Source organism: Streptomyces sp. NPDC005878, assembly GCF_040629815.1.
Classification (GTDB): domain Bacteria; phylum Actinomycetota; class Actinomycetes; order Streptomycetales; family Streptomycetaceae; genus Streptomyces.
The window spans coordinates 43,342-93,033 of sequence record NZ_JBEXWK010000035.1 but is presented as its reverse complement, the minus strand read 5'-3'; the positions used below and the strand labels follow the sequence as shown (position 1 = coordinate 93,033).

The following is a 49,692-nucleotide window of genomic DNA, read 5'->3' as shown; positions in this document are numbered from 1 at the left end:
CCCCTGTAGGTGCCCGCACCACCAGGGGCGCGGGGAACTGCGCGACCAGCCCCCACCGGGCCGCAGACGCATACGCACCGCACCCGGCAGGGAAACCGCCCCGCGCGGCGCGGGGGTTTGTTTTGTTCGGGAACATTTTGCCCCCCGTTTCGTCCCACGGGCCGGTCGGTCGGCTGGTGGATGCCCCGGAGCCGGTTAGGCTCAGGGGTGCCGGACCAAGCGGCCCGGCGTTTCCGCGTCACATCCCAGAAGGAGATGCTCGTGCCGTCCATCGACGTCGTCGTAGCCCGGGAAATCCTGGACTCCCGAGGCAACCCCACGGTCGAGGTCGAGGTCGGCCTCGACGACGGCAGCACCGGCCGTGCCGCCGTCCCCTCCGGCGCCTCCACGGGCGCCTTCGAGGCCATCGAACTGCGTGACGGCGACCCCAGCCGCTACCAGGGCAAGGGCGTCGAGAAGGCCGTCCTCGCCGTGATCGAGCAGATCGGCCCGGAGCTCGTCGGCTACGACGCCACCGAGCAGCGCCTGATCGACCAGGCGATGTTCGACCTGGACGCCACGGACAACAAGGGCTCGCTCGGCGCCAACGCCATCCTCGGCGTCTCGCTCGCCGTCGCCCACGCCGCCTCCGAGGCCAGCGACCTGCCGCTCTTCCGCTACCTGGGCGGCCCGAACGCGCACCTGCTGCCCGTTCCGATGATGAACATCCTCAACGGTGGGTCGCACGCCGACTCCAACGTCGACATCCAGGAGTTCATGATCGCCCCGATCGGCGCGGAGTCCTTCTCCGAGGCGCTGCGCTGGGGCACCGAGGTCTACCACACCCTCAAGGCCGTCCTGAAGCGCAAGGGCCTGTCCACCGGCCTCGGCGACGAGGGCGGCTTCGCCCCGAACCTGGACTCCAACCGCGCCGCCCTGGACCTGATCCTGGAGGCCATCAAGGAGGCCGGCTACACCCCGGGCAAGGACGTCGCGCTCGCCCTGGACGTCGCCGCGTCCGAGTTCTACAAGGACGGCAAGTACGAGTTCGAGGGCCAGTCCCGCACGGCCGCCGAGATGACCGAGTACTACGCGGAGCTCGTCGACGCGTACCCGCTGGTCTCCATCGAGGACCCGCTCTTCGAGGACGACTGGACCGGCTGGAACACCATCACCGCCAAGCTCGGCGACCGGGTCCAGCTCGTCGGTGACGACCTGTTCGTGACCAACCCCGAGCGCCTCGCCCGCGGCATCGAGGAGAAGTCGGCCAACGCCCTGCTGGTGAAGGTCAACCAGATCGGCTCGCTGACCGAGACCCTCGACGCCGTCGAGCTCGCCCAGCGCAGCGGCTTCAAGTGCATGATGTCGCACCGCTCCGGCGAGACCGAGGACGTCACCATCGCCGACCTCGCCGTCGCCACCAACTGCGGCCAGATCAAGACCGGCGCCCCGGCCCGCTCCGAGCGCGTCGCCAAGTACAACCAGCTGCTGCGCATCGAGGAGATCCTCGACGACGCCGCGGTGTACGCCGGCCGCAGCGCCTTCCCGCGCTTCCGCTCCGCGTAGCACGGCCAGGGCCCACCGCCCTGTCGTCCGTACGTCCCCGGCCGCGGTCCCGTACCGTGTCCGGGGACGTTGTACGTACGTGAGGGGAGCGGGGCGACATGGCCAAGGGCAACCGGGACCGGTTCTCCACCGCGGCCCGGCTCAAGGTGCTCGGCGAGCAGACCGCGGCCCGTGTCTACCGGTCGCAGAAGAAGCGCCAGGCACGCCGCTCCCGGCTCACCGGGCGGGCCGCGCTGCTCGCCCTGGTGATGTGCTCCCTGGTGGTGGCCCTCGCGTACCCGATGCGCCAGTACGTGTCGCAGCGCGGCGACATCGCCGAGGAGCGCCGCAAGGAGCACGACGCGGCCGCGCAGGTCGAGCGGCTGCGCGACGAGAAGGCGCGGCTCCAGGACGACGCGTACATCAAGCGGCTGGCCCGTGAGCACCTGCACATGCAGTTCCCGGGCGAGACCGGCTACACCGTGACCGACCCGTCGGCCGGCAAGGGCCGCCGCGACGGCAAGGCCTCCACCGGCCGCCCCTGGCACCAGAACCTCTGGGACGGTGTGGACAAGGCCGACCGTCCCGGCGACTGACGACGTGAACCGCCAGCGACCGATCCAGACAGACAGAGACTGAGACAGACACCGCGATGGAAACGCCCCCGCCCCGCACTCCCCGCACCGAGCCGACCGAGGCGGACATCGCCGCCTTCCAGGAGCAGCTGGGCCGCCCGCCGCGCGGACTGCGCGCGATCGCGCACCGCTGCCCGTGCGGCAACCCCGACGTGGTCGAGACGGCCCCCCGGCTGCCCGACGGCACGCCCTTCCCGACGACGTACTACCTGAGCTGCCCGAGGGCCGCGTCGGCGATCGGCACGCTGGAGGCCAACGGCGTCATGAAGGAGATGACGGAACGTCTGGCGACCGACCCCGAGCTGGCCGCGGCCTACCGCGCCGCCCACGAGGACTACATCGCCCGCCGCGACGCCATCGAGGTCCTGGAGGGCTTCCCGAGCGCGGGCGGCATGCCGGACCGGGTGAAGTGCCTGCACGTGCTGGTCGGCCACTCGCTGGCGGCAGGGCCCGGCGTCAACCCGCTGGGCGACGAGGCGATCGCGATGCTCCCCGAGTGGTGGGCGAAGGGCCCCTGCGTCACCCCCTGTGTGCCCGGGGAGGGCGAGAAGTGACCCGGGTCGCCGCCATCGACTGCGGGACGAACTCGATCCGCCTCCTCGTCGCCGACGCGACCGCGTCCGGCGGTGACGGCGGTGAACTCGTCGAGCTGGACCGCCGGATGACGATCGTGCGGCTGGGCCAGGGCGTGGACCGCACCGGCCGCCTCGCCCCCGAGGCCCTGGAGCGCACCTTCGCGGCCTGCCGCGAGTACGCGGCGGTCATCGAGGAGTTCGGCGCCGAGCGCGTGCGCTTCGTGGCCACCTCCGCCTCCCGCGACGCCGAGAACCGGGACGCGTTCGTCCGGGGCGTGGTCGAGATCCTGGGCGTCGAGCCCGAGGTGATCACCGGCGACCAGGAGGCCGAGTTCTCCTTCACCGGCGCCACCAGGGAGCTGCACGCCGACGGCGACTACCTGGTGGTCGACATCGGCGGCGGCTCCACCGAGTTCGTGGTCGGCTCGCGCCGGGTGCGCGCGGCCCGCTCGGTGGACGTGGGCTGTGTGCGGATGACCGAGCGCCACCACCCCGGCGACCCGGCCACGCCCGAGCAGATCGCGGCCATGCGGGCGGACATCGAGGCCGCCCTGGACCTGGCCGGGCAGACGGTCCCGCTGCGCGAGCCGCGCACCCTGGTGGGTCTGGCGGGTTCGGTGACCACGGTCGCCGCGATCGCGCTGGGTCTGCCCGCGTACGACTCGGCGGCGATCCACCATTCCCGTATCCCCTACGAGGACGTCAAGCGGGTCACCGAGCGCCTGCTGGCCTCCACCCATGAGGAGCGCACGGCGATCCCGGTGCTGCACCCGGGCCGGATCGACGTGATCGCGGCGGGCGCGCTCGTCCTGGAGGCCGTCATGGAGCGCACGGGCGCCTCGGAGGTCGTGGTCAGCGAGCACGACATCCTCGACGGAATCGCCTGGTCGATCGCGTGAAATGGGTTCCGGAGGGCCCTTACGGGGCCCTTCGGAGCACCCTCCGCGAGAAAGTTCGTGAAGTTCTTCACAAGGAAAACCCGTCCGATGACCTCGAATGAGGGCCGCAGGCCTCTCTTCTGTAGGTCCAACGGCTCAACAGGGCGCGATCCAGGGGGTCGACCCCGTGTTACGAGCGTGTTTCCCGACCCGGTGGTCCAGCCCGCGCGACGGTGTGAGGGCCAGTTCAGGAGGGGTGAACAACGTTCTCCCCGGTACCGTGGTTCCCCTGAGCCACCATGACCTCGGTCACGTGGGCCGCGAAGTGTAGCAGAGACCCCGTCGGACCTTGTGAAGGGGCGCACGAGCGAGGCTCCACAGGGGGGTGGATACTCGATGGCATGAGCACCACGGAGCGTCCCCGAATCCTCGTCGTAGGCGGTGGGTACGTAGGCCTGTACGCGGCACGGCGCATTCTCAAGAAGATGCGCTACGCCGAGGCGACCGTCACGGTCGTCGACCCGCGGTCGTACATGACGTACCAGCCCTTCCTCCCCGAAGCCGCCGCAGGCAGCATCTCCCCGCGCCACGTCGTCGTCCCGCTGCGACGCGTCGTGCGCGGAGCCGAGGTGCTCACCGGCCGTGTCACCAGCATCGACCAGGACCGCAAGGTCGCCACGGTCTCGCCGCTCGTCGGCGAGGCCTACGAGCTGCCCTTCGACTACCTGGTCGTCGCCCTCGGCGCGGTCTCCCGCACCTTCCCGATCCCCGGCCTCGCCGAGCAGGGCATCGGCATGAAGGGTGTCGAGGAGGCCATCGGCCTGCGCAACCACGTCTTGGAGCAGCTCGACAAGGCCGACTCCACGACCGACGAGGACGTCCGCCGCAAGGCCCTGACCTTCGTCTTCGTGGGTGGCGGCTTCGCCGGCGCCGAGACGATCGGCGAGGTCGAGGACATGGCCCGCGACGCGGCCAAGTACTACACCAACGTGAAGCGCGAGGACATGCGCTTCATCCTGGTCGACGCCGCCGACAAGATCCTCCCCGAGGTCGGGCCGCAGCTCGGCAAGTGGGGCAAGGAGCACCTGGAGGGCCGCGGGGTCGAGATCTACCTCTCGACGTCCATGGACTCCTGCGTCGACGGCCACGTGGTGCTGAAGAACGGCCTGGAGGTCGACTCCAACACCATCGTGTGGACCGCGGGCGTCAAGCCCAACCCGGCGCTGGCCCGCTTCGGCCTGCCGCTCGGTCCGCGCGGCCACGTCGACACCGCCCCGACCCTCCAGGTCCAGGGCACCGACTACATCTGGGCCGCGGGCGACAACGCCCAGGTCCCGGACCTCGCCGCCCGCAAGGCCGGCGTGGAGAACGCCTGGTGCCCGCCGAACGCCCAGCACGCGCTGCGCCAGGCCAAGGTCCTCGGCGACAATGTGGTCTCCGGCATGCGGGGCTTCCCGCAGAAGGAGTACGCCCACGCCAACAAGGGCGCGGTGGCGGGCCTCGGCCTCCACAAGGGCGTCGCGATGATCGTCATGGGCAAGATGAAGATCAAGCTCAAGGGCCGTCTCGCCTGGTACATGCACCGTGGCTACCACGGTCTGGCCGTGCCCACCTGGAACCGCAAGATCCGTGTCTTCGCCGACTGGACGCTCGCGATGTTCCTGAAGCGCGAGGTCGTCTCGCTCGGCGCCATGGAGACTCCGCGCGAGGAGTTCTACGAGGCCGCCAAGCCCGCCCCGGCCCCGGCCGCGAAGGTCGAGGAGAAGGCGAAGGCCTCCTGACCCCGGTCAGCCTCCCGTAGCAACGCCCGAAGGGGCCGTCCGCCATCCGTGGTGCGGGCGGCCCCTTCGGCGTGCGCGCCGCCGCCGTACGCCCGTGGCGCTGTAGCGGGACGGCCGGTGCCCGGGGCAATCTTGTCCGGGGCGGGTGCCGGGCCCCGGGGGCGACTTCACGGAGGTGTGCGCCATGGCCGACACCGCGACGCGGCTGACCGCTCTCGCCGGTGAGCTCCTGGGCGAGGAGCTGCCGGTCCGCGTCCGCGCCTGGGACGGCAGCGAGGCGGGCCCACCGGACGCCCCGGTGCTCGTGCTGCGCCACCGCCGCGCCCTGCGCCGGCTGCTGTGGAAGCCGGGCGAACTGGGCCTCGCGCGCGCCTGGGTGGCCGGTGAGCTCGACATCGAGGGCGACCTCTACCGGGCCCTCGACCTGATGGCCGGGCTGCTCTGGGACCGCGGCAGGAGTCCGGGGCGTGCGGTCCATCCCGTACGCGACCCGAGGCTGCGGGCCGCCGCCCGGGAGCTGCTGCGGCTCGGCGGGCCGCTGCCGCCGCCCGCCCCGCCCGCCGAGGAGCTGCGCCGGCGCACCGGCCCGCTGCACACCCGACGCCGCGACCGACAGGCCGTCAGCCACCACTACGACGTGGGCAACGCCTTCTACGAGCTGGTCCTCGGCCCCTCGATGGTGTACTCGTGCGCCTACTGGGAGCACCCCGGCGCCACCCTGGAGCAGGCCCAGCACGACAAGCTGGAGCTGGTCTGCCGCAAGCTCGGCCTCGGCGGGGGCGACCGGCTGCTCGACGTCGGCTGCGGCTGGGGCTCGATGGCCCTGCACGCCGCCCGCCACCACGGCGCCCGGGTCGTCGGCATCACCCTCAGCGCCGAACAGGCCGCCTACGCCCGCAAGCGCGTCGCCGAGGCGGGTCTGGCCGACCGGGTCGAGATCCGGGTGCAGGACTACCGGGACGTGAGCGACGGGCCGTACGACGCGATCTCCTCGATCGGGATGGCCGAGCACGTGGGCTCGGCGCGCTACCGGGAGTACGCGGACGATCTGTACGCCCTGCTGAAGGAGGGCGGGCGCCTGCTCAACCACCAGATCGCCCGGCGCCCCGAGGGGGACGAGGCCGGCTACCACGTGGACGCGTTCATCGACGCCTACGTCTTCCCCGACGGGGAACTGGCCCCGCTCGGGCGGACGCTCGCGACCCTGGAGGACGCGGGGTTCGAGGCGCGGGACGTGGAGGCGCTCCGCGAGCACTACGCGCTGACCCTGCGCCACTGGGTGGCCAATCTGGAGGCGGACCGGCCGCGCGCGGCCGAGCTGACGAGCCCCGGCCGGGCCCGGGTGTGGCGGCTCTACATGGCCGCCTGCGCCCTGTCCTTCGAGCACAACCGGATCGGCGTCAACCAGATCCTGGCGGTGAAGACGGCACGGGGCGGCGCCTCGGGGATGCCGCTGCGGGCGCGTCGGTGGGGGAGCCCGGACCGGTAGCGGGCGGGGGGCGTTGGTACCTTCGACCGATCGGACGGAACCCTGCCGTCCGATTTGTCATGTACGTGCTATTCGTAGCCCTATGCACTGGAGGCCGGTGTGCACCGCCACCGCAGAACCTGGCTCCTCGGCCTGGCCGTTGCCGTGATGTCCGTCTTCGCCGGACCGGGCGCGGCCTCGGCCGACACCGTCGCGGTCACCGACGGGGCGATCTTCAACGACCCGTCGGGCACCACCGCCGACCAGGACAGGATCCGCGACTACGTCGTCTCGCTGGTGAACGACGCCCCCGCGGGCAGCACCGTCCGGATGTCGATGTACACGTTCACCGACGACGTCCTGCGCACCGCGCTGATCGCCGCGAAGGACCGCGGCGTCGCCGTGAAGCTCGTCGTCGACTACAAGTCGCACAACTTCAAGCCCGACGGCACGGAGCTGACCAAGGGCGGCGAGTACGAGAACCTGGCCGCCGCGCTCGGCACCGACCGCACCAAGGCGTCCTGGATCCTGTCCTGCCCGCAGGGCCGCGCCTGCATCGCCAACCGCAGACTCAACTCCGGTGACGACGGCTCGATCAACCACAACAAGTTCTTCCTCTTCTCCCACACGGGAGGCGCGGACAACGTCGTCGTGCAGACCTCGGCCAACATGTCGGGCACCCAGCGCACCGACCTCTTCAACAACGCCGTGACGCTGGTCGACGCCGGTCTCTACGCCAACTACCAGGCGTACTTCGACGACCAGGTGGCGAACGGCTCGGCGGGCACGAGCAACAACAACTACTACTCCACCCCAACCAGTTCGACCAACCCCGACTACAAGACGTACTTCTTCCCCCGCAAGGAGACGTCCGGCACCACCTACTCCACGGACCCGGCCACCGACACGGTCAAGCTGATCCTCGACAAGGTCGTCTGCTCCTCCACCCAGCACTCCGAGGTGCGGATGGCGGCCAACCTCTTCTACCGCGACCAGATCGCGAGCAAGCTCGCCTCGATGGTGGACGCGGGCTGCAAGGTGTACCTGGCGGCCGACGGCAACCCCAACGGCGGCGGCACGGGCGTGCCGTCCATGGGCAAGACCGTCGAGTCGATCCTGTCCGGGCAGCTCACCCAGCGCGTGGAGTGCTGGGAGACCCCGCCCGCGGGCCACACCGTCAACATCGGCATCCACTCCAAGTACCTGCTGGTGAACGGCACCTACGAAGGCGTCGCCAACGAGAAGATCGTCTGGACCGGCAGCCACAACTACTCGTGGCAGGCCCTGCGCTCCAACGACGAGACCATCCTGAAGATCAACGACGACGCGGTCTACGACCAGTTCAAGGCCAACCACGACCGGCTGATGTCGTACTGCGCCGGAAGCTGACGGAGGCGGACAACGCGAAGGGCCCGGGACGGCGGTTGCCGTCCCGGGCCCTTCGCCCGTGTGCCCCTACTCCGTCTTGATCGCCGTCAGCATGTTCAGCCGGGCGGCGCTGCGGGCCGGCCACATCGCGGCCAGCACGCCCACCAGACCCGCGAGCGCCATGAACAGGGCGATCCGGTCCCACGGGATCACCAGCGCGTACGCCGGGATCGAGCCCTTGATGGTCTCGCCGATGGCCCAGGCCAGGAAGGTGCCGAGGCCCACGCCGATCAGCGCGCCGAAGACCGCGATGACGACGGCCTCCAGGCGGATCATGCGCTTGACCCGGGCCCGGTCCAGGCCGATCGCCCGCAGCATCCCGATCTCCTGCTGGCGCTCGAAGACCGACATGGCCAGCGTGTTGACGACACCCAGGACCGCGATGAGCAGCGCCATCGCGAGCAGCCCGTACATGATGTTCAGCAGCGTGTTGATCATGCCGCCGAAGGTGTCGCGGATGTCCTGCTGGTCCATGAAGCTGATCGCCGGGTTGTCACCGAGCGCGTTGACCAGCGCCTGCTCGTTGACCTTGGTGGCGCCGCCGGACATCTTCACGAAGACCGACTCGATGTGCGGCCGGGTCTCGTGCGGGTCGAGGACCGACGTCGCGGCGAGCACCGGGTCGAGGAACTCCTGCTTCTTGAAGACCGCGCCGACGGTGAGCGTCGTCTTCTTCTTGTCGTCGAACTCGACCGGCAGCCGCGTGCCCGGCTTCCAGCCCTGCTTCCGCGCGGTCTCGTCGTCCACGGCGAGCTGTCCCTGGCCCAGGGTGGCGAGCGAGCCGGAGACCGTCTCGACCTTCAGCACCTTCTCGATGTCGCCCGGGGTCACCCCGGAGACCGAGCGGAAGTCGCCGTCGACCTGGAGGTAGGAGGACTGCTTGGGGGAGGCCGCGGTGACGCCCGGGGCCTTGCGCAGCTCCGGCACGACCGACTTGTCCAGCCGGTCCCCACTGGCCATCGCGACCATGTAGTCGGCCTTGATGTTGTCCGTGGTCGTCTTGTCGATCGCCTTGCCGACCGTGATGCCGAGCACCGAAAGCGCGGTGACCAGGGTCAGACCAATGGCGAGCGCGGAGGCGGTCGCGCCGGTGCGGCGCGGGTTGCGCACCGCGTTCTGGCTGGCCAGCTTGCCGGAGACGCCGAACAGCCGGCTCAGCGGCGGACGTACGATGGCGATCACCGGCCGCGCGAGCAGCGGGATCAGCACGATGATGCCGACCAGGGAGAGGAAGGCACCGAGGCCGATCATGGTCTTGCCGTCCCGTCCGGCGCCCGCGCCGGCCAGGACCGCGGCGAAGCCGCCCAGGGTGATGACCGCGCCGATGGTGTTCCGCACGACCAGCGACTTGGTGGTCGCGGCGGCGTGCACGCTGTTCATCGCGGCGACCGGCGGGATCTTCGCGGCACGCCAGGCGGGCAGCAGGGCCGCGATCAGGGTGACGATCACACCGACGGCCAGCGCGGCGATCACCGGGGTGGAGGAGACGATCAGCGAACCGGCCGGCAGCCTCACGCCGAAGGAGTCCATCGCGGAACGCAGCCCCACCGCGAGGCCGAGACCCAGCCCGAAGCCGACCGCCGAGGCGACCGTGCCGACGACCAGCGCCTCGGTGAGCACCGAGCGCCGCACCTGGGAGCGGGAGGCGCCCACCGCGCGCATCAGGGCCAGCTCCTTGGTGCGCTGGGCGACCAGCATGGTGAAGGTGTTGGAGATCAGGAAGATGCCGACGAAGAGCGCGATGGCGGCGAAGGCCAGCAGCGTCTGGCTGAGCGCGCTCAGCCCCTCCTCGATGTCGTCCGCCTCCTGCGCGGCGAGCGCCTGGCCGGTGCGGGCCGTGGCGTGCTCGGGCAACGTCGGCAGGACCTGGTCGAGGAGCTTCTGGGCGTCGACGCCGGGCTTCGCGGAGACGTTGACCTTCTGGAAGAACCCGGGCTTGAGGTAGAGCCGCTGCGCCACCTTGGTGTCGAACAGGACGAGGCTGCCGCCGGCGTTGACCGAGCCGTCCTCGGTGGTGAACACACCGGCGAGGGTGTACGTCTTCACCGGCCCGTTGGTGGCGACGCGGATCCGGTCCCCGACCTGGTACCCGCCCTTGTCGGCGGTGTCCTCGTCGAGCGCGATCTGCCCGTCCCGGACCGGCCCGGTGCCGGCGGTGAAGGTGTAGGCGGGGTCCTTGCCGTCGCGGCTCGGCGAGAAGTTCCCGCCCTTGTTGGCCCAGCCCTGGCCGATCAGCTTGCCCTTCTTGTCGGCCACCCCGGCGAACCCGTCGACGCGCCCGTTGACCGAGGTGACTCCGTCCAGGGCCGCGATCCTGTCCAGGGTCCGGCGTCCGACGCCCGGGTCCTGCTTGTCGTCGTCCCGGCTGCCGTACGACTCGATGGCCACGGCCACGTTGTCATAGCTCTTGGCCGACTGGTTCTTGAAGGCGCTCTTGAGGGTGTCGGTGAAGACCAGGGTGCCGGAGACGAAGGCCACGCCGAGCATCACGGCGAGCACGGTCATCAGCAGCCTGGCCTTGTGCGCGAGCACGTTGCGCAGGGCGGTTTTGAACATGGGGCTTTTCTCAGTCCTGGGGTGGGGGCCGGGCGAAGGGGGCGAACGGGGCGGGGCGGTGCCCCGGGATCAGCTGGTGCGGCCCTTGGTGTCGAACTCCTTCATGCGGTCCAGCACGCCGTCGGCGCTCGGGCGCAGCATCTCGTCGACGATCCGGCCGTCGGCGAGGAAGATCACGCGGTCGGCGTAGGAGGCGGCGACGGGGTCGTGGGTGACCATGACGACGGTCTGGCCGAGCTCGCGCACGGAGTTGCGCAGGAAGCCCAGGACCTCGGCGCCCGAGCGGGAGTCCAGGTTTCCGGTCGGCTCGTCACCGAAGATGATCTCGGGCTGGGAGGCCAGGGCGCGGGCCACGGCCACGCGCTGCTGCTGGCCGCCGGAGAGCTGGGTGGGCCGGTGGGAGAGCCGCCCGGACAGGCCCACCATGTCGATGACCTGCTGGAGCCACTCCTTGTTCGGCTTGCGGCCGGCGATGTCCATCGGCAGCGTGATGTTCTCGGCCGCCGTGAGCGTCGGCAGCAGGTTGAACGCCTGGAAGATGAAGCCGATCTTGTCGCGGCGCAGCTGGGTGAGCTGCTTGTCCTTGAGCGAGCCGAGCTCGGTGTCGCCTATGCGGACCGAGCCGGAGCTGAACGAGTCGAGCCCGGCCACGCAGTGCATCAGCGTGGACTTGCCGGAGCCCGAGGGGCCCATGATCGCGGTGAACTCGCCCTGGTGGAAGTCGACCGTCACCCGGTCGAGCGCGACCACCTGGGTCTCGCCCGCGCCGTAGACCTTCGACAGCTCGGTGGCGCGGGCGGCCACCGCGGTGGCGCGGTGTGCGGTGGGGATGGTGGTCAACGGAAGGCTCCTGTCGGACGTGGTGCGGGGACTCCTCCATCCTCGCCGCCGCCGGGCCCCGGGATCGTCCATCCCTGTGCCCGTTCGCGGGCCGTCTTGAGTCTTATGCGGACGCCTCCCGCCTCCTCCTGCGGTATGACACCGTCCCCTAGTGCCACGACGGCCACCCCCGCCCTGGCCGGCCGTCCGCGCGGCCCGTCGGCGGCAGTCGAATTCGCGTCATTCCGCTACGCACAGTCCGGCTGACCGGTATGCCTGCCAACCGCCTCCGGCATGTGCCGCAAGGGTTCTCGGCCGGGCTGACGCCCCCTCAAGCGCCAATAAAATAAGACAACATCGGCCATCGTTCCGCCGGGCGGGGGAGCCGTCCCGATAGGCTCTTCGGGCGAACGCAGGAACCGCGCGACCAGCCCGGATGGTGGAAAGCAGACACGGCGAGCTTAAACCTCGCTGGCCCTAGGGCCGTGCCGGTTCAAGTCCGGCTCCGGGCACCTCTCGCCCCCTCGGGGGAAAGCGTGCAGAACCGGTAATTCGGTGGGCGGAACGACCGGGCGACGGGCCGTATGGCCGATTACCGGCGAATGAGCGGCGCGTGGGTGAACGGTTCCGCGCGCCCCCCGGAGACCACCCCTCCGACGCGCCCCGCCCGCCCGGGAAGCCCCGGGCACCCCGCCCCGCCGGGAAGCCCCGCGCACCCCGCTCGGGAAGCCCCGGGCACCCCCGCCCGGCCCGCTGTCCGCTTCCGGCCGCCGCCGCGGGGGCACCACCCGTGGCACTCTTGTGACCGCGAACCCCCTGGTGTACGTCCCGCCCGGCGAGGAAAGATCCTCCCAGAGCACTAGGGTGATTGTTTTGCTTTCCCATTACCCTTGACAGCAAGGTCGCACACGGCGGCCATGGAGGAGTGAGATGAGGAGCAGCAACCCGGTCTTCTCGCGACGGGGGTTCAGCCGCGACAACGGCTACGCCGGCTTCAACACCGCGCCGCAGGCCGGGGGCAACCCGTACGCGCAGGCACCGACGAACCCGTACGCGACGAATCCGTACGCCCAGCAGGACACGCAGTACGGAGCCCCCCAGGCCCCGGCCCGCGGCACCGTGATGACGATGGACGACGTCGTCTCGCGCACCGCGATCACGCTCGGCACCGTGGCCGTCGCCGCGGTGCTCGCCTGGACGCTGCTGCCGGTCTCGTCGAGCAGCTACGGCCTGGCGGTCGGCTCGGCGCTGGTGGCGTTCGTGCTCGCCATGATCCAGTCGTTCAAGGCGAAGCCCATCCCCGCGCTGATCATCGGTTACGCGGCGTTCGAGGGCGTCTTCCTCGGCGTGATCAGTGAGATGTACAACGAGCGCTGGTCCGGCGCGCCCTTCCAGGCGGTCCTGGGCACCCTGGCGGTGTCCGGAGCCACCCTGTTCGCCTACAAGCAGCGCTGGGTCCGCGTGACCGCGCGGTACGCGCGCATCGGTATGACCATCGCGATCGCCTTCGTCCTGGTGACGATGGTGAACCTGCTGGTCGTGGTCTTCGGCGGCGCCGACGGCGGCGGTCTGCGCAGCTTCGGCCCGCTCGGCTTCGCGGTCGGCGTGCTCGCCATCCTGATCGGCTGCTTCTTCCTGACGCTGGACTTCAAGCAGATCGAGGACGGCATCACCTACGGCGCTCCGCGCGAGGAGTCGTGGCTGGCCGCCTTCGGCCTGACCATGTCGCTCGTCTGGATCTACCTGGAGATGCTGCGACTGGTGGCGATCCTCCAGGGCGACGACTGACGCCCGCACCGCACCGAGCAGGGGCCCGTCCGGCAGCAGCCCGGCGGGCCCCCGCGCGTAGGGGCCCGCGCGGACCGGCAGCACTGCGCCCCGCCGGGGGTCGCGGCGGGGCGCGGCACACGGGGGTTCCTTCCTAGAGCAGGCGGCGCGCGGCCCGCCTCAGGTCGTACTCGTGGATGATCGCCTTGGCGTGTCCGTACGCGAGGTCGTGCTCGCTGCGGAGCCAGCTGACCTTCTCCTCGAACCTCACGAGGGAGGGGCCTTCGTCGACGGTGCGGAGCCAGTCGGAGACTTCACGACCGGTGCAGTGCGGGATGCGGGAGAGCAGGTTGCGATGGGTTTCTTCGGAGAAGAGTTGGGACATCGGCGCCTCCGGACGCATTGCCTGGGGGTCCCCTGTCCGGACGGGGGCCGGAACGCGGGGGATGGTCCTTCACGTCACCGTGCCTGAGCGTGCGCGTATTGGCAACAGTCCCGGGGCGGCGCGTAGGGTCGCGGCGTGCTTGATGTGACCCCGCTCCTCGCCGCCGTGGACCGCTTCGCCGACCGTCTGCGCGGCGCCCCCGAGAGCCGGCTGCGCCGTGGCGCCGCGGCCGAGGCACTCGCTCTGGCCAGGGAGTTGTCGGCCCGCGCCCAGCGCGCCGAGACCCCCGGCGCCGAGCCCCGGGTGATGCCGGACGCGGGGGCGTTCGCGGTCGCGGACCAAGTGTCGGTGGCGGGCCGCGACATGGCCGAGGTCCTCCGCACGGGCGCGGCCCCGGCCGACGCTCTGGCCGAGGCGGTCGGACTGGTGGAGGACGCGGCGCGGAGGGCGTTCGGCTAGGGGGCGGGGCGGGGCGGGCGCGGCGACGGTCCGGGGCGGGGTCGGGGGTCGTGCTGCGGGCCGCGTCGAAGGCCCCGCTGGTGGCCGTGCTGGTGGCCGTGTTGAGGCCCGGACTGTGGGCAGCGCTGCGGGCCGCCCGCACCCCGGTCACGCGCCGCGCGGCCAGCTCGTACGTCGTCTCCCCGTGCCGGACCCGGAAGCGGACGTCCTCGCCGGCGCCGAGGGAGTCGGAGACCTGCCACTGCCGCCGGGCGTCGTCGCGCCAGGCCGCGAGCCGGGCGGCGGCCGGGGTGTGCGGCTCCAGCCGCCAGACGAGCAGCGAGGCCTGGGCGCGCAGCCACGAGGCGGCGAGGAGCAGAGAAGGGGTGCGCGCGGCGCCGAGGGCCTTCTCCTCGTACGGCTCGGCGTCCGCGACGGCCGTCACCCAGCACCGGTACTCGACTTCGTCCATGGCCGTCAGCTCCGTTCCCCGACCGGGTCGCTCCTGCCTCTACGCAACCGCACGACCACGCACAGCGGTACCGTGGAAGGGCGGTCGGAGCATGAAAGCCATGAACGCCACGGGCGCCAACGGGAGTTGAGGCATGGCCAACCGGACACGTACCCCGAACGAGGGCTTGAACCGTCTGCTGGAGCAGGCCGCGTGGTCCCGCTCGCAGCTCGCGCTCGCCGTCAACCGCCTGGGCGCGGAAGCCGGGCTGGAGCTGCGCTACGACCAGTCGGCCGTGTCCCACTGGGTCGCCGAGACCGTGCCGCGGCCGGAGGTCAGACGGCTGATCGTCGAGGCCTTCTCCCGCAGGCTCCAGCGGACGGTGACCCACGCGGAGGCCGGCCTGCCGCCCGCGCCGGGCGACCGGGCGGCGGGCGGTGCCGACACCGTGGAGGAGATCGTCGATCTGGGCAGGGCCGACATGGACCCGTCCCGCCGGGGCGTGGTCGCCGCGGCCGGGCTCTTCTCCGCCGCCCTGGCGGTGCCGCTGTTCTCCGAGGCCGCGCGGGCGGCGGAGGCGGCGCCCGTGTCCCCGGGCAAGCGGACCGTCCGGATCGGGGCCGGCCAGGTCGAGTCGGTGCGCAGGATGACGGACAAGATCGCGGACATCCTCGACGAGCTGGGCGGCGGACACGCGCGGCCCATGGCCGCCGCGTTCCTCGTCAACACGGTGGTCCCGTGGCTGCGCGCCGAGGCCGCCGGGCCGGTCAGGAAGGACATGCTGGCGGCGGCCGCGGACCTGGTGTACCTCACCGGCTGGATGGCCATGTACGAGCGGGCGCACGGCACGGCGCAGACGTATTACCTCAAGGCGCTGAAGCTGGCGGGACGGGCCGAGGACCATGTGACGTACTGCCGCACGCTGCGCGGGATGAGCCTGCAGGCGTCGAACCTCGGTCACGGCGCCCTGGCGCTGAAGCTGGCCGACTCCGCCGCCGAGGCGGCGCCGCAGGCGGGCCCCAGGCTCCGGGCGTTCCTGACCGGGCAGCAGGCGCACGCGACGGCCATGGTGGGCGACCACCGGCGGGCGCGGAGCCTGCTGGCGGCGACGGAGTCCGCGCTGCTGAGGGCGGACGACCGACGGGAGTCGATCGGGGGGTACGACCGGTCCGCGTACGCCTTCCACGTCTCCCACGTGCTGTACGAGGGGAAGGACCTCCCCGGCTCCATCAGCGCCCTGGAGCAGGCACTCAGGGCGCAGCCGGCCAACGAGCGGCAGGGCAGGGTCCACTTCCACGCCGTGCTCGCGCAGCGCCAGTTGGAGTACGGGCACCTCGACGCGGCGTGCGACGCGTGGGCGCGCTTCCTGGAGGACTACGAACACGTCTCGTCCGCCCGGGGCGACGAGCACTTCGCCACGATGCGGCGCCGGCTGAGGCCGTACCGCGACGCCCGGGCGGTGCGGCAGCTCGCGCCGCGCGTCGCCGAGGTCGCCGCGCTCAAGGGGTAGGAGCCGGCCGCGCCGGGCCTACAGCGACGCGATGACCCGGTCCGCCAGGATGTACACGCTCTCCTCGCCGCACGAGAACGTCAGCGCGTACGCCCCCGAGATGCCCGAGCCGCCCAGCAGCACCGGGGCCTCGCCCTCGCTCAGGGCCTCGGCCAGGCGCTCGGAGGTCTCGCGGTGGCCGGGGGTCATGCACAGCGTGGTGCCGTCGGCGAAGACGTAGACGTCGAGGGTGCCCAGCGGACCGGGGCGGACGTCCGCGAGCGCCGTGCGGGCCTCGGCCAGCTGCTCCAGGCGCGCGACCGTGGACTCGTGGTCGGCCACGACCGACGTCTGGGCCGGGACGAAGTCCGGGTGCGAGGGGTGGCGGCGGCGGGCCGCGGCCAGCTCCGGGGAGTCCTCGGGGAACTCCTCGTACGGCTCGGGGGACAGCTCCACGCCCTCCAGGCCGACGAAGTCGGACTGCCGGGGGAGGAACAGGGAGGCGTCCTCCCCGAGGCCTGTGAGGCCGCCCAGGAGCGACGGGGCGTCCGCCGCGTCGCGCGCCTCCTGCGCGGCCCAGAACGCCCGCGCCTCGGCGAGCTCGCGCTCGCGTTCCTCGGCGAGCGCCTCGGCGACGGCGGCGCGTATCTCGGCGACGGGGGTCTCGCCGCCGCGCGCCTGGTGGGGCACGGTGGCGGCCGGACCGGCGTTCGTCGCCGCGAGGTCGGCGCGCAGCGCCACGACCTGCCTGCGCAGCCCGTGGGCGGCGTGCAGGGCAGCGGCGCCCACGGCCGTGGAGGCGGCCGTGGTCAGCAGCAGGGCAAAAGACATGGCGCTCACTGACTTACTCCCGGATTCAAACGATTCCCCGACTTCCTACATCAGCTTGTCGGGCGTCCGCTCCCCTTGTCAGTGCATTACGTCACGAAACGGACAGGTCTTTGTGCCTGAGGTTTATCCACGCCACCCCTGAAAACGCTGTGACCTGGGCGGATCCTTCTCCCTCGGGAGATACGTCACATCCTGGGGGAGATTCGGTCACGAACCGGAAGCGGCGAGGGTGGAGCGGTGCCGGAGGGCTTTCCCCCACCCGGCTCCGCACGCGCCCCCGCCGCAGCGTAGGGCCCAGTCGGCCAAACCGCGCGTTTACCTGGTCGCGCTCCGCTTCAGCTCAGCTCAGCCGCTCGATGACCATGGCCATGCCCTGGCCGCCGCCCACGCACATCGTCTCCAGACCGAACTGCTTGTCGTGGAACTGGAGGGAGTTGATGAGCGTGCCGGTGATGCGGGCGCCGGTCATGCCGAAGGGGTGGCCGACGGCGATGGCGCCGCCGTTGACGTTCAGCTTCTCCAGCGGGATCTCCAGGTCGCGGTAGGACGGGATGACCTGGGCGGCGAACGCCTCGTTGATCTCGAAGAGGTCGATGTCGCCGACGGTGAGGCCGGCGCGCTTGAGGGCCTGCTTCGAGGCCTCGACCGGGCCGAGGCCCATGATCTCGGGCGAGAGGCCCGTCACGCCGGTGGAGACGATCCGCGCCAACGGGGTCAGGCCGAGCTCGCGGGCCTTGGTGTCGCTCATGATGACGAGGGCCGCGGCGCCGTCGTTGAGCGGGCAGCAGTTGCCCGCGGTGACCATGCCGTCGGGGCGGAAGACGGGCTTGAGGCCCTGGACGCCCTCCACGGTGACGCCGGCGCGCGGGCCGTCGTCCTTGCTGACGACCGTGCCGTCCGGGGTGGTCACCGGGGTGATCTCCCGCTCCCAGAAGCCGTTCTTGATGGCTTCCTCGGCGAGGTTCTGCGACCGGACGCCGAACTCGTCCATGTCCGCGCGCGTGACGCCCTTGGCGCGCGCCAGGTTCTCGGCGGTCTGGCCCATCGCGATGTACGCGTCCGGGACCAGGCCGTCCTCGCGCGGGTCGTGCCAGGAGGCGCCGGCCGACTCGGCGACGGCGGCGGTACGGGCCTCGGCCTCGGCGAAGAACGGGTTGTGCGTGTCGGGCATCCCGTCGGAGGAGCCCTTCACCGACCGCGACACCATCTCGACACCGGCCGAGATGAAGACGTCGCCCTCGCCCGCCTTGATGGCGTGCAGCGCCATCCGGGAGGTCTGGAGCGAGGAGGAGCAGTAGCGGGTGATGGTGCAGCCCGGCAGGTGGTCCATGCCCATCTGCACGGCCACGATCCGGCCCAGGTTGTGGCCCTGCTCGCCGCCGGGCAGGCCGCAGCCGAGCATCAGGTCGTCGATGTCGCGCGGGTCGAGCTCGGGGATCTTGGCGAGCGCGGCCTGGATGATGGTGGCGGTGAGGTCGTCCGGCCGCAGATCCTTGAGCGAGCCCTTGAAGGCGCGGCCGATGGGGGAACGAGCGGTCGAGACGATCACGGCTTCGGGCATCACGGCTCCAGAGGCTAAGCGGGCGGGCTCTCTGGGAAGTTACCCGTACGTACGGAGTTGGTCATCGGTCGGCGCGTGTGACACGGACCTCTTTTCTAAGCGGGCGCTCAGCGCGGGCGGGCGCCAGGGAGGGATGCAGGCGCCTTCCCCGGCCGCGCCCGGTCCCCTGCTCGGGCTGCGCCCGGTCCCCTGCTCGGGCTGCGCCCTGGCCCCGCGCGGGGCTGCGCCCCGGCCTCGCTTGAGGCTGCGCCCCGGGGCCTTCTCTCGGCTGCGGACCGTGGTGGGTTGCTCGCGCAGTTCCCCGCGCCCCTGGGAGGTGCGTCGTCTGCGGGCCGGTGGGGGCTGATCGCGCAGTTCCCCGCGCCCCTGGGTGGGCTGTGGCTGAGCTGTGGTCTCCGGCTGGGGCCGATACCCAAGGGGCGCGGGGAACTGCGCGGGCAACCACCCACTGCCCCGTAGGCGGCCGAGGGGCTTTTAGGGGTGCGGGGAACTGCGCGGGCAACCACCCACTGCCCCGTAGGCGGCCGAGGGGCTTTTTAGGGGTGCGGGGAACTGCGCGACCGGGCGCAACCGGCCCGCAGGTGAGAAACGGCCCCCCGTTCCCCCGCCCCCGCCCATCCGGTGGACAAGCGGAGGAGGGAGCCGGGGGGCCGCCCAGGCAAGAGGGGGTGCGGCTACTTCGCCAGGAAGGCCAGGAGGTCCTGGCGGCTCACCACGCCCGTCGGCTTGCCCTCGACCAGGACGATCGCCGCGTCCGCCTCACCGAGGACCGACATCAGCTCGGCCACCGGCTCGCCCGAGCCGACCTGCGGCAGCGGCGGGCTCATGTGCTTCTCCAGCGGGTCCGTGAGCGAGGCGCGCTGCGCGAAGAGGGCCGCGAGCAGCTCCTTCTCCACCACCGAGCCGATGACCTCGGCCGCCATCACGTCCGGGTGGCCCGCGCCCGGCTTGACGATCGGCATCTGCGAAACGCCGTACTCGCGCAGCACCTCGATCGCCTCCCCGACCGTCTCCTCGGGGTGCATGTGGACGAGGGAGGGCATCGCGCCCTCCTTGTCGGCGAGGACGTCGCCGATGCGGGCGGACGGGCCCGCCTCCTCCAGGAAGCCGTGTCCGGCCATCCACTCGTCGGAGAAGATCTTCGAGAGGTAGCCGCGGCCGGAGTCGGGGAGCAGGACGACGACGACGTCGTCCGGGCCCAGTCCCTCCGCCACCCGCAGCGCCGCCACGACGGCCATGCCGCAGGAGCCGCCCACCAGCAGGCCCTCCTCCTTGGCGAGGCGGCGGGTCATCTGGAAGGAGTCCTTGTCGGAGACCGCGACGATCTCGTCCGTGACCTCACGGTCGTAGGCGGTCGGCCAGAAGTCCTCGCCCACGCCCTCGACCAGGTACGGACGGCCGGAGCCGCCGCTGTAGACCGAGCCCTCGGGGTCCGCGCCGACCACCCGTACGGCCCCGCCGGAGACCTCCTTCAGGTACCGGCCGGTGCCGGTGATCGTGCCGCCGGTGCCGACGCCCGCCACGAAGTGCGTGATCTTCCCGTCGGTCTGCTCCCAGAGCTCGGGACCGGTGGTCTCGTAGTGCGAGCGCGGGTTGTTCGGGTTGCTGTACTGGTCCGGCTTCCAGGCGCCGGGCGTCTCGCGCACCAGGCGGTCCGAGACGTTGTAGTACGAGTCCGGGTGCTCCGGGTCGACCGCCGTCGGGCAGACGACGACCTCGGCCCCGTACGCCCGCAGGACGTTGATCTTGTCGAGCGACACCTTGTCCGGGCAGACGAAGATGCACTTGTAGCCCTTCTGCTGGGCCACGATCGCGAGACCGACACCCGTGTTGCCCGAGGTGGGCTCCACGATCGTGCCGCCCGGCTTGAGCGCGCCGCTCTGCTCCGCCGCTTCGATCATGCGCACGGCGATCCGGTCCTTGACCGAGCCGCCCGGGTTGAAGTACTCGACCTTGGCCAGGACGGTCGCCTGGATGCCCGCGGTCACACTGTTGAGCTTCACCAGCGGGGTATTGCCGACGAGGCTGATCATCGAGTCGTGGAATTGCACCGTTGTCTCCGGGGTCTCCGTGATGGTCCCGCCAGCGTATGCGCACAGCGAGCGCCCGTTCACCTCACGGCGGGATTGAGCGACACCCGTCACCGGGCAGGTAGCTGATGTACGGCTCCAAGGAGGTGGCGGTGGCTGGGAGTGTGTCGACCGTGTCGGCCGGGGTGTCGGCGGGGTCACGGGCGAGGGTGGCGCGCCGCATCGCGGCGGGCGCGGCGTTCGGCGGGGGCGGGATCGGGCTGCTCGCCACGGCCGCCGTCGGGGTGCTGCTCGCGGAGGCGGCGCTGGCCAGGCGCTCGGTGGGCGGCGCCGCCGCCCCGCATCCGCCGAGCGCCGACGGGCTGTACGGGGTGGCGTTCGCCAACGGCACGGCCCCGCTGCGGCTCGGCATACTGGGCGACTCCACGGCCGCCGGGCAGGGCGTGCGCCGGGCCGGGCAGACCCCGGGGGCGCTGCTCGCCTCGGGGCTCGCGGCGGTGGCGGAGCGGATGGTCACGCTCCGCAACGTGGCGCAGCCGGGTGCCCAGTCGGACGACCTGGACCGCCAGGTCTCGCTGATGCTGGCGGACCAGGCCCGTATCCCGGACGTCTGCGTGATCATGATCGGGGCCAACGACGTCACCCACCGGATGCCGCCCACCACGTCGGTGCGGCATCTGGCGGGCGCGGTGCGGCGGCTGCGTACGGCGGGCGCCGAGGTGGTCGTGGGCACCTGCCCCGACCTCGGCTCGGTCGAGCCGGTCTACCAGCCGCTGCGCTTCCTCGCCCGGCGCGTCTCGCGGCAGCTGGCGGCGGCGCAGACGATCGTCGTGGTCGAGCAGGGCGGGCGGACGGTCTCGCTGGGCCATCTGCTCGGCCCCGAGTTCGAGGCGAACCCGCGCGAGCTGTTCGGCCCCGACAACTACCACCCCTCGGCCGAGGGGTACGCGACGGCGGCGATGGCCGTCCTGCCCACCCTCTGCGCCTCGCTCGGACTGTGGCCGGACGCCGACCGGCTGGACGCGGACCGCGACGAGGACATCCTGCCGGTCGCCAAGGCGGCGGCGGAGGCGGCGGCGGAGCCCGGCACCGAGGTCAGCGCGGCCCGCGCGCCCTGGGCCCTGCTCAAGCACCGGCGCCGGCGGCGGCTGACCGCGACCGAGCCGTCCACCGCGCACCCGGCGCACCCGGCCCATCCGTGAGCGCCGTCCCCCGAGTCCCGTACGGCTCGGGGGATGTGGCGGGCCGTCACATTCGTCGCGGAACCGGTACGGGCACGACATGTCCGCGCAGCACGCGCTTAACACACGTACGGCACAGTGAGGGGTGTCGGACGGGGAGACCCGGCCGGCACCACCAGCGGCGTCGAGGACCTCCGGAGCGGCTCCCGGACTCCCGGACGCCAGGACGCGGCGACCGGCCCTTGACCCGGGACCGTGTCCCGCGCGGGGACCGCCGTCGTCCCGCCCCCCGGGAGACCGGGGGTGCGGCGGTCCCCGCGCTCAGCATTTTCCGGTTGCCCGGTTGCCCGGTTGCCCGGATGCCCGGATGCCCGGATGCCCGGATTCCCCCGGTTCTTCCGGTTTCCGGGGTGCCGGGGCTCCCGGCTTCCCGCACTCAGTCGGTGTCGCCGTCGCCCCGGCGGCGCGGCCACGGCCACGGGCGGGCGGCGTGCACGGCGTTGACGCCGACGATGCCCGCCCACGTGACGAAGAGACCGCTGAGCCCCGCGTTGACGGCGCCGATCGCGGACAGCGGGATGGCGAGGACCAGCGAGATCATGCCGAACCCGAAGCGCTCCGCGAAGCCGAGGTCGGGGTTCGGGCCGGGCGGACGGCCGCCGCGGGCCACCACCATCTGCTGTTCGGCGAGCTGGCGGCGCACCCGGCGGTCGATCGCCGGGTCGAGGCGCTGCTCCACCTTCTCCAGGAACGAGTCGACGAGCGCGGGCTCGTACTCCTCGCCGAGCTCCCTGCGGGCCTGCAGGGTGGCGTCGAGTTCTTTGCGCAGTTCGGCGTCGCGGGCTTCCATGGTCCCCACGGTACGGAGCGGGGGGCGCCGGCACAGTGGGGATAGCCCCCGTACTTGCCCCCCTGCATATGGTCATGCAGAGTGCTGGGCGACTGAATATCGTGGAGTGACGGGCGTGAGGAAGGGGGACGGCATGAGCGACGGCCCTGCCGCGCGGCTGCAACAGCTCTTCGAGGGGCGGCGGCTGACGCCGACCCAGCGGCGGATCGCGCACTCCATGGTGCGCAGGGCCGCCGATGTGCCGTTCCTGTCCAGCGTGGAGCTGGCGGAGCTGGCCGGGGTGAGCCAGCCCTCGGTGACGCGCTTCGCGGTCGCGCTGGGCTTCGACGGGTACCCGGCGCTCCGGCGCCATCTGCGCGAGGTGGTGCCCGCGGACGCGCCCGCCGCGGGCGAGGACGCGTACAACGAGTACCAGCAGGCGGTCCAGGCCGAGATCGAGAACCTGCGCCATCTGGCCGGGCTGCTGGCGGACCCGGCGCCGGTGGAGGAGGCGGGGCGGCTGCTGGCGGCGTCGCGGCCGCTGCCCGTGCTCGGGCTGCGCGCGGCCTCCTCGCAGGCGCGGGGGTTCGCGTACTTCGCGGCGAAGGTGCACCCGGATGTGCGGCTGCTCGACGAGGGCGGGTCGATGCTGGTCGACCGCATCGACGCGGCGTCGCGGGCCGGGGCGTCGGCGCTGCTGTGCTTCGCGCTGCCGCGGCATCCCCGGGAGGTGGTGGACGCGCTGGCGTACGCGCGTACGCGGGGCCTGGTGGTGGTCACGGTCGCCGACTCCGCGTTCGCGCCGGTGGCGCGCCACAGCGACCTGCTGATCCCGGCCGCGGTCGGCACGGGCCTCGCCTTCGACACGGCGTGCGCGCCGATGCTGCTGGGGAGGGTGCTGCTGGAGGCGATGTGTGACGGGTTGCCGGATGCGCAGGCGCGGTTGGAGGAGTTCGACGCGGGGGCGGCGGGGCGCGGCTTGTTCGTGGAGTAGCCGTTCCCGGGCCGCGCTTCCGCCCCCGCCGGGGGGCGATTTTGCCCGGGGTTCGTCTGCGGGTGGGTGGCGGCTTGCTCGCGCAGTTCCCCGCGCCCCTGGGGGGGTGTGGGGCTCGGGGCCGGGTGGGTGCCCTGGGGGTCGCTCTTCGTCTGCGGGCCGTGGTGGGTTGCTCGCGCAGTTCCCCGCGCCCCTAAAGGCCTGTGGCTGAGCTGGTGTTTCTGGCTGCGGCGGGATGCCTCAGGGGCGCGGGGAACTGCGCGGCCAGCCCCCACCGGCCCGCAGGTGAACGAAAGACCTCTCGGGGGTCCGGGAACTGTGCGAGCAACCCCACCGCCCCGCCGGTGGATCCCGGCTGGATAGGGGCGCGGGGAACTGCGCGACCGGCCCATCACCGGTCCGCAGGTGAACGAAAAACCTCTCGGGGGTCCGGGAACTGTGCGAGCAACCCCACCGCCCCGCAGGTGGATCCCGGCTGGATAGGGGCGCGGGGAACTGCGCGGCCAGCCCACCACCGGCCCGCAGGTGAATGACGTCCTTCAGGGGCGCGCGGGGAACTGCGCAGGCTCCATCACCGGGCCGCAGGTGGGCGACGACCTCTCCCCGGGTGCGGGGTATCGCGTGAGCGAGCCGCCCCGGGGACGCGGGTTACAGCAGGGCGTCCGGGGTTGTGCCGCCCGCTTCCCGCACGATCGACGCCAGCGTCTGCGGCTCGCGGACCAGCGCGAAGCGGACGCCCGACGGGGTCGTCGTGTAGCCGTGGACGCCCGGCCTGGCGAGGCTGTTGTACGCGTAGTGGTGCCCGAAGCAGTACGCCCCGGTGTCCAGCACCGCCGCATAGTCCCCCTGCTCCAGCCGCGGCAGCGCCCGCCCCCGCGCCAGCAGGTCCCCCGCGAAGCACGCGGGCCCCGCCACGTCCTGGAGGACGGGCGGTCCGGGCTTGGGGCGGCCCGAAGGGCCGTACGCGGCGATCCGCAGCGGCCAGGACTCCGGCGCGAACACCGTACGGGCCGCGATCTGCACGCCCGCGTGGGTGACCGCGATGGCCCGCCCCCCGGCCGTCTTCGCGTACTCCACCCGCGCCAGCACCGTCCCGTGCTTGGCCAGCAGCGACCGCCCGAACTCCGTCACCAGCGCGTACGACCCGTCGAAGAGCCCGGGCACCTTGGCGCGCAGCAGCCGCGCGTACTCCCCGTACGTCGGGCTCACCTCGTCCGAGGCGAAGTTCACCGGGAGCCCGCCGCCGAGATCGAACGTGTCGACCTGGCGGCGGCCCACGCGCGCGTTGATCTCCTCCGCCAGCTCGTACGCCGCCCGCACCCCCTCGGCCATCAGCGCCAGGGGCACCCCCTGGGAGCCGGTGTGCGTGTGCAGGCGGGTGAGCCAGGGGCGGGCCGCGTACGCCGCGACGACCCACTCCCGCGCCCCCTCGTCCCGCAGCCCCACCCCGAACTTCGAGGTCCGCGTCGCGGTGGAGAGCGCGGCGATGGACCCCGCGCCCACCTGCGGGTTGACCCGCAGGCCGAGCGGTGAGGCGGTCGCGGTGGAGGCGAGCAGCGCGTCGAGGCGGGCCAGCTCCTGCGGGTTGTCGGCGTTGACGGCGACGCCCAGGGCGAGGGCCTCGCGCAGCTCGGCGGGGGTCTTGGCGGGGGAGTCCAGGACCGTGCGGCCGGGCGGGACCCCGGCGGCGCGGGCCAGGGCCAGTTCGCCGGGGCCGGCGACCTCCGCGCCGAGCCCCTCGGACGCGAGCAGCCGCAGGACCGGCACCAGCGGGCACGCCTTCACGGCGAAGGCGTGCAGCACGGGCGCGTCGGTGACGGCCGCGAAGGCGCTGGTCAGCGCCCTCGCGCCGGCCCGGATGCCGGTGACGTCCAGCAGCGCGGCCAACGGGACCTCGGGGCCGACGAGGCCCTGTTCCACGGCCGCCCGCACCGCCTGGTCGCGCCGCGCCGCCGCCTCGGTGTCGGTCATGGCTTCCAGCCAATCACCGGGTCCGCCGACGCGCAGACGTACCGATGTATTGACTAGTTCTATTCAGCCGGTCAGGATGTGAATACTTGAGTCACGTCGTGAGGAGGCCTCGCCATGTCAGGACCCCGCCCCGTACGGGCACCGCGCGGTACGGAACTGAGCGCCCTGGGATGGCAGCAGGAAGCCGCTCTGAGGATGCTCCAGAACAACCTCGACCCGGAGGTCGCCGAGCACCCCGACAAGCTCGTCGTCTACGGCGGCACCGGCAAGGCCGCGCGTGACTGGCGCTCCTTCGACGCGATGGTCCGCACCCTGCGCACGCTCAAGCAGGACGAGACGATGCTCGTCCAGTCCGGCCGCCCGGTCGGCGTGATGCAGACCCACGAGTGGGCCCCGCGCGTCCTGATCGCCAACTCCAACCTGGTGGGCGACTGGGCGAACTGGGAGGAGTTCCGCCGTCTGGAGCAGCTCGGCCTGACCATGTACGGGCAGATGACCGCGGGCTCCTGGATCTACATCGGCACCCAGGGCATCCTCCAGGGCACGTACGAGACGTTCTCCGCCGTCGCGGCGAAGAAGTTCAACGGGACGCTCGCCGGGACCATCACCCTCACCGCCGGCCTCGGCGGCATGGGCGGCGCCCAGCCGCTCGCCGTGACGATGAACGACGGCGTCGCGATCTGTATCGACGTCGACCCGCGCGCCATCGAGCGCCGCATCGAGCACCGCTACCTCGACGTGAAGGCCGACAGCCCGCGGCACGCGCTGGAGCTGGCCGTCGAGGCGCGCGACGCCCGCCGGCCGCTCTCCATCGGCCTGCTCGGCAACGCGGCGGAGCTGCTGCCGCAGATGCTGGCCGAGGGGGCGCCGATCGACATCGTGACCGACCAGACGTCCGCGCACGACCCGCTGGCGTACCTCCCGGTCGGCGTCGACTTCGACGACATGGCCTCGTACGCGGCGAAGGACCCGGCGGGCTTCACCACCCGCGCCCGGGAGTCCATGGCCCGCCACGTCGAGGCGATGGTCGGCTTCATGGACGCGGGCGCCGAGGTGTTCGACTACGGCAACTCCATCCGCGGCGAGGCGCGGCTGGCCGGGTACGACCGGGCGTTCGCCTTCCCCGGCTTCGTCCCCGCGTACATCCGCCCGCTCTTCTGCGAGGGCAAGGGCCCCTTCCGCTGGGCGGCGCTGTCGGGCGAGGCGTCCGACATCCACAAGACGGACAAGGCGATCCTGGACCTGTTCCCGGAGAACGAGTCGCTGCACCGCTGGATCAAGATGGCGGGCGAGCGCGTCCACTTCCAGGGCCTGCCCGCGCGGATCTGCTGGCTCGGTTACGGCGAGCGGGACAAGGCGGGCGAGCGCTTCAACGACATGGTGGCGTCGGGCGAGCTGGCGGCCCCGCTGGCGATCGGCCGCGACCACCTGGACTGCGGCTCGGTGGCCTCCCCGTACCGCGAGACCGAGGCGATGCTCGACGGCTCCGACGCGATCGCGGACTGGCCGCTGCTGAACGCCATGGTCAACGTCGCCTCCGGCGCGTCCTGGGTCTCCCTGCACCACGGCGGCGGCGTCGGCATGGGCCGCTCCATCCACGCGGGCCAGGTGACGGTGGCGGACGGTACGGCGCTGGCAGGCGAGAAGATCCGCCGCGTCCTGACGAACGACCCCGGGATGGGCGTCATCCGGCATGTCGACGCCGGGTACGACATCGCGGAGTCGGTCGCGGACGAGCGGGGTGTGCGGGTGCCGATGCGGGAGGGTGAAGCGTGACGGGGGGCACCCCGTCGACCCCGGGCGGCCCCGGCCCCGGTCCGTCGGTCGGCTCACCGTTGGTGGGGGCTGGTCGGGCCGTTCCCCGGGTTCCTGAGGGTGGTGCCGGTTCGTCGGTCGGGTCCGCGCCGGTGGGGGTTGAGCGCGCAGTTCCCCGCGCCCCTGAAGCGGGTACGGGTGCCCCGGACAGCGGCCGCGTCCCTGAGGGGGCGCAGACCGCCGGCGACGCGCGGAGGGCCGGGGCGCCGGCCCTCGGCGGGGTGCAGGGGCCGCAGGCCCCGCGGGGGGCGGGAGCCCCTGGCGGGGTGCAGGGGCCGCAGGCCCCGCTCGGGGGGCCGGGGGCGGAGCCCCCGGGGAACTCCACCCCCACCCACCCCCACCCGCGGAGCGTTTCGGGAAGGGGCGGGGTGGGGGAGACCCCCTCGTTCCACGAGATGTGGCGCGATCTCGCCCCCATCGGGCGGGACGCCGGCACCCGCGGCTACCGCCGCTTCGCCTGGACCGGGGCCGACGCCGACTGCCGCGCCTGGTTCCGGGCGCAGGCCGAGTCCCGCGGGCTCACCTACGAGCTCGACCGCAACGGCAACCAGTGGGCCTGGGCCGGCGACCCCACCGCCGGGGACGCCGTCGTCACGGGGTCGCACCTGGACTCCGTCCCCGACGGCGGCGCCTTCGACGGCCCCCTCGGCGTCGTGTCGTCCTTCGCCGCCCTCGACGAGCTGCGCAGGCGCGGAGCCGTGCCCACCCGCCCCCTCGCCCTCGTCAACTTCGGCGACGAGGAGGGCGCCCGCTTCGGCCTCGCCTGCGTCGGCTCCCGGCTCGCCGCCGGGCAGCTGACCGTCGAGGCCGCGCACCGGCTGCGCGACGGCGACGGGATCACCCTGCCGCAGGCGATGGAGCGCGCCGGGTACGACCCGGACGCCATCGGCCCCGACCCCGAACGCCTCGCCCGTATCGGCGCGTTCGTCGAGCTGCACGTGGAGCAGGGCCGCGCCCTGGACCTGAGCGGCGACGCGATCGGCATCGCCTCCGCCATCTGGCCGCACGGCCGCTGGCGGTTCGACTTCGCGGGCGAGGCCAACCACGCGGGCACCACCCGCCTGGTGGACCGGCGCGACCCGATGCTCACGTACGCCGAGACCGTCCTAGCCGCCCGCCGCGAGGCCGAACTCGCGGGCGCGGTCGCCACCTTCGGCAAGATCTCCTGCGAGCCCAACGGCGTCAACGCCATCCCGTCGCTGGTGCGCGGCTGGCTGGACTCGCGCGCCGCCGACCAGGAGACCCTCGACACCGTCGTCGCGGCGGTCCGGCGGGCCGCCGAGGAGCGGGCCGAGCGGGACGGCGTGGACCTGACCGTCGTACGGGAGTCCTTCACGCCCGTCGTCGAGTTCGAGCACGCCCTGCGCGACGAACTGGCGAAGATCCTCGGCGGGCGGACCCCCGTCCTCGGTACCGGTGCCGGACACGACGCCGGAATCCTCTCCGGGACGGTCCCGACCGCCATGCTGTTCGTACGCAACCCCACGGGCGTCTCGCACTCCCCGGCCGAGTTCGCCGGCGAGGACGACTGCGTGGCCGGGGTGCTCGCACTCGCCGACGTTCTGGAGGGGCTGGCGTGCAGGTGACGTCGTACTGGCTGGAGCACGCCTGGCTCGACCCCGAGGTCGAACCGGGCGTGCTGGTGGAGGTGGCGGACGGCCGGATCACCGCCGTACGCAAGGGAGTCGAGGCGCCGCCTCCCGGCGCCGTCGCCCTGCGCGGCCTCACCCTGCCCGGCCTGGCCAACGCCCACAGCCACGCCTTCCACCGGGCCCTGCGCGGCACGGTCCAGGTCGGCTCGGGCACGTTCTGGACCTGGCGCGAGACGATGTACGCGGTCGCGGCGCGGCTCACGCCCGAGTCGTACCACGCGCTGGCGCGGGCGGTGTACGCGGAGATGGCGCTCGCCGGGATCACCGCGGTGGGCGAGTTCCACTACCTCCACCACGCCCCGGGCGGCACGCCGTACGCCGACCCGAACGCGATGGGCGAGGCGCTGATCGAGGCCGCCGCCGATGCCGGGATCCGCATCACGCTGCTCGACACGGCGTATCTGTCGTCCGGCTTCGGTGAGCCGCCCAACACCCACCAGCAGCGGTTCTCCGACGGCACCGCGCGGGCGTGGGCCGAGCGGGCGGCGCTGCTCAAGCCGCGCGACGGCGTACGGATCGGAGCGGCGATCCACTCCGTACGGGCCGTGCCCGCGGAGCAGTTGCGCGAGGTCGCGGCGTGGGCCGAGGAGCGGGAGGCGCCCCTGCACGTCCACCTCTCCGAGCAGGTCGCGGAGAACGAGGCGTGTCTGGCCGCGCACGGGTGCACCCCGACGCGGCTGCTCGCGGACCACGGGGTGCTCGGGCCGCGGACGACCGGCGTGCACAACACCCACCTCACCGACGAGGACATCGCGCTGCTGGGCGGGTCGGGGACGGGGACGTGCATGTGCCCGACGACCGAGCGCGACCTCGCCGACGGCATCGGCCCCGCGGTCGCCCTCCAGCGCGCCGGGTCCCCGCTCTCGCTCGGCAGCGACAGCCACGCGGTGGTCGACCTGCTGGAGGAGGCGCGGGCGATGGAGCTGGACGAGCGGCTGCGTACGCGGACGCGGGGGCACTGGACGGCGGCGGCGCTGCTGCGCGCGGCGTCCCCGGACGGCCACGCGGCCCTGGGCTGGCCCGACGCGGGCCGCCTCGCCCCGGGCGCCCTCGCGGACTTCACCACGATCGCCCTGGACACGGTCCGCACGGCGGGCCCGGTGGCGCGGCTCGGCGCGGAGACGGCGGTGTTCGCGGCGTCGGCGGCGGATGTGCGGGAGGTGGTGGTGGGGGGTCGGCGCGTGGTGCGGGACGGGGTGCACGCGACGGTGCCGGACGCGGGTCCCGCCCTCGCGAAGGCGATCGCGTCCCTACGCGAGTGACCCCCGCCCGTGGGCCGGTGCCGGGCCACTCGCGCAGTTCCCCGCGCCCCTTTCGGGCCCGGACACCGCCTGCGGGCCCGGTGGGGGCCGCTCGCGCAGTTCCCCGCGCCCCTTTCGGGCCCGGACGCCGTCTGCGGGCCCGGTGGGGGCTGGCCGCGCAGTTCCCCGCGCCCCTTTCGGGCTCGGACACCGTCTGCGGGCCCGGTGGGGACTGGTCGCGCAGTTCCCCGCGCCCCTTAAAGCGTCGTTCGTCCGCGGGTCGTGGTGGGTTGCTCGCGCAGTTCCCCGCGCCCCTCAAGGGGCCTGCGGCCCGGCCCCCGGGCGGGGCCTCGCGGTCGGGTTGCTCTGCGGCCCGGTGGGGAACTGCGCGACCGGCCCACCACCGACCCGCACCCAAAACCGGACCCGAACCCCCCAAGGGGCGCGGGGAACTGCGCGAGCAACCCACCACCGGCCCGCAGCCAGGCAACCGCCCCTTCAGGGGCGCGGGGAACTGCGCGAGAAGCCCCACCGGCCCGCAGACGGCCAACCGCCCCGATAGGGGCGCGGGGAACTGCGCAACAAGCCCCCAGCCCCACCGGCCCGCAGACGAACAACCGCACCCCGGAGAGGACCCATGACCACCCCCCTCACCACCCTCATCACCAACATCCCCACCCTCGTCACCAACGACCCCACCCTCGGCCCCACCCCCCTCGGCCTCATCGAGGACGCCGCCGTCGTCATCGACGGCCCCACCATCGCCTGGGTCGGCCGCGCCGAGGACGCCCCCGCCGCCGACGAGGTCCACGACGCCACCGGCCACGCCGTCGTCCCGGGGTTCGTCGACTCCCACTCCCACCTCGTCTTCGCCGGTGACCGCACCCGGGAGTTCAACGCCCGGATGTCGGGCCAGGCGTACCAGGCGGGCGGCATCCGTACCACCGTCGCCGCCACCCGCGCCGCCACCGACGCCGAGCTGGGCGCGAACGTCGCCCGCTACCTCGGTGAGGCCCTGCGGCAGGGGACGACGACCTTCGAGACCAAGTCCGGCTACGGCCTCACCGTCGAGGACGAGGCCCGCGCCCTGCGCATCGCCGCCGAGCACACCGACGAGGTGACGTATCTCGGGGCGCACATCGTCGCTCCGGAGTACGCCGACGACCCCGCCGCCTACGTCGACCTCGTCACCGGCGAGATGCTGGACGCCTGCGCCCCGTACGCCCGCTGGGTCGACGTCTTCTGCGAGAAGGGCGCGTTCGACGGCGACCAGGCGCGGGCGATCCTCCTCGCGGGCAAGGCCAAGGGGCTGACCCCCCGGGTGCACGCCAACCAGCTCTCCTACGGGCCCGGCGTCCAGCTCGCCGTCGAACTCGACGCGGCCAGCGCCGACCACTGCACCCACCTCACCGACGCCGACGTCGACGCGCTGGCGAACGGCACCACGGTCGCGACGCTGCTGCCCGGCGCCGAGTTCTCCACCCGTGCCCAGTGGCCCGACGCCCGGCGGCTGCTCGACGCGGGCGTGACCGTCGCCCTGTCCACGGACTGCAACCCGGGGTCCTCGTTCACGTCCTCGATGCCGTTCTGCGTCGCCCTCGCCGTACGGGACATGGGAATGACCCCGGACGAGGCCGTCTGGGCCGCCACGGCCGGCGGCGCCGCCGCGCTGCGGCGCACCGACGTGGGGCGGATCGCGCCGGGCGCCCGCGCCGACCTCGCGCTGCTCGACGCCCCCAGCCACGTCCACCTCGCCTACCGGCCGGGCGTGCCGCTGGTCACCGACGTCTGGCGTCAGGGCGTCAGGTGCCGGTAACCGCGCGGATGCGCCTTCAGGTACTCGGCAAGGGACTGGGCGCGGTGGCCGGTCAGCCGGGGCACGGTGTCGGCGACCGCCGCCATCTCCCCGGCGGCGATCGCCTCGTACGAGCTCACCCAGCCGGTGACCTCCCACTCCTCGGCGCCGTACCCGGCCCGTGAGGCGAAGGCCTCCTCGCGGGTCTCCTCCACATAGGTGACGGCGCGGCCCGTCACCCGGCTCAGCTCGGCCGCCACCTCGGTGAGGGTCAGGGCCTCGGGGCCGGTGACGTCGTAGGTGGCGCCGTCGTGCTCACCGCCCCCGGGCCTGTCGCCGCCCTCGCCGAGGAGGACGGCCGTCGCCACGTCCGCGATGTCGTCGTGCGCGACGCCGGAGACCCGGCCGTTCCCGGCGGGGCCCCGGATCACCCCGTCCGGCCCGGCCATCGCGGCCAGCCCGGACAGATAGAGGCTGTCGCGCAGGAACGTGTACGCGAGGCCCGTGCCCCGGATGTACTGCTCGGTGTGCCAGTGGTCGCGCGCGAAGGTGAACGCGGCGTCCGGGGCGGCGCCGAGGAACGACACGTACACGATGCGGCGCACGCCCGCCGCGACGGCCGCGTCCACGGCCGTGGTGTGCTCGCGGACCCGGTCCGGGGACTCGTGGGCGGACACCATCAGCATCGTCCCGGCCCCCGCCAGCGCGTCCCGCATCGCGGTCGCGTCCCCGAACGCGGCGGGCGCCGCCCTGACCGCGCCGGGCAGCTCCGGCAGCCGCCCGGGGCTGCGGCCCACCAGCCGGGTGGCCACCCCTCGCTCGGCGAGCCGGCGGGCCACCCGCCCGCCGATGGCTCCACTGGCTCCCGTGACGGCGACGACGGGGTTCACCGGGGTCATACAGGCCTCCTGGCGGTCTTGGAGCTGCGGTGTGCGATCCCTCGGCGGCCAGCATGCCCACAGCGGGCCGCTACGCGCGATCCCGGGCCGTTCCCCCAGCGCCCGCTACGCGCGATCCAGCCCGTTCCCCAGCGCCCGCTTCTCCCAGCCGCCCGCCACCAGCTCCGCCGCCGCGCACCCGGGCTTGCGCCGGGCCTGGTCGTGGAAGAGGTCCACGAACGCCCGGGCGAAGCCCAGCCGGGGAAACGCCTCCACCAACTCCGCCCGGAACGCGGTGTCGAAGGCATCCAGGCCCGTGCCGGACACGTCGGCGCTCGTGCCCACCTGGAGCAGCCGGCTCTCCACGTCCACCTCCGGCGACACGTCGTCGCGCATGTGCAGCACGATCAGCTCGGCCGCCCGGTCGCGGCGTGCGTCCGGCCAGCCCAGGCCCGCCGTGAAGACCCGCGCCAGATGGCCGCCCGCCTCCTCGAAGGGCAGGCTGTGGCTGTCGAAGGGCGGGGTGAGCGCCAGGTCGTGCAGGAGCGCGGAGACGAAGAACAGCTCGCGGTCGTAGGCGAGGCCCTGCTCGCGGGCCCAGGCCGCGCCGAAGAAGTACGACCGCAGCGAGTGGTGGTACAGCGCCGCGTCGGCGTACTCCGCGCAGACCAGCCGCGCCGCCCGCGCCGCCTGCCCCTCGGGTATCGCGATCCCCGCGACCTCGGTCGTCTCGTGCTCTCCCACGGCCCCACCCCTCGTCCACAGCGGTCAGTTGCCCCTCAGCCTAGAGTGGCGCGATGAAGACCATCGGCCTGATCGGCGGCATGAGCTGGGAGTCCAGCGCGGAGTACTACCGGCTCCTCAACGAGCTCGTACGCGACCGGCTCGGCGGACTGCACTCGGCCCGCTGCGTCCTGCACTCCGTCGACTTCGCCGGGATCGAGGAGCTCCAGCGTGCCGGGGAGTGGGAGCGGGCGGGCGAGGTGCTGGCGGCGGCCGCGAAGGGTCTGGAGGCGGCCGGCGCCGACCTCGTGCTGATCTGCACCAACACCATGCACAAGGTGGCGGACCAGGTCGCCGCGGCCGTCTCCGTACCGTTGCTGCACCTGGGCGACGCGACCGCGGAGGCGGTACGGGCGCGGGGCGTGCGGCGGGTCGGCCTGCTCGGCACCGCTTTCACCATGGAGCAGGACTTCTACCGCGACCGGCTGCGCGCGCACGGGCTGGACGTCCTCACCCCGGGCGCCGAGGACCGCGCCCTGGTCCACCGGGTCATCTACGAGGAGCTGTGCCTGGGGGTGGTGCGGGAGGAGTCCCGGGACGCCTACCGGGACGTGATCGCGCGGCTGGTCGCCCGGGGCGCCGAGGGCGTCGTTCTGGGCTGTACCGAGATCGAGCTGCTGATCCGTCAGGAGCACAGCCCCGTACCGGTGTTCCCCACCACGCGGCTGCACGCCGAGGCGGCGGTCACCGCCGCGCTGGCGCCATAGCCGAGGGCCCGTCCCCCCGGGGGGACGGGCCCTCGTGGCACGCGGCGGAGCTCACTCCTCCACCGTCAGCCCCTTGCGCAGCCGGGTGAGGGTGCGCGAGAGCAGCCGGGAGACGTGCATCTGGGAGATGCCGAGCTCCTCGCCGATCTCGGACTGGGTCATGTTGGCGACGAACCGCAGCGACAGGATCTTGCGGTCCCGGGCGGGCAGTCCGGCGATCAGCGGCTTGAGGGACTCGATGTACTCGACGCCTTCGAGGTCGTGGTCCTCGTAGCCGATCCGGTCCGCGAGCGCGCCCTCGGTGTCGTCCTCCTCGGGCTGGGCGTCCAGCGAGCTGGCGGTGTACGCGTTGCTCGCCGCCATCCCCTCGACGACCTCGTCCTTGCTGATGCCCAGGCGCTCGGCGAGCTCGCCCACCGTGGGTGCGCGGTCCAGCTGCTGGGCGAGTTCGTCGCCCGCCTTGGCCAGGTCGAGACGGAGCTCCTGCAAGCGCCGGGGGACCCGGACGGACCAGGAGGTGTCGCGGAAGAAGCGCTTGATCTCGCCGACGATGGTCGGCATGGCGAAGGTGGGGAACTCCACGCCTCTGTCGTACTCGAAGCGGTCGATCGCCTTGATCAGGCCGATGGTGCCGACCTGGATGATGTCCTCCATCGGCTCGCTGCGCGAGCGGAACCGGGAGGCGGCGAACTTCACCAGTGCGAGGTTGAGTTCGACGAGCGTGTTGCGTACGTAGGCGTACGCGGGGGTGCCCTCTTCGAGGGAGTCGAGCCGGGCGAAGAGCGTCTTCGACAGGGCCCGTGCGTCCAGCGGCGCGATGTGTTCGTAGGGAGGGATCTCCGGGAGATCGTCGAGTCCCTCGAGGACGGTGTGCGGTACGTGCGTTGCCGACGTATCCAGGGATGCGTCGAGCCGGGGTGACATGGGGTCTCCTCCATCGTTCTCGGCATATGGCTGCCGATGCCCATACGTGGCGGATCGGTGTGCGGCGCCTCCATGGCCGGTCGCGGTGAAAAACTGTCTCTCCTACCCCTACCCGCTTTGGTCCTACCGCCGCAAGGACGAGTTGTTACTATATGTCCGGTTCGGGATGGTGTTCGGCTTCCGGCGGGCGTAGGGAAGGCGTAGTGTTCTCGCGGAGTCCGCGTGTACGGAGCCGTGTTCGGTGCCGTATGCGGAGAGGTGCGTCACTTGTGACGGGGAGCACAGCGAAAGCACCGGGAAGGACGACACGAACCACCGCCGCACCGTTTACGGTGTGGCACGGCGAATCACGGCGATCAAGGCGAAGAGGGACGGGCATGGACCGCGGCACGGTCGGAAGCGCAAACGGGGGCCGTCTCAAGGTCGGCGTCCGCTCGCACGGCCGCAGTGAGATCTTCACGCCCGTGGGCGAGCTGGACCACCACACGGCGGAGCTGCTCAGCGAGCCGCTGGAGAGCGCGGTCGCGGCGGGCCGCAACCGGCTGGTCGTCGACTGCGCGCAGCTCGAGTTCTGTGACTCGACCGGGCTGAACGTGCTGCTCGGAGCCCGGCTCAAGGCCGAGGCGGCCGGCGGCGCGGTTCATCTTGCGGGGATGCTTCCCGTGGTGGCCCGGGTCTTCGAGATCACCGGAGCGGAAGCGGTCTTCACCGTGCATGATTCGCTCGAAGCCGCACTGGACGACTGACCCCGCGCTTGCGGGGCAGGAGACCAGACCCAAGACGTTGGCGAACCAGGCGTTCGGTGAATCGGTGAGGTGAAGCGCTGATGAGCACCACCCGGCAGCACCAGCCGGGCGACCGCGGCTCCGAGCCGGACGGAGCTCCGGTGACGGCCTCACGCGTCCTCGCCCTGGACGGAGCCAGTGGCGTCGTGCCCCTGGCCCGCGACTTCACCCGCCAGGCGCTGTACGAGTGGGGCTGGCTGCCGGCCGCCACCGCCGACCGCCGCGCCGCCGCGGAGGACGTCCTGCTCGTGGTCTCCGAGCTGGTCACCAACGCCTGTCTGCACGCCGAGGGCCCCGAGCAGCTGCGCGTCGCCCTCACCTCCAAGGTGCTGCGCCTGGAGGTCACCGACCTCGGCTCCGGCCAGCCCGCGCCCCGCACCCCGCACCGCGCGGGACGGCCCGGCGGCCACGGCATGTTCATCGTCCAGCGGCTCTGCCTGGACTGGGGTGTCCTGAGGACGCCCGGAGTGCCCGGCAAGATGGTCTGGGCGGAGCTCGCCGCGCCCGCGTAGGGCGCCCTCCCCGCCCGCGCACGTCCTCACGCGGTGCCCGCCCAGGGCACTCGCGTCACTCGCGTCCGTCATCCGCTGTGTTGTGTGTCTTCCCTCGACAAGGTCCCCGGCGTACCTTGACGCCCAATCTGATGTGCCGTCAGAACGTGAACGGCCTCGGGACCGAGGGAAATTCGAGGTGTCGTACGTGTCGTACCAGAAACGGACAGCACTCGCCCTTGCGGCCGCGGTGGCGGGCCCGGTGGTGCTGATGGCCGCCCCGGCCGCCCACGCCGACGTCGTGGACGTCAACTACAAGTGCGAGACACCGATCGGCCCCAAGAGCGCGGTGTCGCCCATCGACATCAAGGCCGTCAGGAGCGGCGGCGCCTACCAATTGACCATGTCGTTCCAGAAGGGCGTCTCGTCCAGCCCCGTGGCGCTGGGCCCGGGCGCGATGAAACCGAGCGCGGTCGTCGCGCTCGGCGGCGCCGACAAGGGAACGGTGGCGGTCTCCGGACCGGCCAACACCGCCGAGATACCCGCCAACAGCCCCATCAAGATCAGCGACCTGAGCGGTACGTACACGCCGAAGGCGTCGGGCAAGGTCACCTTCACCGCCTCGGTCCTCACCATCAAGGCGCTGGGCACCACCACCACCTGCACCCCGGGCAACAGCCCCGGCCCCTCCCTCTCCCTCGACGTCACCGGCGCCCCCGGGGCCGCCGCGTCGCTGCCCAGGACCGGCCCGCTCGACTCGGCCCTCGCCCTCGGCACGCTCGGCGGCACCGTCCTGCTCGCCGGCGCGGCCGGGGTGCTGTGGCTGACCCGGCGCGGGGCCCGCGCGCACGGCTGACCGTCCCTACCGACGCCCGACGGGGAGCCGCCGATGCCGCCGCGTCCGTTCCGCCCGGCCGTGCTCGCCGCGGCCCTCGCCCTGTCCGCCCCGACCGTCCCCGCGGCGCACGCCGCCGAGGCGGCGTGGAGCGCCGCGCCCGCCCCGGGAGGAGGCGGCAGGGCGTACTTCTACCTGGAGGGCGCGCCCGGCTCCGTCCTGGAGGACCGGCTCGCGCTCACCAACCCCACCGGACGCCCGCTGACCCTGCGGCTGCGCGGGACCGCCACCGGCACGGCCACGGCCACCTCCACCGGCGCCTGGATCACGCCGGCCGCCGCCGAGGTGAGGATCCCGCCGCGCACCCGGGCCGAGGTGCCCTTCGCGGTCACCGTCCCCGTCGGCGCGCCGCCCGGCGGCCGCACGGCGGCGCTGGTCGCCTCCGGCGGCGGCCGCCAGGAGCGGGTGCCCGTCCGGGTGCGGGTCGCCGGACCGGCCCTGGCCGCGCTCACCGTCGAGGACGTACGGCTCGACCGGCGCCGCTCCCTGATCCACTACGCCCTGGTCAACCGGGGCAACACGGTGCTCGCCCCGAGCCTGGCCGTACGGGTCGGCGGGCTGTTCGGACAGCGGCTGCGGCGCCCGGCCCGACCGCTGCCGGTGGAGCTGCCGCCCGGCGGGCGCGTCGAGCTGACCGAGCCGTGGCACCCGCCCGCCCTCGACCGCGTCGAGGTGCGCCTGACGGTGACGGCGCCCGGCGCCGCCCGCGCCGAGGCGACGGCCTCGGCGGCGTACGTGCCGTGGGGGCCGGCGGCGGGCGCGGGGTGCGCGGTGGCGGGCGGGGGAGTGGCGCTGTGGCTGCGCCGGGGGCGGGGGCGCGTACCTGACGGCCCCGGAGCGGCCCGGCCCGCGGACGAGCCGGTGACGACGGGGGTGGCGTCGTGAGGGGACGTACGGGAGGGGCGGCGCTGGTCGCGGCCGTGCTGCTGGCACTCACCGCGGCGGCGGCGCCGCCGACGGCCGCCGACGCCCGGGAGGGGAAACCGGCCGTGACGCTCTCGGCGCGGGAGGCGAAATCCGCTGTGGCCCTCTCGGCGCGGGAGGCGAAACCCGTCGTAGCCCTCTCCGCGCGGGAGGGGAAACCCGCCGTGACGCTTTCCGCGCCGGAGGCGGCCAAGGGCGGGGAGATCACCGCGAGCGGCACCGGCTGGCGGCCCGGCGCGCTCCTGATGCTGCTGGTCTGCGGCCAGTCCACGCCCGGGCAGGGCGTGATCGGCGGCACCAACTCCTGCGCCAACGCCCACGGGCGCGCGGTGACCACCGACGCCAAGGGAGCCTTCAGCAAGCCGCTGCCGGTGGCCGCGCCGCCCAGACCCTGCCCGTGTGTGGTGCACGTGGCCACGGTGACGGGGGAGCAGGCCGCGGTGGACGCCGAGGTGCGGATCGCGGGCCATCCGGTGGCGCCGCTGCCCGAGCAGTCCGGCGCCGGACGCCTGAGCGTCCTGACCGCGCCCGAACTCAAGGGCAGCAGCGGGATCCTCACCTGGTTCGGGGCGCCGCCCTCGCGCACGCTGGTCGTCACCGTCGGCAACCTCGGCCCGGCGCCGGTGAAGGACCCGGTCTTCCAGGTGGGCACCTCCCACGGCGTGTTCGCGCCGCGGTGGGAGGACCGGCAGTGGAAGGGCACCGTCGCGCCCGGCGGCAAGGCCGAGGTCCGTCTCGGCTTCGAACTGCCCGCGGGCGCGCACGGCGACTACCAGGTCCTGGTGAAGTACGGGCCGAAGGTGCTCGCCACCCAGCCGTGGGGCGTGGGCCGCCCCTGGGGCGTGACGCTCTTCTGGATCCTGCTGTGCCTGGTCGTCCCGGCGGCGGTGTTCCGTATCGGCATGGCGGTGGTGGACAGGGTCCGCCCGAGCGGGACCGGGCCCGCGCGACGGGGCCGGGCGGCCGGTCCGCGCCGGATCCGCCCCGGCCGCCCGTCACGGACCGCCGCCCCCGGACCGCCCCCGCCCCCGCCCCCGCCGCCCTCCGGCGACGGCGACCCCGCCACGCGTACGGCGACGACGCCCCTGCCGTGGTTCACCCCGGACTCCGCACCGACCGACAACCGTCCGAACACCCCCACGACGAAGGGATATACGTGACCACGCAACGGAGGATGAGCGCGGCCGGCATCGCGCTGATGCTCGGCGGCGCGGGGATCGTCCTGGCCGCCGGGCCCGCCCGGGCGGCGGAGGTCTCCTACGCCACCGAGTGCATCCCGCCCCCCATCTCCGGCCTGCCGCCCGTGGAGGGCACCACCAAGGTGCAGATCACCGCGCCCGCCGAGGCGAAGGTGGGCGACGAGGTCGAGGTGGTCTGGAAGACCGTCCAGGCCGCGTCGAAGAACCCCGACGTGCTCGACCTGGAGAAGGACACCGTGAAGCCGTCCGGCACCCTCAAGGTGGCCGGGGCGCAGAGCGCCGACCTGGCGGTGGAGGGGCCGCGGCAGAACCCGCCGATACCCAAGAACAGCCCGATGGTCCTGCCGGACATGAAGGCGAAGCTGAAGCTGACCAAGGCGGGCGAGGTCACGCTCGCCCCGGACAAGTACACGATCAACGTCAGCAAGCCGATCCCGACGGACACCAAGTGCTCCCCGAAGGCGGCGGTGGCCGCCGGGGCGACGATCAAGGTGACGGACGGCGGGGGGACGACGTCGGGCGGTACGACGGGCAGTGGCGGCACCACGACGTCCGGCGGCACGACGGGCTCCGGCGGGACCACCGGGAGCGGCGGCACCACGGGCTCCGGCGGGACGACCACGTCCGGCGGGACCACGACCACGGGAGGCAGCACCGGCGGCAGCACGGGAGGCAGCACGGGCGGCAGCACCACCGGCGGGACCGGCGGGACCGGCGGCCAGAGCGACCTCCCGGGCAAGGAAGTCGCGGTCACCTTCGCCTGCAAGTCCCCCGGCCCGGCGAGCATCAACTCCAAGGTGACGGTCAACGCCAAGAAGAACGGCGGGAGTTACGACCTCACGGTCAAGACCGCCAAGGGCGTCATGAACAGCCCGGCCCCGCTCCCCGCGGGCGCGCTGAAACCGTCCATGCAGATCACCGTCGGCGGCGCCGACAAGGGCGCGGTGACGGTGACGGGCGCGCCCAACTCCGGTCCCCTGAACGCCGGTGACCCGGTCAGTCTCTCCGACATGACCGGCAGCTACAAACCGGGGGCGAGCGGGAAGTCGACGCTCAGCCCCGGCGCACTGACGATCGACGTCACCCTGGGCGGCTCGAAGATCATCATCCCGTGCGCGGTCAAGGGCACGGCGCCCGTCTCCCTGGAGCTCGACACCACGGCCCAGCAGGGCGGCGCGTCGGGCGGCACCGGTACGCCGGGCGGCACCGGCACGTCCGGCTCCGCGGGCGCCACCGGCGGCGGCGCGGCCGCGTCCGGCGGCCTCGCGGATACCGGCGGAGGCGACCACGGCGCCCTGCGCGCCCTCGGCCTCGTGGCCGGAACCGCCGTCCTGCTCGGCGGCGCGGTCTTCACCTTCACCCCGTGGCGGCGGCTGCGCGGCACGCGCTGAGCCGTGCCGTACGCAGGGAAAAGGCCAAGGGCCGCCGCACCGGGGAGGTGCGGCGGCCCTTGGCCGTACGGCGGTGGTGCGCAGGTCAGTGCACGCCGCCCATGAGCTCTTGGACCTTCCTGCGGTACATGTAGATCGCCAGGCCCGCGACGGCGGCCATCGAGGCCTCCATCGCGATGATCCCGAGTCCGTTGAGGCTCACACCGGCCAGCGAGAGCAGACCCGTGAAGCAGTCGCCCGCGGTGACCGCGAGGAACCAGACGCCCATCATCTGGGAGGCGTACTTCTGCGGGGCCATCTTCGTGGTGACCGAGAGGCCGACCGGGGAGAGGCACAGCTCACCGATGGTCTGGATCATGTAGATCGAGACCAGCCACATCGGGGAGACCTTGCCGCTGTCGCCCGCCATGTTCATCGGGACGATGAAGACGAAGAACGAGGCACCGATGATGAGCAGGCCCATCGCGAACTTCACGATGGTGTTCGGCTCCTGGTTCTTCCGCGCCAGCCACAGCCACAGCCAGGCGAAGACCGGGGCCAGCGCCATCACGAACAGCGGGTTCAGCGACTGGTACCAGGTGGCCGAGAAGTGCAGGCCCGCCACGTTGTCGACGGTCTTGTCGTCGGCGAAGAGCGACAGGGTCGAGCCGCCCTGGTCGTAGATCATCCAGAAGACGGCGGCGGCGACGAAGAGCCAGATGTAGCCGTTCATCTTCGACTGCTCGGCCGTCGACAGGTCCTTGTCGCGCTTGATGCGGACCAGGACGGCGATCGGGATGAGCAGACCGGCCAGGGTGAGCGGGACCAGCGCCCAGTTCAGGGTGTAGGCACCGATGGCCACCACGACGCCGTAGAAGACGGCGAGCGAGGCGACGGCGGCCGCGGCCTTGACCAGGACGCCCTTGCGCTCCGCGGGCGACAGAGGGTTCGGGACGAGGCTGCTCTTCGGGTTCAGGTGCTTGGTGCCGAGGAGGAACTGGGCCAGGCCCAGGGCCATGCCGAGCGCGGCGAGGGCGAAGCCCAGGTGCCAGTTGTGCTCCTTGCCGACCGTGCCGATCACCAGCGGGGCCGCGAAGGCGCCGAGGTTGATGCCCATGTAGAAGACGGTGAAGCCACCGTCGCGGCGCGGGTCGTCGGCGCCGTCGTACAGGTGGCCGACCATCGTCGAGATGTTGGCCTTGAGCAGACCGGAACCGACGGCGACCAGGATCAGGCCGAGGAAGAACGGGGGCTGGCCGGGCAGGGCCAGGGCAAGGTGACCGCACATGATCACGGAACCGGCGATGGTGACCGTCTTGCGGGCACCCCAGACCCGGTCGCCGAACCAGCCGCCCGGCATCGCCATGAGGTAGACCATGGAGACGTAGACGGAGTAGATGGCCGTGGCCGTGGTGGCCCGCATGGCGAGGCCGCCGCCCTGGGCGCCGGTCGCCGCGTCGGCGCCGCCGGAGACCAGGTAGTACACGAGAAGGGCGCGCATGCCGTAGTAGGAGAAGCGCTCCCACATCTCGGTCATGAAGAGAGTGGCCAGGCCGCGGGGGTGGCCGAAGAAGGTCTTCTCGGTACCGGTGGTGCTGGCCGAGTCCTTCGTCAGGCTGGACGCCATGGTCGATCCTTGCTTGCTCGGGACGCGCGCTTCGTGAGCGGTGATCGCGCCCGGTGGGGGGTGGCCGGCACCGGCAGGAGACCGCCCGCCCCTACGCCCGAGGGGTTCGCATCCGTGGTGACGGAGTCGAGAGGACGGACCCACCGGGATCCACGCCCGGGGCGCACCATCGCGCCCGGGGCCCGGCCCATAGGTCATTCACTGTATTCGGAACCAGTAATTCCGGTTCCTTCGCAGAAAAGAGACCTTTGGCGCGCCAAGCAGGCCAAAGGTCCCCGAGTTAGTGCTAAAGGCGTTGAGACACCATACGACACCACACAGCCGCATATGGAAGGACTTGAGACATGGATCACAGGCGTCGCTGGAACCATCGGCACACATTCGAAGGTGCATACCAGGATCGCATCCCAGGGCCGCAGGGACGGACGCCCTGGAGACGATCAAGGAACGGCGATCGGACGATCAAGGAGCGATCGGACGGCGCTCAGGAACGGGCGCGCCCCCGAACCCCCCGCACCCCCTCACGGGTTCCACGGACAGCCCCTCCCGGTCGCGGACTACCATCACCCCCATGACCCGTGTACTGCTCGCCGAGGACGACGCGTCCATCTCGGAGCCGCTGGCCCGCGCACTGCGTCGGGAGGGTTACGAGGTCGAGGTCCGCGAGGACGGCCCGAGCGCCCTCGACGCCGGACTCCAGGGAGGCGCCGACCTGGTCGTGCTCGACCTGGGCCTGCCCGGGATGGACGGCCTGGAGGTGGCCCGCAGGCTCCGCTCCGAGGGCCACACCGTCCCGATCCTGGTGCTGACCGCCCGCGCCGACGAGGTGGACACCGTGGTCGGCCTCGACGCCGGCGCCGACGACTACGTCACCAAGCCGTTCCGGCTGGCCGAGCTGCTGGCCCGGGTCCGGGCCCTGCTGCGGCGCGGCGCCACCGAGCCCGCCCCCCAGCCCGCCACCCACGGCGTGCGGATCGACGTCGAGTCGCACCGCGCCTGGATGGGCGACGAGGAGCTCCAGCTCACCGCCAAGGAGTTCGACCTGCTGCGGGTCCTGGTGCGCGACGCGGGCCGGGTGGTCACCCGCGACCAGCTGATGCGCGAGGTCTGGGACACCACCTGGTGGTCCTCGACCAAGACGCTCGACATGCACATCTCCTGGCTGCGCAAGAAGCTCGGCGACGACGCCGCCAACCCGCGCTACATCGCCACCGTCCGAGGCGTCGGCTTCCGCTTCGAGAAGAGCTGACGGCCGGGTACGCCCGTCCGCTCCGCCACGTCCTGGGACACTGAGGCATGCGCCGCCGACTGATCAACTCCACGCTCGCCGTGGTGCTCGTGGTGATCGCCGTCTTCGGCGTCTCCCTCGTCATCGTCGAGACCAGGACGATCAGCAGCAGCGCCCAGGAGAGCGTCAACTCCGAGGCGCTGCGGCTGGTCAGCGTCATCGACAGCCGGATGCTCGCCAACGAGGCGGTCAGCCCGCAGTCGCTGCCGGGCGTCGGTCCCGACCGCTACGCCCGGATCGAGATCCCCGGCCGCGCCCCCATCGAACTCGGCACCCGGCCCGGCGGCTCGCTCATCCGCGGCTTCGCCACCGGCGCGCGCGGCGAGAGCGTCCTGGTCGAGGAGTCCCGCTCCACCGTCACCCGCGAGGTCGGGCGCACCCTGCTGATCATCGGCGCGGTGGCGCTGCTCGCCATCGTCTCCGCGGTGCTCCTGGCCGTACGCCAGGCGAACAAGCTCGCCTCCCCGCTCACCGATCTCGCCGAGACCGCGGAGCGGCTCGGCTCCGGCGACCCGCGCCCGCGCCACAAGCGGTACGGGGTGCACGAGCTGGACCGGGTCGCCGACGTCCTGGACTCCTCCGCCGAGCGGATCGGGCGCATGCTCACCGCCGAGCGCCGGCTCGCCGCCGACGCCTCCCACCAGTTGCGCACCCCGCTCACCGCGCTCTCGATGCGGCTGGAGGAGATCGCGCTCACCGACGACCTGGAGACGGTCAAGGAGGAGGCGACGATCGCGCTCACCCAGGTCGAGCGGCTCACCGACGTGGTGGAGCGGCTGCTCACCAACTCCCGCGACCCCCGCACCGGCTCGGCCGTCGTCTTCGACCTCGACGAGGTGGTCAAGCAGCAGCTGGAGGAGTGGCGCCCGGCCTACCGCAGCGCGGGCCGCGCCATCGTCCGCTCCGGCAAGCAGGGGCTGCGGGCGGTGGGCACCCCGGGCGCGGTCGCCCAGGTGCTCGCGGCGCTGATCGAGAACTCGCTGATGCACGGCGGCGGCACCGTGGCGGTCCGTACCCGCGTCACCGGCAACCAGACCGTGGTCGAGGTCACCGACCAGGGGCCCGGGGTGCCGCCCGACCTCGGGGCGCGGATCTTCGAGCGGACCATCAGCGGCCGCAACTCCACCGGCATCGGCCTCGCCGTCGCCCGCGACCTCGCCGAGGCGGACGGCGGACGCCTGGAGATGCTCCAGCAGCAGCCCGCGGTCTTCGCCCTGTTCCTGAGCCGGGTGGCGCGCGGCCCGCGCGAGCCGGAGGCGGAGCCGACCGTCAGATGAGCGGTTTACGACCCCGAGTGGTGGCGGGCGTACGGCTGGGGGGCGTCGCCGAGAAAGGACTCGGCGGTCTCCACCGCCTCCCGGGCGGGCAGTGCCCGGAACACCCAGGTGCGGTACGACCAGAACCGGAAGACCGTGCCCAGGCCCAGGCCCACCACGTTCTTGGCGATGTTGTCGGCGACCGTCGAGGTGTAGCCGAAGCCGTAGTGCGAGAGCGCCAGGACACCGTTCTCGATCACCAGGCCGATGCCGCTGAACAGCAGGAAGAGCATCAGCTCCCGGCTGCGCCGGCCGCCCTCGGTGTGCCGGTAGGTCCAGTAGCGGTTGCCCACGTAGTTGGTGCCGATGGCGACGGCGGTGGCGATCACACCGGAGCGCACCACCGCGAGGTGGGCCACGTGCATGCACAGGTTGAAGACGATCGCGTTGACGACGAATCCGACGGCGCCCACCGCGCCGAACTTCGCGATCTCCCGGGCGAGCAGCTGTAGCCGCGTACGCAATGCGCCCCGTTCACTCATGGTGATCGCTCAGCCCCGTTCGGATCAGTGGTGGTGCCCGGAAATCGATGTCGCGCTTCGTACGCCGACCCGGCCATGCTAACCAGCGGCTCCGCCCCGTGCTCGTGGACGCCTGCGAATCCCGGCCACACCCGGCCTCCGGCGAGCGCTCCCCGGCCACCGGACCGGCTCCCTCCGGGGCCCCGGGCGACGGCGGATACCCTGGGGGTGTGACGTTCCCGGTAGTCGGCATGGTCGGTGGCGGTCAGCTCGCCCGTATGACCCACGAGGCGGGCATCCCCCTCGGCATCAGATTCAAGTTGCTCAGTGACACCCCCCAGGACTCGGCGGCCCAGGTGGTGAGCGAGGTCGTCATCGGCGACTATCGCGACCTGGACACGCTGCGTGCCTTCGCGCGCGGCTGCGACGTGATCACCTTCGATCACGAGCACGTACCCACCGAGCACCTGCGGGCCCTGGAGGCGGACGGCATTCCCGTCCGGCCGGGGCCCGACGCGTTGGTGCACGCCCAGGACAAGGGGGTGATGCGCGCCAGGCTCGACGCGATGGGCGCGCCCTGCCCCCGCCACCGGCTGGTGGCGGACCCGGCCGACGTGTCGCGGTTCGCGGCGGAGGGCGAGGGCTATCCCGTCATCCTCAAGACCGTGCGCGGCGGCTACGACGGCAAGGGCGTGTGGTTCGTCCGCTCCGAGGCGGACGCGGCCGACGCCTTCAAGGCGGGCGTGGACGTGCTCGCCGAGGAGAAGGTCGACTTCACCCGCGAGCTCGCCGCCAACGTGGTGCGCTCCCCGCACGGCCAGGCCGTCGCCTACCCGGTCGTGGAGTCGGTGCAGGTCGACGGCGTCTGCGACACCGTGATCGCGCCCGCGCCGGACCTCGGCGAGGAGCTGGCGGGCAGGGCGCAGCAGCTGGCCCTGCGCATCGCGGACGAGCTGGGCGTGGTCGGCCACCTCGCGGTCGAGCTCTTCGAGACCCGCGACGGGCGCATCCTCGTCAACGAGCTGGCCATGCGCCCGCACAACTCGGGCCACTGGACCCAGGACGGCGCGATCACCTCGCAGTTCGCCAACCACGTCCGGGCCGTCCTCGACCTTCCGCTGGGCGACCCGCGCCCGAGGTCGACGTGGACGGTCATGTGCAACGTGCTCGGCGGCGACTACCCGGACATGTACCACGCGTATCTGCACTGCATGGCCCGCGACCCCCAGCTCAAGATCCATATGTACGGCAAGGACGTGAAGCCCGGCCGTAAGGTCGGCCACGTCAACACCTACGGCGACGACCTCGCGGACGTGCGCGAGCGCGCCCGTCACGCGGCGGACTACCTCAGAGGAACGATCACCGAATGAGCCCCACCTCTCCCGTCATCGGCATCGTCATGGGTTCCGACTCCGACTGGCCGGTCATGGAGGCCGCCGCCCAGGCGCTGCACGAGTTCGAGATCCCGTACGAGGTCGACGTGGTCTCCGCGCACCGGATGCCGCACGAGATGATCGCGTACGGCGAGCAGGCGGCGGAGCGCGGTCTGAAGGCGGTCATCGCGGGCGCGGGCGGCGCCGCCCATCTGCCCGGCATGCTCGCCTCGGTCACCCCGCTGCCGGTGATCGGCGTCCCGGTGCCGCTGAAGTACCTGGACGGCATGGACTCGCTGCTGTCCATCGTGCAGATGCCGGCCGGGGTGCCGGTGGCGACGGTGTCGGTGGGCGGTGCCCGCAACGCGGGCCTGCTGGCCGCCCGTATGCTGGCCGCCCACGACCCCGAACTCCTCGCCCGTATGCGGGAGTTCCAGCAGGAGCTGAACGACCAGGCGACCGAGAAGGGCAGGCGCCTGCGCGCGAAGGTGGAGACCTCGGCGTCCTTCGGCTTCGGAAAGTGAGCACGGTGGACCACCTCGCCCGGGCCCGTACGCTGCTGGCCCAGCACCCCGTCGTCGACGGCCACAACGACCTGCCCTGGGCGCTGCGCAACCAGGTCCGCTACGACCTCGACCGCCGTGACGTGGGCCGGGACCAGAGCGAGCACCTGCACACCGACATCCCCCGGCTGCGGGCGGGCGGAGTCGGCGCGCAGTTCTGGTCGGTCTTCGTCCGCACGGACATGGCGGGCGACGAGGCGGTCAGCGCGACCCTGGAGCAGATCGACTGCGTCGACCAGCTCATCGCGCGCTACCCCGGGGAGCTGGCCGGGGCGCTGACGGCGGACGACATGGAGAAGGCGCGGGCCGCGGGCCGCATCGCCTCGCTCAAGGGCGCCGAGGGCGGCCACTCCATCAACGACTCCCTCGCCACGCTGCGCGCGCTGTACGCGCTGGGCGTCCGCTACATGACCCTGACCCACAACGACAACACCGCGTGGGCGGACTCGGCGACCGACGCGCCGGGGGTCGGGGGCCTGTCCCCCTTCGGCCACGAGGTGGTCCGCGAGATGAACCGGCTCGGCATGCTGGTCGACCTCTCGCATGTGGCGGCGACGACGATGCGGGACGCGCTGTCCACGTCGACGGCGCCGGTGATCTTCTCCCACTCCTCGGCGCGGGCGGTCTGCGACCATCCGCGCAACGTGCCCGACGACGTGCTCGCGCAGCTCCCCGGCAATGGCGGGGTGGCGATGGTGACCTTCGTGCCGAAGTTCATCCTGCCGGCGGCGGTGGAGTGGACGGCGGCGGCCGACGAGAACCTGCGGGCGCACGGGCTGCACCCGCTGGACACCTCGCCGGAGGCGATGGCGCTGCACGCCGCCTTCGAGGCGGCGCACCCGCGCCCGGTCGCGACCGTCGTGACGGTGGCGGACCACCTCGACCACATGCGGGCCGTGGCGGGGATCGACCACATCGGGATCGGCGGGGACTTCGACGGCACGGCCTTCACCCCGTCCGGCCTGGACGACGTCGCCGGCTACCCCAACCTCATCGCCGAACTGCTCGCCCGCGGCTGGTCCGAGGCGGACGTGGCGAAGCTGACGTGGGGGAACGCGGTGCGGGTGCTGCGGGACGCGGAAGCGGTCGCCCGCGACGAACGCTCCCGCAGGAGCCCGTCCCTGGCGACCCGGGAGTCCCTGGACGGGTAGGCCCCCTACGGGGGCGGGGACCGGGGCGGGGGGCAGGTTGCCCGAGCCCCCCTTCCGGCCCGCGCCCGACTCCCCCTGCCCTGAGCCCGCCCCTGGGCTGCCCCCCGGCCCCCGAGCTGCGCCCGGCTCCGGGGCCGCGCCCGGCTCCCGGGCTGCGCCCTGCCCGAGTCCACGGGCTCCGCCCTCGGGGTTGCGGGCTCCGCCCCGGTCTCGCTTCACCTGCGGCTCGGTGGGGGCTGGTCGCGCAGTTCCCCGCGCCCCTCAAGGGGGCCTGCGGCCCATCAAGACCCCCGGCCTGAGCCCGTCCCTGGGCTGCGCCCGGCCCCCCCGGGCTGCGCCCCGCTCCGGTTTACGGGCTCCCCGCTCGGGGTTGCGGGCTCCGCCCCGGTTTTGCTTCACCTGCGGCCCGGTGGGGGCTGGTCGCGCAGTTCCCCGCGCCCCTCAAGGGGGCCTGCGGCCCATCAAGACCCCCGGCCTGAACGCACGGCTGCCCAGGACCGGCCCCCCAGGGGCGCGGGGAACGGCGCGAGCAACCGTCCACCGGCCGTCAGGCGACCGACGCTTTTAGGGGCGCGGGGAACGGCGCGAGCAACCGACCACCCACCGGCAGACGAACTCCGGGCCGATCAGGGGCGCGGGGAACGGCGCGAGCAACCGTCCACCCACCGGTAGACGAACTCCGGGCCGATAAGGGGCGCGGGGAACTGCGCGAGCAACCGTCCACCCACCGGTAGACGAACTCCGGGCCGATAAGGGGCGCGGGGAACGGCGCGAGCAACCGTCCACCCACCGGTAGACGAACTCCGGGCCGATAAGGGGCGCGGGGAACGGCGCGAGCAACCGTCCACCCACCGGTAGACGAA

The 49,692-nt window shown here is 72.7% G+C and carries 41 protein-coding genes, 1 tRNA gene and 1 CRISPR repeat array; of the genes, 29 read left to right on the top strand and 13 right to left on the bottom strand.

Annotated features, from left to right (window positions below; all coding sequences use genetic code 11):
• Positions 1-261: 261 nt before the first annotated feature.
• From eno to ABZ404_RS34200, 7 genes are all read left to right on the top strand, one after another.
• Positions 262-1,545, top strand: a complete 1,284-nt coding sequence (gene eno / locus ABZ404_RS34230) for a phosphopyruvate hydratase (protein WP_358833761.1) — start codon at positions 262-264, stop codon at positions 1,543-1,545.
• Positions 1,546-1,643: 98 nt separating this feature from the next.
• Positions 1,644-2,120 (top strand): septum formation initiator family protein, encoded by a 477-nt coding sequence (locus tag ABZ404_RS34225; protein WP_358833760.1) that lies wholly within the window; start codon positions 1,644-1,646, stop codon positions 2,118-2,120.
• A gap of 56 nt (positions 2,121-2,176) precedes the next feature.
• Positions 2,177-2,713, top strand: a complete 537-nt coding sequence (locus tag ABZ404_RS34220) for a DUF501 domain-containing protein (protein ID WP_358833759.1) — start codon at positions 2,177-2,179, stop codon at positions 2,711-2,713.
• The gene (locus tag ABZ404_RS34215) at positions 2,710-3,633 is read left to right on the top strand and encodes a Ppx/GppA phosphatase family protein (protein ID WP_358833758.1); all 924 of its coding nucleotides are present in this window, start codon (positions 2,710-2,712) and stop codon (positions 3,631-3,633) included. Before ABZ404_RS34220 ends, ABZ404_RS34215 begins: the two co-directional genes overlap by 4 nt.
• A gap of 380 nt (positions 3,634-4,013) precedes the next feature.
• Positions 4,014-5,393: an NAD(P)/FAD-dependent oxidoreductase gene (locus tag ABZ404_RS34210; RefSeq protein WP_358833757.1), complete on the top strand. Its 1,380-nt coding sequence runs from the start codon at positions 4,014-4,016 to the stop codon at positions 5,391-5,393.
• A gap of 184 nt (positions 5,394-5,577) precedes the next feature.
• Entirely contained in the window at positions 5,578-6,882 is a 1,305-nt protein-coding gene (locus ABZ404_RS34205) for a cyclopropane-fatty-acyl-phospholipid synthase family protein (protein WP_358833756.1), read from the top strand.
• A 99-nt stretch (positions 6,883-6,981) separates the two neighbouring features.
• Positions 6,982-8,250 carry a phospholipase D-like domain-containing protein gene (locus ABZ404_RS34200; protein WP_358833755.1) on the top strand — a complete coding sequence of 423 codons (1,269 nt, stop codon included), beginning with the start codon at positions 6,982-6,984 and terminating at the stop codon, positions 8,248-8,250.
• 66 nt (positions 8,251-8,316) lie between these two features.
• Here ABZ404_RS34200 and ABZ404_RS34195 read toward each other — a convergent pair whose 3' ends face one another.
• Both ABZ404_RS34195 and ABZ404_RS34190 read right to left on the bottom strand, forming a co-directional pair.
• A complete protein-coding gene (locus tag ABZ404_RS34195; RefSeq protein WP_358833754.1) occupies positions 8,317-10,845 on the bottom strand; it encodes an ABC transporter permease in 2,529 nt (842 codons plus the stop codon).
• A gap of 69 nt (positions 10,846-10,914) precedes the next feature.
• Entirely contained in the window at positions 10,915-11,685 is a 771-nt protein-coding gene (locus tag ABZ404_RS34190; protein ID WP_358833753.1) for an ABC transporter ATP-binding protein, read from the bottom strand.
• Positions 11,686-12,094: 409 nt separating this feature from the next.
• Here ABZ404_RS34190 and ABZ404_RS34185 point away from each other — a divergent pair.
• Both ABZ404_RS34185 and ABZ404_RS34180 read left to right on the top strand, forming a co-directional pair.
• Positions 12,095-12,176: transfer RNA gene (locus tag ABZ404_RS34185), tRNA-Leu, on the top strand.
• A 418-nt stretch (positions 12,177-12,594) separates the two neighbouring features.
• A complete protein-coding gene (locus tag ABZ404_RS34180) occupies positions 12,595-13,452 on the top strand; it encodes a Bax inhibitor-1/YccA family protein (RefSeq protein WP_358833752.1) in 858 nt (285 codons plus the stop codon).
• A gap of 133 nt (positions 13,453-13,585) precedes the next feature.
• Here ABZ404_RS34180 and ABZ404_RS34175 read toward each other — a convergent pair whose 3' ends face one another.
• Positions 13,586-13,816: a DUF4287 domain-containing protein gene (locus tag ABZ404_RS34175; RefSeq protein ID WP_101388640.1), complete on the bottom strand. Its 231-nt coding sequence runs from the start codon at positions 13,814-13,816 to the stop codon at positions 13,586-13,588.
• Between the two features lie 135 nt (positions 13,817-13,951).
• Here ABZ404_RS34175 and ABZ404_RS34170 point away from each other — a divergent pair, with 135 nt between their 5' ends.
• Both ABZ404_RS34170 and ABZ404_RS34165 read left to right on the top strand, forming a co-directional pair.
• Positions 13,952-14,275, top strand: a complete 324-nt coding sequence (locus ABZ404_RS34170) for a hypothetical protein (RefSeq protein WP_358833751.1) — start codon at positions 13,952-13,954, stop codon at positions 14,273-14,275.
• A 584-nt stretch (positions 14,276-14,859) separates the two neighbouring features.
• Positions 14,860-16,215 (top strand): hypothetical protein, encoded by a 1,356-nt coding sequence (locus ABZ404_RS34165; protein WP_358833750.1) that lies wholly within the window; start codon positions 14,860-14,862, stop codon positions 16,213-16,215.
• An 18-nt stretch (positions 16,216-16,233) separates the two neighbouring features.
• Here the strand turns inward: ABZ404_RS34165 and ABZ404_RS34160 are convergent, their stop codons facing one another.
• From ABZ404_RS34160 to ABZ404_RS34150, 3 genes are all read right to left on the bottom strand, one after another.
• The gene (locus ABZ404_RS34160; RefSeq protein WP_358833749.1) at positions 16,234-17,025 is read right to left on the bottom strand and encodes a hypothetical protein; all 792 of its coding nucleotides are present in this window, start codon (positions 17,023-17,025) and stop codon (positions 16,234-16,236) included.
• A gap of 340 nt (positions 17,026-17,365) precedes the next feature.
• Positions 17,366-18,586 (bottom strand): acetyl-CoA C-acetyltransferase, encoded by a 1,221-nt coding sequence (locus ABZ404_RS34155; RefSeq protein ID WP_358833748.1) that lies wholly within the window; start codon positions 18,584-18,586, stop codon positions 17,366-17,368.
• Between the two features lie 674 nt (positions 18,587-19,260).
• The gene (locus ABZ404_RS34150) at positions 19,261-20,637 is read right to left on the bottom strand and encodes a cystathionine beta-synthase (protein ID WP_358833747.1); all 1,377 of its coding nucleotides are present in this window, start codon (positions 20,635-20,637) and stop codon (positions 19,261-19,263) included.
• A gap of 188 nt (positions 20,638-20,825) precedes the next feature.
• Here ABZ404_RS34150 and ABZ404_RS34145 point away from each other — a divergent pair, with 188 nt between their 5' ends.
• On the top strand, positions 20,826-21,818 hold the full coding sequence (locus ABZ404_RS34145; protein WP_358833762.1) for an SGNH/GDSL hydrolase family protein: 993 nt from the start codon (positions 20,826-20,828) through the stop codon (positions 21,816-21,818).
• 415 nt (positions 21,819-22,233) lie between these two features.
• Here the strand turns inward: ABZ404_RS34145 and ABZ404_RS34140 are convergent, their stop codons facing one another.
• Positions 22,234-22,647 carry a hypothetical protein gene (locus ABZ404_RS34140; protein ID WP_358833746.1) on the bottom strand — a complete coding sequence of 138 codons (414 nt, stop codon included), beginning with the start codon at positions 22,645-22,647 and terminating at the stop codon, positions 22,234-22,236.
• A gap of 133 nt (positions 22,648-22,780) precedes the next feature.
• Between ABZ404_RS34140 and ABZ404_RS34135 the strand changes: the two genes are divergently transcribed.
• Positions 22,781-23,620 (top strand): MurR/RpiR family transcriptional regulator, encoded by an 840-nt coding sequence (locus ABZ404_RS34135; protein WP_358833745.1) that lies wholly within the window; start codon positions 22,781-22,783, stop codon positions 23,618-23,620.
• A gap of 648 nt (positions 23,621-24,268) precedes the next feature.
• Here ABZ404_RS34135 and ABZ404_RS34130 read toward each other — a convergent pair.
• Entirely contained in the window at positions 24,269-25,591 is a 1,323-nt protein-coding gene (locus ABZ404_RS34130; RefSeq protein WP_358833744.1) for a diaminopimelate decarboxylase, read from the bottom strand.
• Between the two features lie 114 nt (positions 25,592-25,705).
• Here ABZ404_RS34130 and hutU point away from each other — a divergent pair, with 114 nt between their 5' ends.
• From hutU to hutI, 4 genes are all read left to right on the top strand, one after another.
• Entirely contained in the window at positions 25,706-27,367 is a 1,662-nt protein-coding gene (gene hutU / locus ABZ404_RS34125; RefSeq protein ID WP_358833743.1) for a urocanate hydratase, read from the top strand.
• A gap of 434 nt (positions 27,368-27,801) precedes the next feature.
• Entirely contained in the window at positions 27,802-28,992 is a 1,191-nt protein-coding gene (locus ABZ404_RS34120; RefSeq protein ID WP_358834348.1) for an allantoate amidohydrolase, read from the top strand.
• Positions 28,983-30,320, top strand: coding sequence for a formimidoylglutamate deiminase (locus tag ABZ404_RS34115; protein ID WP_358834331.1), 1,338 nt, complete (start codon positions 28,983-28,985; stop codon positions 30,318-30,320). Before ABZ404_RS34120 ends, ABZ404_RS34115 begins: the two co-directional genes overlap by 10 nt.
• A gap of 616 nt (positions 30,321-30,936) precedes the next feature.
• Positions 30,937-32,115, top strand: coding sequence for an imidazolonepropionase (gene hutI / locus ABZ404_RS34110; RefSeq protein WP_358834332.1), 1,179 nt, complete (start codon positions 30,937-30,939; stop codon positions 32,113-32,115).
• Here the strand turns inward: hutI and ABZ404_RS34105 are convergent.
• Both ABZ404_RS34105 and ABZ404_RS34100 read right to left on the bottom strand, forming a co-directional pair.
• On the bottom strand, positions 32,094-32,993 hold the full coding sequence (locus ABZ404_RS34105) for an NAD(P)H-binding protein (RefSeq protein ID WP_358834333.1): 900 nt from the start codon (positions 32,991-32,993) through the stop codon (positions 32,094-32,096). The genes hutI and ABZ404_RS34105 overlap by 22 nt on opposite strands.
• Positions 32,994-33,098: 105 nt before the next feature.
• On the bottom strand, positions 33,099-33,716 hold the full coding sequence (locus ABZ404_RS34100; RefSeq protein WP_358834334.1) for an HD domain-containing protein: 618 nt from the start codon (positions 33,714-33,716) through the stop codon (positions 33,099-33,101).
• A gap of 53 nt (positions 33,717-33,769) precedes the next feature.
• On the opposite strand from ABZ404_RS34100, the gene ABZ404_RS34095 reads away from it, so the two are divergent.
• Positions 33,770-34,462, top strand: a complete 693-nt coding sequence (locus ABZ404_RS34095; protein ID WP_358834335.1) for an aspartate/glutamate racemase family protein — start codon at positions 33,770-33,772, stop codon at positions 34,460-34,462.
• Positions 34,463-34,513: 51 nt separating this feature from the next.
• Here the strand turns inward: ABZ404_RS34095 and ABZ404_RS34090 are convergent, their stop codons facing one another.
• Complete coding sequence (locus ABZ404_RS34090) at positions 34,514-35,386, bottom strand: RNA polymerase sigma factor SigF (RefSeq protein WP_358834336.1); 873 nt, start codon at positions 35,384-35,386, stop codon at positions 34,514-34,516.
• Between the two features lie 377 nt (positions 35,387-35,763).
• Here ABZ404_RS34090 and ABZ404_RS34085 point away from each other — a divergent pair, with 377 nt between their 5' ends.
• From ABZ404_RS34085 to ABZ404_RS34060, 6 genes are all read left to right on the top strand, one after another.
• Positions 35,764-36,132 carry an STAS domain-containing protein gene (locus tag ABZ404_RS34085; RefSeq protein WP_358834337.1) on the top strand — a complete coding sequence of 123 codons (369 nt, stop codon included), beginning with the start codon at positions 35,764-35,766 and terminating at the stop codon, positions 36,130-36,132.
• Between the two features lie 80 nt (positions 36,133-36,212).
• Entirely contained in the window at positions 36,213-36,683 is a 471-nt protein-coding gene (locus ABZ404_RS34080; protein ID WP_358834338.1) for an ATP-binding protein, read from the top strand.
• 187 nt (positions 36,684-36,870) lie between these two features.
• Positions 36,871-37,518, top strand: a complete 648-nt coding sequence (locus ABZ404_RS34075) for a peptidase (protein ID WP_358834339.1) — start codon at positions 36,871-36,873, stop codon at positions 37,516-37,518.
• A gap of 33 nt (positions 37,519-37,551) precedes the next feature.
• Positions 37,552-38,442 (top strand): hypothetical protein, encoded by an 891-nt coding sequence (locus ABZ404_RS34070; RefSeq protein ID WP_358834340.1) that lies wholly within the window; start codon positions 37,552-37,554, stop codon positions 38,440-38,442.
• A gap of 137 nt (positions 38,443-38,579) precedes the next feature.
• Positions 38,580-39,641, top strand: a complete 1,062-nt coding sequence (locus ABZ404_RS34065) for a hypothetical protein (RefSeq protein ID WP_358834349.1) — start codon at positions 38,580-38,582, stop codon at positions 39,639-39,641.
• A gap of 14 nt (positions 39,642-39,655) precedes the next feature.
• Positions 39,656-41,071, top strand: coding sequence for a hypothetical protein (locus ABZ404_RS34060; protein ID WP_358834350.1), 1,416 nt, complete (start codon positions 39,656-39,658; stop codon positions 41,069-41,071).
• An 85-nt stretch (positions 41,072-41,156) separates the two neighbouring features.
• Here ABZ404_RS34060 and ABZ404_RS34055 read toward each other — a convergent pair whose 3' ends face one another.
• Positions 41,157-42,677, bottom strand: coding sequence for an oligopeptide:H+ symporter (locus tag ABZ404_RS34055; RefSeq protein ID WP_358834341.1), 1,521 nt, complete (start codon positions 42,675-42,677; stop codon positions 41,157-41,159).
• A 571-nt stretch (positions 42,678-43,248) separates the two neighbouring features.
• Here ABZ404_RS34055 and ABZ404_RS34050 point away from each other — a divergent pair.
• Positions 43,249-43,926 (top strand): response regulator transcription factor, encoded by a 678-nt coding sequence (locus tag ABZ404_RS34050; protein ID WP_358834342.1) that lies wholly within the window; start codon positions 43,249-43,251, stop codon positions 43,924-43,926.
• 47 nt (positions 43,927-43,973) lie between these two features.
• Entirely contained in the window at positions 43,974-45,242 is a 1,269-nt protein-coding gene (locus ABZ404_RS34045) for an ATP-binding protein (protein WP_358834343.1), read from the top strand.
• Positions 45,243-45,247: 5 nt separating this feature from the next.
• Here the strand turns inward: ABZ404_RS34045 and ABZ404_RS34040 are convergent, their stop codons facing one another.
• Positions 45,248-45,763 carry a GtrA family protein gene (locus tag ABZ404_RS34040; RefSeq protein ID WP_358834344.1) on the bottom strand — a complete coding sequence of 172 codons (516 nt, stop codon included), beginning with the start codon at positions 45,761-45,763 and terminating at the stop codon, positions 45,248-45,250.
• A gap of 209 nt (positions 45,764-45,972) precedes the next feature.
• On the opposite strand from ABZ404_RS34040, the gene ABZ404_RS34035 reads away from it, so the two are divergent.
• The 3 genes from ABZ404_RS34035 to ABZ404_RS34025 are packed head-to-tail and all read left to right on the top strand — an operon-like array spanning position 45,973 to position 48,829.
• The gene (locus ABZ404_RS34035) at positions 45,973-47,112 is read left to right on the top strand and encodes a 5-(carboxyamino)imidazole ribonucleotide synthase (protein WP_358834345.1); all 1,140 of its coding nucleotides are present in this window, start codon (positions 45,973-45,975) and stop codon (positions 47,110-47,112) included.
• Positions 47,109-47,639, top strand: coding sequence for a 5-(carboxyamino)imidazole ribonucleotide mutase (gene purE / locus ABZ404_RS34030; protein WP_358834346.1), 531 nt, complete (start codon positions 47,109-47,111; stop codon positions 47,637-47,639). The genes ABZ404_RS34035 and purE overlap by 4 nt, the downstream gene beginning before the upstream one ends.
• Positions 47,636-48,829 (top strand): dipeptidase, encoded by a 1,194-nt coding sequence (locus ABZ404_RS34025; protein ID WP_358834347.1) that lies wholly within the window; start codon positions 47,636-47,638, stop codon positions 48,827-48,829. Before purE ends, ABZ404_RS34025 begins: the two co-directional genes overlap by 4 nt.
• A gap of 507 nt (positions 48,830-49,336) precedes the next feature.
• Positions 49,337-49,610: direct repeats of the CRISPR family, unit length 29 nt; unit sequence AGGGGCGCGGGGAACGGCGCGAGCAACCG.
• Positions 49,611-49,692: the final 82 nt, after the last annotated feature.

Bases quoted from the DNA above. Each gene is read 5' to 3' on its own strand.
- ABZ404_RS34225 (WP_358833760.1), top strand. From the start codon at position 1,644: ATGGCCAAGGGCAACCGGGACCGGTTCTCCACCGCGGCCCGGCTCAAG.
- ABZ404_RS34220 (WP_358833759.1), top strand. From the start codon at position 2,177: ATGGAAACGCCCCCGCCCCGCACTCCCCGCACCGAGCCGACCGAGGCG.
- ABZ404_RS34210 (WP_358833757.1), top strand. From the start codon at position 4,014: ATGAGCACCACGGAGCGTCCCCGAATCCTCGTCGTAGGCGGTGGGTAC.
- ABZ404_RS34205 (WP_358833756.1), top strand. From the start codon at position 5,578: ATGGCCGACACCGCGACGCGGCTGACCGCTCTCGCCGGTGAGCTCCTG.
- ABZ404_RS34195 (WP_358833754.1), bottom strand. From the start codon at position 10,845: ATGTTCAAAACCGCCCTGCGCAACGTGCTCGCGCACAAGGCCAGGCTG.
- ABZ404_RS34180 (WP_358833752.1), top strand. From the start codon at position 12,595: ATGAGGAGCAGCAACCCGGTCTTCTCGCGACGGGGGTTCAGCCGCGAC.
- ABZ404_RS34175 (WP_101388640.1), bottom strand. From the start codon at position 13,816: ATGTCCCAACTCTTCTCCGAAGAAACCCATCGCAACCTGCTCTCCCGC.
- ABZ404_RS34165 (WP_358833750.1), top strand. From the start codon at position 14,860: ATGGCCAACCGGACACGTACCCCGAACGAGGGCTTGAACCGTCTGCTG.
- ABZ404_RS34160 (WP_358833749.1), bottom strand. From the start codon at position 17,025: ATGTCTTTTGCCCTGCTGCTGACCACGGCCGCCTCCACGGCCGTGGGC.
- ABZ404_RS34155 (WP_358833748.1), bottom strand. From the start codon at position 18,586: ATGCCCGAAGCCGTGATCGTCTCGACCGCTCGTTCCCCCATCGGCCGC.
- ABZ404_RS34140 (WP_358833746.1), bottom strand. From the start codon at position 22,647: ATGGAAGCCCGCGACGCCGAACTGCGCAAAGAACTCGACGCCACCCTG.
- ABZ404_RS34135 (WP_358833745.1), top strand. From the start codon at position 22,781: ATGAGCGACGGCCCTGCCGCGCGGCTGCAACAGCTCTTCGAGGGGCGG.
- ABZ404_RS34130 (WP_358833744.1), bottom strand. From the start codon at position 25,591: ATGACCGACACCGAGGCGGCGGCGCGGCGCGACCAGGCGGTGCGGGCG.
- hutU (WP_358833743.1), top strand. From the start codon at position 25,706: ATGTCAGGACCCCGCCCCGTACGGGCACCGCGCGGTACGGAACTGAGC.
- ABZ404_RS34120 (WP_358834348.1), top strand. From the start codon at position 27,802: ATGTGGCGCGATCTCGCCCCCATCGGGCGGGACGCCGGCACCCGCGGC.
- hutI (WP_358834332.1), top strand. From the start codon at position 30,937: ATGACCACCCCCCTCACCACCCTCATCACCAACATCCCCACCCTCGTC.
- ABZ404_RS34105 (WP_358834333.1), bottom strand. From the start codon at position 32,993: ATGACCCCGGTGAACCCCGTCGTCGCCGTCACGGGAGCCAGTGGAGCC.
- ABZ404_RS34095 (WP_358834335.1), top strand. From the start codon at position 33,770: ATGAAGACCATCGGCCTGATCGGCGGCATGAGCTGGGAGTCCAGCGCG.
- ABZ404_RS34090 (WP_358834336.1), bottom strand. From the start codon at position 35,386: ATGTCACCCCGGCTCGACGCATCCCTGGATACGTCGGCAACGCACGTA.
- ABZ404_RS34085 (WP_358834337.1), top strand. From the start codon at position 35,764: ATGGACCGCGGCACGGTCGGAAGCGCAAACGGGGGCCGTCTCAAGGTC.
- ABZ404_RS34080 (WP_358834338.1), top strand. From the start codon at position 36,213: ATGAGCACCACCCGGCAGCACCAGCCGGGCGACCGCGGCTCCGAGCCG.
- ABZ404_RS34070 (WP_358834340.1), top strand. From the start codon at position 37,552: ATGCCGCCGCGTCCGTTCCGCCCGGCCGTGCTCGCCGCGGCCCTCGCC.
- ABZ404_RS34060 (WP_358834350.1), top strand. From the start codon at position 39,656: ATGAGCGCGGCCGGCATCGCGCTGATGCTCGGCGGCGCGGGGATCGTC.
- ABZ404_RS34055 (WP_358834341.1), bottom strand. From the start codon at position 42,677: ATGGCGTCCAGCCTGACGAAGGACTCGGCCAGCACCACCGGTACCGAG.
- ABZ404_RS34050 (WP_358834342.1), top strand. From the start codon at position 43,249: ATGACCCGTGTACTGCTCGCCGAGGACGACGCGTCCATCTCGGAGCCG.
- ABZ404_RS34045 (WP_358834343.1), top strand. From the start codon at position 43,974: ATGCGCCGCCGACTGATCAACTCCACGCTCGCCGTGGTGCTCGTGGTG.
- ABZ404_RS34040 (WP_358834344.1), bottom strand. From the start codon at position 45,763: ATGAGTGAACGGGGCGCATTGCGTACGCGGCTACAGCTGCTCGCCCGG.
- purE (WP_358834346.1), top strand. From the start codon at position 47,109: ATGAGCCCCACCTCTCCCGTCATCGGCATCGTCATGGGTTCCGACTCC.